A 57671-nucleotide genomic window follows, 5' to 3' on the forward strand; every position below is an offset into this window, starting at 1 on the left:
AAGAAGAATTGCATCTGATGATGTCAATACATCTCATATGGCGCTTGCTGCTGCAAAAAAAGCATTAGCTGACGCAGATGTGGCTGCAGAAGATATTGATATGATTCTTGTAGCGACAGTTACGCCAGATCAAGCATTTCCGACAGTCGCTTGTATGATTCAAGAGCAGCTCGGTGCACATAAAGCATGTGCAATGGATATTAGCGCTGCCTGCGCTGGCTTTATGTATGGGCTTGTTACTGGAAAACAATTTATCGAATCTGGCACTTACAAACATGTGCTTGTCGTTGGTGTAGAAAAGCTTTCTCGCATTACCGACTGGGATGACCGCAACACAGCTGTTTTGTTTGGAGATGGAGCAGGTGCTGCTGTACTAGGAACAGTCAGCGAAGGCAAGGGAATTCTATCATTTGAGCTTGGAGCCGATGGAAGAGGCGGGAAGCACTTGTACTTAGATGAAAAAGATCATACAATCATGAATGGAAGAGAAGTATTTAAATTTGCTGTGAGACAAATGGGCGAGTCAAGCGTAAACGTGATAGAAAAAGCTGGACTATCAAAAGAAGACGTAGACTTCTTGATTCCGCATCAAGCAAACATTCGCATTATGGAAGCAGCACGCGAACGCTTAGAGCTGCCAGTTGAAAAAATGTCGAAAACAGTCCATAAATATGGAAACACATCAGCAGCATCCATTCCAATTTCACTATGTGAAGAAATCGAAGCCGGAAAAATTCATGACGGCGATGTGATTGTAATGGTTGGTTTTGGTGGCGGATTAACGTGGGGCGCAATCGCTATGCGATGGGGCCGATAAAAGAGTGGGGTGCACAAATTAATGGATAAGAAACGAGTAGTTGTTACAGGATTAGGTGCTTTGACACCTCTTGGCAACGATGTAGAGACAACATGGAAAAATGCTGTAGCAGGTGTATCAGGTGTTGGCCCGATCACACGTGTTGATTCAAGTGAATATACAGCAAAAGTAGCAGCAGAACTAAAAGATTTTAACATCGAAGATTACATGGAGAAAAAAGAAGCGAGAAAGATGGCACGCTTCACACAATATGCAGTCGTTGCTGCTCAAAAGGCTTTAGAAGATTCACGCCTCGAAATTACAGATGAAAACGCACCTCGTGTTGGGGTATGGGTTGGATCTGGTATTGGCGGACTTGAAACATTCGAAGAGCAATTCGAAGTGTATTCAAATAAAGGAGCAAGACGCGTAAGCCCGTTCTTCGTTCCAATGATGATTCCAGATATGGCGACAGGTCAAATTTCAATTGCACTTGGCGCAAAAGGGGTTAACTCTTGTACAGTGACAGCATGTGCGACAGGAACAAACTCCATTGGTGATGCCTTTAAAGTCATTCAGCGCGGAGATGCAGATGCGATGATTACAGGTGGAACAGAAGCACCATTAACGAAAATGTCGTTTGCTGGTTTCTGTGCAAACAAAGCCCTTTCGACAAATCCTGATCCAGATACAGCAAGTCGTCCATTTGATAAAAACCGTGACGGATTTGTTATGGGTGAAGGAGCGGGAATTGTTGTTCTTGAAGAATTAGAGCATGCGTTAAAACGTGGTGCGACCATTTATGCAGAAATCGTTGGCTACGGTTCAACTGGAGATGCATACCATATCACAGCACCTGCTCCAAACGGAGAAGGCGGCGTACGTGCAATGAAAGAAGCAATTCTTGATGCAGGTTTAACAGTGGAAGAAATTGATTATATCAATGCCCACGGAACAAGCACACCGTATAATGATAAGTTTGAAACAATGGCGATTAAAGAAGTGTTTGGAGAGCATGCGAATCAGCTTGCGATCAGCTCGACAAAATCAATGACAGGTCATTTACTTGGCGCAGCAGGCGGAGTAGAAGCGATTTTCTCTGTTCTCGCGATTAAAGACAGTGTCATTCCGCCAACGATTAACCTTGAAACACCAGATGAAGAATGTGATCTTGATTATGTAGCAAATGAAGCACGTTCAAAAGAAGTACAAGTTGCGTTGAGCAACTCACTTGGTTTTGGCGGGCACAATGCGACAATTATCTTCAAAAAATACGAAGCGTAATATGTCTTAAGAAGGCGGCGATCTATAAACAGATCGCCGCCTTTTTGCATATGATGAAAATGGAGGTGTTCAGCGGTATGGGTCTGATCAATACACAATATCTCATTGAGCAATCATCATCATTTCAGGAGCTGGCGGCACGTTTTGTCCCTTATTTTAAAGGAGCGGAGAAAAAAGAAGGATCATCTATTCTCGCCCATTTACAACATCACGGAATGGTGCGATCATGGAACGCCTGCCAGGAAATGATCGACAAGCTCAAAGAAAAAGGGTATTTCAAGCTTGTGATGAAAGAATACAAAGCGCTGCAAAAAAAGTGGGGAGGTCCTGATGTCCCCGTCTTTATTTTGCCTGTTAATGAGAGCAGCAAAGAGATCAGAGAACAATTTTACTTTCAATCCGGCATGGCATTTGATGACAAAATCTTTCTTTTTTTATCCCCGCATACACCGAAGGAGCGAATCGGTACGTTGCTGACGCATGAATATCACCATGTATGCAGGTTGCATTTTCTCACGAAAGAAGAAAAAGATTTTACATTCCTTGATACAATCATGATGGAGGGGCTCGCTGAATATGCTGTGTATCATAGATATGGAGAAAGCTATACAGCAAAGTGGACGACTTTATATGACGAATCGCAGCTGCAGCGCATGTACAAGAAATGGGTATCCAGTCACCTTTATCAGAAAGTGCAGGACGACGAAAGGCTGATACAGAATCTCCTTTATGGAAAAGGGAACTACCCCAAAATGCTTGGCTATGCCACTGGATTTTATATCGTGAAAAAGTATTTCGATGAGCACCGAATCAGCGAGGAGTCTATGATTGCGGAGCCAGCGGAAACGTTTTTAAAGGCGATAGAATCGTAAAGACAAACATTCACAAAAAAAGTGACATATTACAATTTTACTAAATACTTCTTGATTTCGTCATGCTGATGTAATAATATACAAATATAAATTTTGATAATTCTTTTTATTCTAAAAAGACGGAATTTTTCGATTCGGTTCATTTGATCTATGGAGAAAGGGGCGAATGCATGAGCACACTGCTTGAAGTGCAAAACTTAAAAACCTATTTTTTTCGAAAAAAGGAACCAATACCTGCTGTTGATGGCGTTGATTTTAGTATCAAAAAAGGGGAAACAGTCGCATTAGTCGGTGAGTCTGGGTCTGGTAAAAGTATTACGTCTTTATCCATCATGGGTCTGATTAATGGGACTGGTGGGAAGATTATGGATGGTTCCATTAAGCTTGATGGAAAAGACCTTGTTACATATAGTGAAAAGGAATTGTGCAATATTCGTGGTAATGATGTATCCATGATCTTTCAGGAACCCATGACCTCACTTAATCCCGTCTTAACCATCGGGGAACAAATAACAGAAATCCTCATTTACCACAAAAAACTTTCAAAAAAAGAAGCGACCAAAAAAGCGATTGACTTGCTAAAGCTTGTAGGCTTTTCCAGGCCAGAACAAATCATCAAAGATTACCCGCACCGTTTATCCGGCGGTATGCGTCAACGAGTCATGATCGCCATTGCGCTAAGCTGTGATCCGAAGCTCCTCATTGCGGATGAGCCGACTACTGCGCTCGATGTGACCATACAAGCCCAGGTGCTGACCTTAATGAAAGATTTATGTTCGACCTTTGGTACATCTATACTTCTCATTACGCATGATTTAGGTGTTGTGTCGGAAGTAGCAGACCGTGTCATTGTCATGTACTGCGGACAGGTTGTTGAAAATGGAACCGTTGAAGAGTTGTTTGATCAGCCGCTTCATCCATACACAGAAGGACTGCTTGAATCCATTCCGGTCATTGACGGAGACATTCAGCCATTAACGGCGATAAAAGGGAATGTCCCTGCGCCAGATCAGCTTCCCGCAGGATGCCGTTTTGCGCCAAGATGCCCGAAAGTAATGGAACGCTGCATAGGTGAATTGCCCAAACTGACAACCTTTGAAAATGGTAGAAGCGTCAGGTGTTTCTTATATGAGGAGGCAAGCCAAACATGACACTTGCTGAAAACCAACCATACATGACAGATCGATCTGAGAAAGAAACCATCCTGGAATTAAAAAATATACGAAAACACTTTCCGATTAAAGCTGGGGTGCTGCAAAAGAAAGTAGGAGCAGTCAAAGCGGTTGACGGCATCGACTTAAACATTTATAAAGGCGAAACGTTAGGCATCGTTGGAGAGTCTGGATGCGGTAAATCCACATTAGGACGGACGATGATTCGTTTATATGAACCAACAGAAGGACAAATTCTATTTAAAGGGCAAGATATCTCTCATGTATCTGAATCAAAACTAAGACAATCAACAAGGAAAAACATCCAAATGGTTTTTCAAGATCCCTTTGCATCACTCAACCCTAGAAAAACACTTCGAAGTATCATCAAAGAACCCTACAAAACACATCACTTATATTCCTTAAAAGAAAGAAATGAAAAAGTAGAACAGCTTTTATCCAAAGTCGGCCTTCACCCAAGTTTTGCGAATCGATACCCGCACGAATTTTCCGGTGGACAAAGGCAGCGGATCGGTATCGCTCGTGCACTTGCCATGAATCCTGAAATGATCATAGCAGATGAGCCTGTTTCAGCGCTTGACGTCTCCATTCAGGCGCAGGTCATCAATTTGATGGAAGAGCTTCAAGAAGAGTTTGACCTCACCTATCTATTTATCTCTCACGATCTCAGTGTGGTCCGCCACATTAGTGATCGAGTGGGCGTCATGTATCTTGGCAAAATGATGGAACTTGCGGATAAGCACAGCCTGTACGATGATCCGCTTCATCCGTATACACAGGCGCTTTTATCTTCCGTTCCAGTCACCCGTAAAAAAGGTCAGGTGAAAAGGGAACGGATTATGCTGCAAGGGGATTTACCAAGCCCTGCAAATCCGCCAAAAGGTTGTGTGTTTCATACAAGATGCCCACACGCGAAAGAAGTCTGTAAAGAAAAAGTACCAGAATTTCAAGAATTAAAAACGAACCACTTTGTGGCCTGCCACCTCTACGACGCTTGATCACGCTTGTATGATCTCATCTTTGAGAGGGGGGATGAAACGGGCTTCTGTCATCATTTTTTAAAAAAGATAGGGGGAATTGTCTATGAAAGATAGAAAGAGAAAGTCCATTTTGGTCAGTTTACTGCTGATCTTTACATTGATCCTTGCTGCTTGTTCTGGTGGAAATAAAACGTCTGGAGACAGTGAAAAGAAATCCACAGGTAAACCTGTACAAGGTGGCGATCTTGTCATTGGTTCGATTGCAGAGCCTACATTATTTAACTCACTTTACTCAACAGACGTTGCAAGTTCTGATATTGAAGAGAGAATCTATAGCTTTTTACTGCAAACAGATGGAAAGCTTAACCCACAGCTGGCGTTGGCAGAAGATATTAAAGAATCCGATGACGGCAAACAGTTTGATGTGACCATTAGAAAAGGCGTGAAGTTTCATGATGGAGAAGAACTGACTGCTGATGATGTTGTGTTTACATACAGCATTCCGATCAATAAGGATTACAATGGTGAGCGTGGATCAGGCTTTGAAGTATTAGAGTCTGTCAAAAAAACAGGGGACTATTCGGTCGAATTTAAGCTGAATAAAAAAGATCCATATTTTTATAACGTCACGCTAGGAAGCTATGGCATTTTACCAAAGCATATTTTAGGTGATGTCCCTATAAAGGATCTTGGCGAAAATGAATTTAACCGAAAAAATCCAATCGGCTCTGGCCCATTTAAATTTGCCGAGTGGAAAGAAGGAGACTATGTCAAACTCGAAGCATTTGATGACTATTGGGATGGACGCCCATACCTTGATACAGTCACCATTAAAACGATTCCTGATCAAAATGCAGCCATGGCTCAGCTATCCGCAGGTGATATTGATTTCTTTGCAGTGCCTGGAGCAGAACTGCAAACAGCTGAAAAAGTTAGTAACATCAAAATCGAATCTGATCTAGGGCTTAATTATTCATATATTGGCTGGAATCAGAAAAACGAACTGTTCAAAAGTAAAAAAGTCCGTCAAGCGCTTACCCATGCCATTGATCGTCAAACCATTGTAGATCAAGTGTTAGATGGAGACGGGAAAGTAGCCAACATCCCAGAAAGCCCGCTGTCATGGAACTACCCTAAAAATGAAAATGTCCCAGTATTTGAATTTGATCAAGAAAAAGCGAAAAAGATGCTGAAAGAAGAAGGCTGGGAGGATACAGATGGAGATGGTTATCTTGATAAGGACGGTAAGAAGTTCTCCTTCGTCTTGAAGACGAACCAAGGAAACAAAGTCCGTGAAGATATTGCTGTCGTTGTCCAGCAGCAGCTCAAAGAAATTGGCATTGAAGCAAAACCGCAAATTGTAGAATTTAGTGCATTAATCGAACAAACAACCCCGCCAAAATGGGATTATGATGCGTTATTACTCGGCTGGAGCTTAGCGACATTCCCTGATCAATACAGTATTTTCCATTCAAGTCAGTCTGAAAAAGGCTTAAATAACATTTGGTATAAAAATGAAGAAGTCGATAAACTGCTAGTTGATGCCAAAAACTTGAGTGATCGAAAAGAGTATTCAAAGGCATATGAAAAAATTTATGAGCTGATTGCAGAAGACCAGCCGTATACGTTCCTTTATTATGCCAACTCACATCGTGCGATGCCATCTAATCTACAAGGCTACTCTTACCACCCAAAAGATGAATATTACAAAATCGAAAAATGGTGGATTGAACAGTAGTCTGCTAGTGAAGAAGGGGGAGGGGTCTCCCCTTTTTTCATCATAGTATGGCCATCCGATGAAAAAGGAGTTGTGCATATGGTTACATATATCATTAGAAGGACACTTCTTTCCATCCCAATTCTGTTTGGTATTACGATTTTGTCCTTTGCGATTATGAAAGCAGCACCAGGCGATCCGATGTCACTCATGATGGACCCGACCATTAGTGCCGCAGACCGGGAAGCCTTTATTGATAAGTACGGCTTGAACGATCCTGAATATGTGCAATATATGAAATGGCTCGGCAATATGCTTCAAGGTGACTTTGGCACATCCATTGTAAAAAAAGGAACGCCCGTGTCGGATTTGATTTTTGCCCGGCTGCCTAATACTCTCATCCTCATGATCTTTTCTACATTAGTTGCCCTGATCATTGCCATCCCATTTGGTGTTCTTTCAGCAAAACGTCCGTATACAAAACTTGACTATGGTATTACGGTTACATCATTTATCGGACTGGCTATTCCGAATTTCTGGTTTGGTTTAATCCTTATAATGGTGTTATCAGTGAATTTAGGATGGTTTCCGACCGGGGGTGTCTCTACCTTAAATGCAGATTTTAATCTATTTGACCGGCTTCATCATATTATTTTACCGGCCTTTGTTTTAGCAACGGCTGATATGGCCGGCCTTACACGTTATACAAGGTCAAGTATGCTCGATGTGATGCGGCAGGATTACATTCGCACGGCGCGAGCGAAAGGTTTTAGAGAGAACAAAGTCATCTTCAAACATGGATTGAGAAACGGTCTGATGCCTGTTATTACGATCTTTGGACTCATGATTCCATCCTTTATTGGCGGCGCAGTCGTGGTGGAACAAATCTTCACATGGCCAGGGCTTGGGAAACTGTTTATCGATTCTGCTTTTTCAAGAGATTATCCCGTCATTATGGCGATGACTGTTATCTCTGCTGTGCTCGTGGTCGTTGGAAACTTAATAGCGGATATTCTCTATGCGATCGTTGATCCGCGTATTGAATATTAGAAGGGAGCTGAGGCACAATTGGCACAACCTAATATGGGAACACCTCCTGTTGATCTCAAATTAAAAGAAGGCCTTCCGCCAAAACCAGAGACGATGCTTCGTTTATTCTGTGAGAAATTTTTCAAAAATAAATTGGCGGTTGCCGGCTCCGCTATTTTATTGATCATTATCTTTTCGGCTATTTTCGCTCCGGTGATCGCACCTTACGCACCGGAACAGCAAGACTTATTGAAACGGCTACAGCCTCCAAGTGCAGAGCATTTTATGGGAACCGACAAGTTTGGCAGAGATATTTTTTCAAGGGTGCTATACGGAGCGAGGGTGTCTCTATTAGTTGGCTTTGTCTCGGTAGTCGGAGCCATCACCATTGGAACCGTCATTGGGGCGGTAGCGGGATACTTTAAAGGCTTTGTCGATTCTGTGCTCATGAGAATGGTGGATGTGGTATTGTCTATTCCAGATATTTTTCTCTTGATCACGCTAGTGACAATTTTTAAACCGGGTATTGATAAATTGATTTTAATTTTTGCGCTGACTGGCTGGACAACAACCGCCAGGCTGATCCGCAGTGAATTCTTGTCACTTCGCACAAGAGAATTCGTACTCGCAGCAAGAACGATCGGAACGAAAAACCATGTCATCATCTTTTCGCATATTTTACCGAACTGTATCGGCCCTATCATTGTGTCTGCTACATTGAAAGTCGGTTCTGTTATTTTAGCTGAGTCGACACTTAGCTATCTAGGGTTTGGCATCCAGCCTCCAACGGCGAGCTGGGGAAACATGCTTCAAGATGCACAAAATTTCTCCATCATGGTGCAAGCATGGTGGTATCCACTGTTCCCAGGTTTACTGATTCTACTTACCGTTTTATGCTTTAACTTCTTAGGTGATGGACTGAGAGATGCCCTTGATCCTAAAAAGCTAAAATAAGGTTCTGCTTATAGAAGATCGTGAAAGGACTCTGCGAGACGTTCTCCTTTTCCCAGGAAATAAAGCCGTCCTTCCGTCAGGGCGAAGTTTTAATAAAGTTGGAATAATTTCTCTATCCCTTGCCCATACTGTGGACAACAGTTTTTAAAAAGTGAGGGATTGGTTATGTTATTTCTTCATGACGTATGGGTGAATTGGTTTGAAGGGGAAGAGAATGGCTATAATGTGTGTCATTTTCATGAGTGGCGCAAGGAGGACAGCGTGGAGCTGTTAGATCAAGTACCTTTACTCAAGGTGCAGAGTCCTTTGTTTGATTACATAGAGAATGATCTATCAGAGCTGCCAAAGACGCTGCTAGAGACTGTATTTGAGAAATCATATATTCGAAAAAATCATGAACGCCGTAAATTAGAGTATTGCTTTGTGGTCACGGACGGGATAAGAATCATCGCTGTGGATACGATTGGTTATTCCATTCCTGTGAGAAAGAGCCGATTGATTCCAAGACAGGAGCAATTGGTATATGAAATGGTGAAAGATGTGAAGGCAGAGGAGTATGAATTCACGCCGGACAGCCTTGAATCGACGAAAGAATATCACATCCTATCATTACCACCGCAGCATATCAGCGGATTAACGAGAAAAGAAAGACAGCTGAAGCAGCTGATGTTTATGGCGTTAGATCAACTAAAGGGGCTTCAAAACCGAGCAGAAATTGCCTATTGGTATACAGAATGGAATCCGCGCATGTACAACCAGATCAAACGAATGTCTTTCGAGGAGATTTGGAACATGCTTTATAACGAAACCATTGATGGATGGTCAGAAAACCATTTAGCCTTTTGTGAAAAAATGATTAAAGGACAGCCATTTTTTGAAAAACTTTGGGAAATGGAAAACGAATCAAAAGTGAATTAGAAAAAGCTTGCAGCTGAATATGCTGCAAGCTTGTTTTATTTGCGTTTCCGGCCAAGACCCATCGCATTCTCCATTTTTTTCAGCATTTTGTTTGCCGCACGGTTAGCCTTTTCAGCACCTTCATCTAAAATGCGGTCAAGCTCATCTGACTCAATGAGTTCATAATAGCGATCTTGAATCGGTTTTAAAGCATCCACGACAACGTTCGCAAGATCTCCCTTAAATTCACCATAACCTTTGCCTTCGTATTTTTGTTCAAGCTCTGCAATCGATACGTTCCCTAATACAGAATAAATCGTCAGCAAGTTGGCAATTCCAGGTTTGTTTTCTTTGTCATATTTGACGATGCCTTCTGAATCAGTCACAGCACTTTTGATTTTCTTTTCAAGTTGTTTTGGCTCATCTAATAAGGTAATGAAGGATTTTTGGTTCGGGTCAGATTTGCTCATCTTTTTCGTTGGGTCAGTTAAAGACATAATCCGAGCGCCTTCTTTTGGAATTTTGACTTCAGGTACAGTGAAGATGTCATTGTACTTTCGGTTAAAGCGTTCAGCAAGCGTTCTCGTTAATTCAAGATGCTGCTTTTGATCTTCTCCTACAGGAACTAAGTCCGTACCGTATAACAAAATATCGCCAGCCATTAATGGCGGATACGTTAATAGTCCTGAAACGACCGCTTCCTTACCAGCAGATTTGTCCTTAAATTGAGTCATTCTTTCTAATTCCCCAATATAAGCGACACATTGTAGCATCCATCCTGCCTGGGCGTGGGCAGGTACCTCTGATTGGATAAACAATGTTGCCTTCTCTGGATCAAGTCCCACTGCCAAATAAAGAGCGGCTAAGCTTCTAATATTTTGTCGAAGGGCTAAACGATCCTGACTCACCGTAATGGCATGCTGATCGACCACACAAAAGTAGCCGTTGTAATCATGCTGAAGATCGACAAATTGCTTCATCGCTCCAATGTAGTTCCCCAATGTCACAGAACCGCTAGGCTGAATGCCTGAGAAAATCGTCTTTTTTGTCATACTAAAACCTCTTTTCTTCAATATAAAAAGGCCCACCCGTCACTTTTCAACAGAAAAGGGACGAATGAACCGTGGTACCACCCTTGTTATTTCAATACGAAATCACTCAAGACGTTGATATCGGAGACTGCTCCGTCTAAGCCTACTGACTCTGTCAAGTGTTCGGTTAGCTGCTCCAAAGCCCATTCCATACATGCCATTATCTGCTTGCACCGACCGCAGACTCTCTGTAAATGGTGAATATATGTACTCTTCTTTTTCATCGCAACAGTATGTCTATCTATTATAAAGGATGACCATGAAAATGTCACGAAGCCTATTTGTGACCTTCTCATCATGTCGTTTGACACTTAAAATTTTAGATAAAATAGTAACTATCTGTCAGAATTTTTTAAAAAAGGATGATTAATTATATGTATAAAACATTATTCCTGCTGAATTTGTTAAATTATTTTAATCAATTTACGCTTTAATTTGTTGAAGTGATTGAGACTTTAGTTTATAAAAATCAATCTTTATCCCCATTTACGTTTTTTAAAAATATGTGAAATTGATATTGCAATAAATTATTCTATTCATTATAATGAATTTGTTCACACGTTTGTGCTAGGCTCTTTACATAGTGAAAATTCAGAAAAAACAAAAGAAATAGAAAGTAAGCTATTCAGGGACTTTTTTACGCTATTTCTTAAATCTGAATCTCATCTTCTATCGAGACCTTTGAACTAAAAACATATTATAAGGGGGAATACAGTTGAAAAAGCGTTGGTCTGTTGTTACTTTAATGCTTATTTTCACACTTGTATTAAGCGCTTGTGGTTTCAGCGGAAACAAATCAGGCGACAGCACGAGCAGTTCTGGAGAGGCTAAAACAACATTAAATGTGAATATCTCCACTGAGCCTTTTTCTCTACATCCGGGATTGGCAAATGATTCAACTTCAGGAAGTGTCATCCGTCAGACTTTTGAGGGATTAACAAGAATTAACGCTGAAGGTAAGCCAGAAAACGCAATGGCTTCTGGTATCAAAACAAGTGATGATGGTAAAACTTATACATTCACACTTCGTGATGCAAAATGGTCTAATGGTGACCCTGTCACAGCACAAGACTTCGAATATGCTTGGAAATGGGCATTAGATCCTAAAAATGAATCTCAATATGCTTACCAGCTTTATTATATTAAAGGTGCTGAAGCTGCTAACAAAGGGGAAGCAAAAGTTTCTGATGTTGGCATTAAAGCAAAAGACGACAAAACGCTTGTAGTTGAGCTAGAGAACCCAACACCGTTCTTTACTGAACTAACTGCATTCTATACGTATATGCCAGTCAACAAAAAAGTGGCTGAAAAGAATAAAAACTGGTACACAAATGCTGGTGAAAACTACGTATCTAATGGACCATTCGTTCTTTCTAAATGGAAGCATGGCGGTTCTATCACACTTGAAAAGAACAATGAATACTGGGATAAAGACACTGTGAAATTGAAAAAGATTAACATGTCTATGATCAAAGATACAAACACTGAACTTAGCATGTTCAAAAAAGGCGAACTTGACTGGGCTGGTTCTCCAACTGGAAGCCTTCCAACTGAGTCTTTAAAAACGTTGAAAAAAGAAGGCGGTCTTGAAATTCAAACGATCGCTGGTATCTATAACTACAAATTCAATACAAAAGTAAAACCTTTAAACAATGCGAACATCCGTAAAGCCCTTGCTTACTCAATCAACCGTCAAGCAATCGTTGACAAAATTACGCAAGGTGAACAAGTTCCAGCGATGGCAATCGTTCCTCCAACAATGGAAGGATTTACGGATAACAAAACTGGTTACTTCAAAGATCATGATGTAGCGACTGCTAAAGAACTTCTTGAAAAAGGTGCGAAAGAATTAGGTTATAAGTCAGTTTCTGATCTTCCAACATTGAAATTGTCTTACAACACAGATGAAGGCCACCAAAAGATTGCGCAAGCAATTCAAGAAATGTGGAAAAAAGATTTAGGTGTGAACGTTGAACTTGATAACTCTGAGTGGAACGTATACATCGATAAAATCCACAGTGGAGACTACCAAATCGGACGTATGGGCTGGTTAGGAGACTTCAACGATCCAGTGAACTTCCTTGAGCTTTACAAAGATAAAGACGGTGGAAACAATGACACTGGATGGGAAAGCAAAGAGTACAAACAATTATTGAATGATTCTGCAAAAGAAACAGACAAAACAAAGCGTGAAGAAATGCTGAAAAAAGCAGAAAAAATCATCATCGACGATATGCCTGTAGCGCCTATTTACTTCTACACTCAACTTTGGGTACAAGATCCAAAACTTAAAGGTGTGGTTGTATCTGGACTTGGTGATGTTCAATACAAATGGGCACATTTCGAAAAGTAAGAGTTATAGTGTAAGAGATCTACGGCAAGGATCTTAAGGTATATGGAGGATGTCTCTCCATATACCTTTCTTGCTGATTAGAGAAATTGTTGTAAAATCATGGAGGTGCAATTCCGTTGCTTAAATATATCGGTAAGCGATTAATATATATTTTAATCACACTGTTTGTTATTGTAACTGCAACTTTCTTTCTCATGCAGGCAGCACCTGGTGGTCCATTCTCTGGAGAGAAGAAACTTCCTGCTGAAATTGAAGCAAACCTAAACGAGCACTACGGGTTGGACAAACCCTTATTTGTTCAATACGTGAGCTACCTAGGTTCAGTTGCAAAATTAGATTTTGGTCCCTCATTTAAATATAAAGGACAAACTGTTAATGATTTAATCAGTTCTGGATTCCCCGTTTCCTTTACCCTCGGAATTGAGGCAATTCTCCTCGCATTAGCATTTGGTGTATTGTTTGGGGTCCTTGCAGCGCTCTATCATAACAAGTGGCAAGACTATACGATTGCCATTTTAACGATCTTTGGAATCTCAGTTCCAAGTTTCATCTTAGCGGCGCTATTACAATATGTATTTGCATCTGAGGCAAGCTTTTTAGCGATCTTCCCAGTTGCAGGATGGGAGTCTTGGGCAAGCACCGTACTACCTTCTATTGCACTTTCCTTCATGCCAATGGCATTTATCGCTAGACTTGCACGGTCAAGTATGCTTGAAGTATTAAATAGTGACTACATTAGAACGGCTAGAGCAAAAGGATTAACAAAATCAGCTGTGACGATCAAACACGCCATTCGAAACGCATTGTTACCTGTTATCACATACATGGGACCAATGGCTGCTTCAGTGTTAACAGGTAGTTTTGTCGTGGAGAAGATTTTTGGTATTCCTGGTCTTGGCTCTCACTTTGTTACAAGCATTACAAACCGTGATTACACCGTCATCATGGGTGTCACAGTCTTCTACAGTATTATTCTATTAGTCAGTATTCTAGTTGTTGACGTCCTCTACGGTATTATTGATCCTAGAATTAAACTGACGAAGGCGAAGAAAGGGGTCTAACACATGGAAGAGATGAGAAAAGATTTATTTGTGCCTGCGACAGCTGACGCAGCAGAATCTGAAAAAATTTCTAAACCTAGTCTATCTTTATGGAAGGATGCCATGCTTCGCTTCCGTGCAAATAAACTTGCAATGGTTGGACTTGCAATCATTTTCATTATTGTGATTCTGGCCATTTTCGTTCCAGTGTTCTCGAAATATGATTATTCAACGACAGATTTGCTTAATGCAGATCAGCCGCCATCAAAAGAGCATTGGTTTGGTACAGATGATCTAGGCCGAGACATGTTTGTTCGTACATGGGTAGGGGCAAGAATTTCGATCTTCATCGGTCTTGCTGCAGCAGTTCTTGACGTGATCATCGGGATCATCTGGGGAAGTATTGCTGCATTCAAAGGCGGCCGTACAGATGAAGTCATGATGCGTATCGCAGACGTTTTATGGGCAATTCCAACACTATTAATGGTTATTTTAATGATGGTGGTTCTGCCAAAAGGATTATTAACGATTATCCTTGCTATGACAGTCGTAGGCTGGATTAACATGGCACGTATCGTTAGGGGACAAGTTTTACAATTAAAGAGCCAAGAATACGTTCTTGCAGCACAAACATTAGGTGCAAAAACATCTAGACTTTTATTTAAACACTTGATTCCAAACTCAATGGGACCCATTCTTGTCACAATGACATTAACGATTCCTTCTGCTATTTTCACAGAAGCATTCTTAAGCTATCTAGGTCTTGGTGTACCGGCTCCATTAGCTAGCTGGGGAACAATGGCTTCTGACGGAATTCCGGCCATGACGTATTATCCATGGAGATTATGGTTCCCAGCCGCATTTATCTGTATTACAATGTTTGGTTTTAACGTGGTTGGAGACGGACTAAGAGACGCTTTAGATCCGAAGTTGCGTAAATAAGGAGTGATTAGGATGGAACGTGAACGTATTCTAGAGGTGAAAGACCTTGCAATCTCATTTAAAACATATGGTGGAGAGGTTCAAGCCATTCGTGGTGTGAACTTCCACTTAAATAAAGGCGAGACACTTGCTATTGTAGGTGAATCTGGTTCTGGAAAAAGTGTAACATCACAGGCCATCATGAGATTAATCCCGATGCCGCCAGGTTATTTCAAGCGCGGAGAGATTTTATTTGATGGGCAGGATATTGTCAAGAAAACGGAAAAGCAAATGCAAACCATTCGAGGAAAAGACATTTCGATGATCTTCCAAGATCCGATGACTTCTTTGAACCCAACCATGAAGGTCGGGAAACAAATTACAGAAGTACTTTTCAAGCATGAACAAATCTCAAAAGAAGCGGCTGAAAAAAGAGCCATTGAACTTTTAGAGCTTGTTGGGATTCCAATGCCTGAAAAAAGAATCAAACAATATCCGCATGAATTTAGTGGCGGGATGAGACAAAGGGTTGTCATCGCGATGGCACTTGCAGCCGATCCAAAGCTATTGATTGCTGATGAGCCAACGACTGCACTTGATGTAACCATTCAGGCGCAAATCTTAGAATTAATGAAAGAAATTCAGCAAAAAGTCGAAACATCTATTATCTTTATTACCCATGATCTAGGTGTTGTGGCCAATGTTGCTGATCGTGTAGCCGTTATGTATGCTGGACAGATTGTGGAGACAGGGACTGTTGATGAAATTTTCTACAATCCGAAACATCCATATACATGGGGACTTTTAGCATCTATGCCAAGCCTAGACACTGATGGAGGAGCTGAAGGGAAACTAACGGCGATTCCAGGAACACCACCAGATTTAACAAACCCGCCGAAAGGAGATGCATTTGCACTCCGGAGCGATTATGCAATGAAAATTGACTTTGAACAAGAACCACCAATGTTCAAAGTATCAGATACGCATTATGTGAAATCATGGCTACTTCATCCGAATGCCCCTAAAGTTGAACCGCCTGCTTCCGTAAAGGCGAGAATGCGTGAACTAGAAGGTAGCTACGAAAAACCTGTATTAGTAAAAGAGGGTGAATAGCATGGCAGAAAAACTGTTAGAAATTAAAAATTTAAAGCAGCATTTCCATACAGCAAGAGGAACTGTAAAAGCAGTTGATGGTGTCTCATTTGATATTTATAAAGGTGAAACACTTGGACTTGTAGGTGAATCTGGATGTGGAAAGTCGACAACTGGCCGTTCGATCATAAGACTTTATGATGCGACAGATGGCGAAGTTCTCTATAAGGGAGAAAGCGTACACGGAAAGAAATCAAGACAAAAAATGCTTGAATTTAACCGCCAAATGCAGATGATTTTCCAAGACCCATATGCTTCACTTAACCCTAGAATGACAGTGCTTGATATCATTGCAGAAGGTATTGACATTCATGGCCTTGCGAAAACAAAGCAAGCACGTAAAGACCGTGTGTATCAATTGCTTGAAACGGTTGGCTTGAATAAAGAGCATGCGAATAGATACCCGCATGAATTCTCAGGCGGTCAAAGGCAGCGTATTGGGATTGCTCGTGCGTTAGCTGTTGAGCCGGATTTCATCATTGCCGATGAGCCAATCTCTGCACTAGATGTGTCGATCCAAGCGCAGGTCGTCAACTTAATGAAAGAACTGCAAGAAGAAAAGGGCTTAACGTATTTATTCATTGCCCATGACCTTTCCATGGTGAAATATATCAGCGATCGTATCGGTGTGATGTATTTTGGGAAATTGGTTGAGCTGGCACCAGCGAATGAATTATATGAAAACCCGCTTCATCCATATACAAAATCATTACTATCTGCGATTCCGCTTCCAGATCCTGATTATGAACGTAACCGCAAACGGATTAAATACGATCCATCTGTTCATAAAGGAACAAATACGGAATTTCGTGAAGTGAAGCCAGGTCACTTTGTCAGCTGTACTGAGGAAGAATTCAAAGAGATCAAAGCAAAACAATAAGAACAGATAAGAAGCACTGCGATATCAGTGCTTCTTTTTTTATTTTACAAAAAAACAAGTTGATGGTAATTTTTATGTAAAATGAGTAAACCAGGAGGAAATCAAATGTTGTTATGGAAGACGTTTCGCTATTCATGTCTTCACTTTTTTATCGTCACGATGCTTTTTTCAATATCTTTTTTAACGGAACCAAATGGAGGAAAGTGGATGATCGCATTTTTAGTGCTCATTTGCATCATTTCGTTTTCGGTTGAATTTGCTGTGTATCGGCGCACGAATAAACAGAAGGAAGAAGTCCGGCGTATGAAGTACCTTTATTTCATCATGTTTCAGATCGCCATGACACTTCTTTTGTTTGCTTGCTTTCAAATGCTCATGAATCGTTCGATATAAAACTTTTTTGTTTTCTCTTGAAAAAAAGTGAAACCACCAAAGGCATTGTTGCGTCTTACTAGTACAGGCGTTTAAATAGCAGGAAATCGGGAATAGATAAGGAAGTGGTTCTTAACTACATCATAAGGAGCGGATCCATGAATTGGTATGAAAAGCTCAGTGAATACTTCCCGATAGAAGAAATGAAGTCAAAAGAGCATATGGAAGCTTTATTAAAGGAAAGAAGTGATATTTATCATAAAGAAGAAGGGCCTCATCATGTAATGATGTACGCTGAATTTGATTCTTTCATCTTTATTGATTATTTATTTGTTTCCAAGGATGCAAGAGGTGAAGGCCTCGGCTCAAAGCTCATTCATAAGCTGAAGGAAAAAAGAAAACCGATCTTGCTTGAGGTCGAGCCTGTAGATGAAGATGATGCAGATACTGCAAAACGCCTAAAGTTTTATCAGAGAGAGCACTTCAAGCATGCTGAATCAATTGGTTATAAACGCAGGTCACTTGCAACGAATGAAGTGAACCGCATGGAAATTCTTTATTGGTCGCCTCGTACAGATAATGAGGAAGAAATGATGGAGGCCATGAGAAAGACGTACGAAAGAATCCATACGTATAAAGACGAAGAATGGTATGGACAATCGTATGAGGATGTTGATGATGTGCTGAAGCTCGTTGAAAATAGAAAACAAAAAAATATTTTCGATCATCTCGACTAAATGAGAATGTTCAGACTTCAAACATCAGCACAAAAAGAATGAAATTGTCTAGTTTTTGTCACAAAAATTGCAAGAAAATCTGTTCACACTTACTTTTTTATAGTATAATCACTATAAAGATTACTTATTTAGAACAATTTTAATTTAAGAATACAGATCAATATTCATTCTACAAATTGAGGAGTGAAGATTTATGGTAACATTATACACATCACCAAGCTGTACATCATGTAGAAAAGCAAGAGCGTGGTTAGAAGAGCACAATATTCCATACCAAGAGAGAAATATCTTTTCTGAGCCTCTTTCAATCGATGAAATCAAAGAGATTCTTCGTATGACGGAAGATGGTACAGATGAAATTATCTCAACACGTTCTAAAGTATTCCAAAAACTAAATGTAAATGTTGAGACAATGCCGCTTCAACAATTGTATAAACTAATCAATGAGCATCCTGGTCTTCTAAGACGTCCAATTATTTTGGATGAAAAAAGACTGCAAGTTGGGTACAACGAAGATGAAATTAGACGTTTCCTTCCTAGAACGGTTCGTACATTCCAACTTCGAGAAGCTCAGCGACTTGCTAACTAATAGACAACACGAAAAGCTGCCGATCATTTGGCAGCTTTTTTTATTTATTTTCAGCCGTTTGTTCGTAAAAGAGACTGGCCAAAATAACGGTTGCGACGGTTAAAAAAGGAAGCAACAATTCAAGTGTTGTATGCTGCGCCATAAATTCATTCAGTTTTACATCACGGACAATCATTTCTCCGCCAGTAAAAGCTAAAAGGGCACTCCCTCCGTATAAAAGAATCGGAAACTTGGTTAGTGCTGCATGAATCAGCTTACTCCCCCAAATAATAATCGGAACTGAAATCATTAAGCCAAAGGCAGTGAGCACCATGTTCCCTTTAGCTGCCCCTGCAACAGCGATCACATTATCAAGTGACATAAAAAGATCTGCAATCACGATGGTCTGAACAGCACGCCAAAGCGAGCCGCTGCTTTTAATCCGAATGGATTCTTTCTTTTGTTCAATTAGCAAATTGTATCCGATATAAAGGAGAAAGAGACCGCCGATAAATTGCAAATAGGGGATGGTCAATAAATAAACGGCAGCACCAGTCATGGTAATTCTCATCAGCACTGCCAAAAGTGTGCCGATCCATATGGCTTTGTTTCGTTTTTCATTTGATAAGCTTCGACTGGCCATCGCAATGATTAATGCATTATCTCCGCCTAATATGAGGTCTATGCCAATAATCATCAGTAAGGATACGATCCACTCTGTTTCCATCCAGTTCACCTCATTTCACTAAAATAGCTCGTACAACCAATATATGAAGACGATTCAAATATATGTTTCTGCAAGTTTTCTCTGCAAAAAATGCGTTTTTATTTCTTTTATTCATCTTTTATCATAAAATAGACAGTACACAGCAATACCTCATTTCTTTAAATGGTTAACATGTAGACGGAACGGGTAAAGTGTAGTAAAGTACTATTAATTGGGAGCTTGTATGTCCCTTCAACATCTTATATAGAAGGGAAGGTTGGCAAAATGGAAATCGAAAGAATAAATGAACATACAGTCAAATTTTATATTTCCTACGGTGATATTGAAGATCGCGGTTTTGACCGTGAAGAGATTTGGTATAATCGTGAGCGCAGTGAAGAGCTGTTCTGGGAAGTGATGGACGAAGTGCACGAAGAAGAAGAATTTGCAGTAGAGGGACCACTTTGGATTCAAGTACAGGCACTTGATAAAGGTCTTGAAATTGTCGTGACAAAAGCCCAACTTTCTAAAGATGGACAAAAGCTCGAATTGCCGATTCCAGAAGATAAAAAAGATCAAACAGATGAAGAAAGTTTAGATGCTCTGCTTGATGATTTTCATAAAGAAGAGCAAGATCAAGAAGATCATAATGAGAAGGACAAAAAACTTCAACTTCAGTTCGTATTGAAAATGGATGACTTTGAAGATTTGATTGCACTTTCTCAATTAAATATGCAGGATTTTACGACAAGTTTATATTCGTTTGAAAACCGTTATTATCTATATGTTGACTTCCACGAGGATTTGTCAGATGAGCAGGTGGAGAATAAGCTTAGTATTCTGCTTGAATATGCTCATGAATCAGTGGTCAGCATCTACAGACTGCAAGAATACGGTCAGCTGATTGTCAAAGAGAATGCGCTTGAAACGATTCAACAGCACTTCTCGTAACAACCAAAAGTCGATTTCTATAGAGGAATCGACTTTTTTATCTGAATGAAAAAGTAAACAAAGTGATCGGCAAGGAGAAAATGAAATGAGAAATGTAGTCAAAGTTCTATTTTTTCTTATCATTACGATAGGTGCTTATTTGATTATCCAAATTTTTGCCGGTGATCTAGCGGTAAGTGTATTAAGTTCCGTCAGTGTTCTATTCACTTTATCGATTATTTTCATCGGGTTTGTCATTTTCTTAGAAAACAGAAACCCCTCTCAAACGATTACGTGGCTTGTGCTGCTTGGGAGCTTTCCGCTTTTCGGGTTTTTGTTTTATATTTTCTTTGGACGCAATATTAAAAAGCGCAGACTTTTTGAAAAGAAAGCGGTACTAGACGAACAGCTTGTCCAGGAAGATGAACGTATCCACAGAGAAGCGATTGAAAAAATGACTCATATGGGTGACCATCAGCAGCTCTTATTTAAGCTGGCCCACAGACTTGGACATACCCCTATTACGTATCGCACATCCTCTAAAGTTCTGACCAATGGAGAAGAAACGTTCTCTCATATTTTTGAAGAGATCAAAAAAGCAACACATCACATTCACCTAGAATATTATATTCTCCGTCATGATGATCTGGGACAAGAATTAAAGGACATTTTAATCGAGAAAGCAAAAAGTGGTGTGATTGTCCGCTTTTTATATGATGATGTAGGCAGCCTAAAACTTTCCCGTCAATATATTGCTGACTTAGAAAAGGCTGGCGTGCAGATCGTTCCGTTTTTACCAGTGAGACTGCCCTTATTAAATAATAAAATCAATTTCCGAAATCACCGGAAAATCGTGGTGATTGATGGAGAAGTAGGATTTGTCGGCGGACTTAACATTGGGGACGAATATATGGGGAGAAGCAGACAATATGGATTTTGGCGTGATACGCACCTGATGATTAAAGGTGAGGCCGTTCGTGATTTGCAGCAGATTTTTATGCAGGATTGGTATTACATGACCAATGAAAGGTGCTCGGGTGTGGATTATTTTAAAGATTTCAGCCATATGGAGAGTAGAGCAGAAGGCGTACAAATGATTGCGGGTGGTCCTGATAAACAGTGGGAAGTCATTAAAAATCTCTTTTTCTCCATGATTATCTCAGCAAAAAAATCAATTTGGATTGCTTCACCTTATTTTGTACCTGATGATGATATTTTGTCCGCACTGAAAATTGCTGCTTTGAGCGGAGTCGATGTACGAATCATTGCACCGAAAAATCCAGATAAACGCATTGTATTTCATGCGTCCCGTTCATACTTCCCCGAACTTTTAGAAGCAGGTGCGAAGGTATACGAATATGATCAAGGCTTTATGCATAGTAAGTTTATCATTGTGGATAGTGAGCTAGCATCAATTGGTACAGCAAATATGGATATGAGAAGTTTTCATCTGAACTTTGAAGTGAATGCTTTCCTCTATAAAACAAAAAGTACAGAGAAGCTGGTCAACGACTTCTTAGGTGATTTAGAGCAGTCGCATGAAATTGTTCCAGAAGAATTTGCGAAGAGACCTTTGAGGGTGAGGCTGTTTGAATCAACAGCAAGATTATTATCACCTCTTTTATAAAAATTGTATTTTCCCCCTTTTCTAAAAGGGGGATTTTTTATTTTAATAAGGGAAAGTAGGTTAAAATCGCGTTTTGATACGATAAAAGTTCATTTTCGATATTCGCTTCCTGATGAGAGAAAAAGCTATAATACGGTCATCAAAGAGCAAGGGGTGAAATATATGAATGCAGCGATCATGGAGAATGGCAAGCTGATTCGCATCACACAACATCTGACTAAAAGGCGGCTAGAGCATGTAAGAGCTACATGCAAATTTTACTGTCCTGAATGTAGGCAGGAGGTTCTATTAAAGCTAGGTGAGCATCGTGTCCATCATTTTGCACATAAACAGCTCTCGGCATGTCCATTAGCGTCCACCGGTGAAACAGCTTATCATCAGGCAGGGAAGATTGCTCTTAATGATTGGCTCACGCAGCTTGGATATGAGCCGTTACTAGAGAAATATGTTTCAAACATTCAGCAGCGCCCTGATGTGACCGTCGATATAGAAAATAAAAGCTATGCCATTGAATTTCAATGCGCAAATATTTCGTGGAAAGAGCTGCATAAACGAACGGAAGGTCTCCGTGCTGCGGGGCTCTATCCTATATGGATCATAGGGGCGAATCGTTTAAAACGAATGGCTGGCCAGCTCTTTTCATTCTCCTCCATTCATTGGGGAATTTTAAGGCAGTCAAAGAATAGGAGACTCATTTTTTATTGTCCGATCCAAAATAGATTTATCCACCTGGATCAACTTCTCGTGTTTCAGCCAACGAAAATATGTGCTTCAATGACCGTTAGACCGCCTTCAGCTTATCGCCAACTACCAGCACTCTTATCTGTTTCCTCGAGCAATCATCAATTGTATAAAGAGTGGCTCAAGTGTATTCGGCAATTTAGGGAGCGGCCACCCCGCATTTTAGCAAATGAAAGCAAGCGTTTAAGAACCATTTTTTATGAGCATCATCAAACAGCATGGCCATTTCTACCGACAGAATTATTTATCCCCCTGACAGAAGCATATATCTTTTCAAGCCCTGTTTATGTGTGGCAAGGATGTCTTTATGATTGGATGGTTCGAACGGGAAAAGAACAAGTGACCATTCATCTTCTTTTAAAAGAAATTGAGCGATGTGTCCAGAATAAAGAAGTGAAGCTCCGATATACCAATGTCACAATAGAAGAAATCAAAGAGGTGATCATTTCATATGTACGGGCGCTTGTGAAACTAGGGTTTTTATACATGACGAAAGAGGGTAATTATCAAGTAACGTCGAATCAAAAGCCTATACGAACAGCAGATGAAGCGATAAAACGAGATGCTTTCTTATTTCATTAGCATGTTTCATGCCCACTTTGATCATGATAAGAAAAAGGTGGTGCTGCTATTGAATAGAAAGAAACGCTTTTTTCTCATTTTTTTAGTTTGTTTGGTATTTATTTCTGCATATGATTTGACAAACATAGTTCAAAACAAAGAAGATAAATACAACACCAATTTCTTTCACTTTCCGAAAGGTTGGTTCAACACAACTCATGCAAGGGGGATTCATATGACTTCACAAAATAACAACAATCATTTACCAGACAGAAGCGAAGTAAAAGAAGAAAACAAATGGCGCCTTGAAGATATTTTTGAAAGTGTCGATTCTTGGAATAAGGAATTCGAAGCTGTAAAAAAAGAAATTCCGAAGCTCGCCCAATTTAAAGGCAAGCTGGCCCATTCTGCTGATGTCTTGTATGAAGCCCTAACATTTCAGGATCAACTTTCTGAAAAGCTTGGCAAGCTTTATACATATGCGCATATGAAATATGATGAAGATACAACAAATTCATCATTTCAGGCTTTAAATGATAAAGCATCCAATTTATTTACACAGCTGTCTAGTACATCTGCCTATATTGTTCCGGAGATTTTATCTATTCAAGAAGATAAGCTGCAGCAATTTATTTTGGAAAAAGAAGAATTAAAACTTTATTCTCACGCTCTCGAAGAAATTAACAAAGAGCGTCCGCATATTTTAAGTGAGGAGCAAGAAGCTTTATTAGCTGAAGCCTCTGAACCTTTATCAACATCATCCACTACGTTTAGTATGTTTAATAATGCAGATATTTCGTTCCCTTCTGTTAAGGATGAAAATGGAGAAGAAAAGAAAATTACTCATGGCAACTTCATTACTTTTTTAAACAGTGATGATCGTGAAGTGAGAAAGAATGCTTTTAAAGCCGTTTATAAAACGTATGATCAATATAAGAATACTTTGGCGTCTACACTCAGCGGCTCGATTAAAAAGGATAATTTTTATGCGAAAGTACGTCAATACAAATCGGCAAGAGAAGCAGCGCTATCACGCAACAGTATTCCTGAAGAAGTGTATGACAATCTAATTGATACAGTTCATCAATATTTACCCTTATTACACCGCTACATTGAATTGCGTAAAAAGGTATTAAAGCTTGATGAAGTGCACAATTATGACTTGTATACACCATTAGTAAAAGATGCTGGCATGAAGCTGACCTATGACGAAGCAAAGGATTATATGCTGAAAGGGTTAGCGCCATTAGGAGAAGAATATGTTTCGGTATTAAAAGAGGGACTCGAAAATCGCTGGGTAGATGTTTATGAGAATAAAGGGAAACGAAGCGGCGCGTATTCTTCTGGAAGCTATGGTACGAATCCTTATATCTTAATGAACTGGCAAAATAATATTGATAATTTATTTACGCTGGCTCATGAATTTGGTCACTCTGTTCATAGCTACTATACAAGAAAGCATCAGCCATATCCGTACGGAAACTACAGCATTTTTGTAGCGGAAGTAGCTTCTACAACAAATGAAGCATTACTAGGCGAATACTTACTCAATCATTTAGAGGACAAAAAGCAGCGCTTGTATGTGCTCAATCACTTGTTAGAAGGATTTAGAGGGACGGTATTCAGACAAACGATGTTTGCAGAGTTCGAGCACCTGATTCATGTGAAAGCGCAAGAAGGGGAGGCATTAACGCCAGAGTTTATGACGAACCTGTATTACGACCTGAATAAGAAGTATTTTGGCGACGGTATGGTTGTGGATAAGGAAATCGGATTAGAATGGACGCGAATTCCGCATTTCTATTACAACTATTATGTGTATCAATATGCGACAGGCTATAGTGCGGCTCAGGCATTAAGTAAACAAATTTTAGAAGAAGGGAAACCTGCAGTGGAGCGCTATACAGACTTCCTTAAAGCAGGAAGCTCTGACTATCCAATCAACGTGCTGAAAAAAGCTGGTGTAGATATGGCATCAAAAGAACCAATTGAGGCAGCATGTCAATTGTTTGAAGAAAAATTAAAGGAAATGGAAGAGCTCATCTCAAAGACTAGTGAGTAACGAGAAGACTTCTGTCAGATGTGTGAGTGCAAACTCACCTTTTGGCAGGAGTTTTTTCTTGAAATAAAAAAGACCAGATTGTTGACAAAGGGCTAAAATGAACTTGATTTTAGCCCTTTGACTTCTTTTTAGCGTGATAGAAAACCTTTGCACGCAGGACTGACACCGAATGCGAGGGTTTGCCTACACGCTAGACCTCGTCTATATGAACGAGGTTTGTACATTCAATGATTACGCTTTAAAACCTTTGAAGGTTTTTCGGTGATTCATTCGATAGAGTGTAAAGAGAATGGAAGCGAATAGGAGTGGAGATGTCAGGTATAGAGGCAGCATCTTCATTAAGCCTAATATATTTAAACAGAAACATAAGCCAATGGCAACAAGTCCAATGGTTGTGCTGCGCATGCAGATCCCCCCATTTTTTTGTTACTTTCACTATATGAAAGTGACAGTCCTCTTATGTTTTGTGACAAAAATATGAACATATAGTATATCGGTTGTCATAAGTCGACAAAATTTGATATACTACAGATGTGAAATTAATCACATACAAACATTACCCCTTTGTTTGACCGTGAAAAATTTCTCCCATCCCCTTTGTTGTCGTTAAGACATAGTGAAACCGCGCTTATCCCGGCGCGGTTTCTTCGTACTTATAAATAGAACAAGTGTTCTTTTGGGGGTGAAGAAAAAAACATGGGTCAGCACCCATGTTCATTCTCACAGCGGTAGACATCAAGATCTGAATGATTGTCTCCTTCTGTATAACGCCAAAACATTTCTTGATGTACTTGTACACGTTCTACCTTTTTAGCGAATGCGAGCTTTTTCATCTCGCGTTCAACTTCTTCAAGTGTCAGGTCATATACAACGGCAATTTCTTTTGCTGATGCAAATTGAAAGTAAGCGATAAACCATTCAATTGGCGGTCGTTCTGAAGGTGTTGGTTTTTCGCCAATCATTTCAAAGAGAATTTCCTCGTAAATATCATAAGAATATGCACCTGAAATCTTTAATCCTTCTTCACCATTGATCGTATTAAAAAAGGCGAAAGTGGGAAGCTCAGACACATCCATTTCAGCTGCGATTTTCATATCACATTGGAGCGCTTTGACAGCACTTTGAGAATGGATATCTCGCTGGAACTCTTCAATGTCCAGTCCAGCCGTTTTTGCATTTTCTAGCAAGACTTGTTCACTGGTGACGTCCTGCTGATGGCAAAAAAGCGATTCTTGAATGAGTCGTAAAAATTTCATTCCGCATTTTCTGCCCTGAAGTTCAGCTGCTTTTAATGCAAGAGAGGCGAGATAAGGTGATGTCACAATTTGTTCAGACAGCATTTGTTCTTTTTTGGTCTGAGTTTTCGTGGCAAATTTCCCCCACGCTTCGGTTAGTAAATGTTTTTTTCGTTTCCGGTTCAAAGCATTAATACTAGAACTTGTAACCGTTCGTAAAGTGAAGAAACGGCCATATTTCATTTTCAACTTTTTAATTGATGGCTCTAATAACCAGCAGTCCGGGCTGAGAGGATCAATGAATACATAGATTTCAATCGGCTTTTGAGGATGTCCGTGACAATGTGAGAAATATTGCTCATGCGGATTGCAGCTCAAGATCGTCCGTCCTTTTCAGGTATTTGGTTGACCATGTGACGAGCCGTCAAAGACAGCCGCTCAAATAAAAAGTCACGAATATCGCCGGTTAGTCCTACTTGATCCATTGCATCCTCCATACATTCAAGCCATGCGTCCGCCCGCTCCTCAGTAATCGGAAAAGGGAGATGTCTCGCCCGTAGCATTGGGTGACCATGCTCCTCAGTATAAAGCGGCGGTCCGCCTAAATATTGAGTTAAGAACTGTTTTTGTTTTCTTGCTGTTTCTTTTAAGTCATCCGGGAAAATAGGATGAAGCAAAGGATGACACTTTACATTTTCATAAAAAGTATCAACAAGTTGCGATAGAAGTTCCTCTCCAACCGCTTCGTAAGGTGCGTTAAACGATTGTACCATGTTGACTACTCCTTTAACTCGTAGCTAATAGGATGGCTCACCCTATTGCGAATTTCATGTATTTCAAAAGTGATATTCAGTTTGTTCTATTTTATTGTTTCTATTCTTGTATACTTATTTTAACAACCTCTACTCAATTCCACAAACAAACCGCTTTGGTCCTTTGGGAATAGTGAGGGAGACAGGTTCCGTGTTCAATTGACCATATCATAACACATTCAGTCAAAAAAGGGTGAAAAGCGACATACAAAAAACCGAAGAGGTTATTCTCTTCGGTTTAGGCGAAATATTGAGCTGTGATTTTCTTTACATAATTTTGTGTTTCTTTAAATGGAGGAATGCCTCCGTACTTATCTACATTCCCTGAGCCTGCGTTATAAGCGGCTAAGGCAAGTGAGACATTTCCATTATATTTTTGCAGCATTTGTTTTAAATACTTCGTTCCGCCTTCAATGTTTTGGGCAGCATCAAAGGCATTGTTCACGCCAAGTGATTTAGCAGTAGACGGCATAAGCTGCATCAGTCCAAGTGCACCTGCATGGCTGACAGCATTCGTGCGATAACCGGATTCTTGCTTGATCACTGCGTGGATCAGCTTTTCTGGAACTCCGTGCTTTTGAGCCATTTGTGAGACGATCTGATTAATCTCTTTTGATGAAGAGCCTGAAACAGCTTTTTGAAGCGGCGGTGTGTAGCTGTTATTTAAGACGTTTCCAATACCATTTGCGGTATTCAATTGGCTGTCATTTGCATAAAGAGACTGAGATTGAAGCTGTTCACTGCCTGCTATCGCAGATAAATATGGGTTCATTCGTGCATATTGCGTGTTCGGAGACGTTGATGGGTCCGACCCCATGAAAGCAGAAATGGAAAGCGGGAGACGAGATAATTCTGATCCGCCTAAAAAATCTTGCAACAGCGACTGGAATGAAGTCTCAGCGCTTGATTCTTGTCCAGCTGTGAGTTGTGTTTGTCCATTATCAGATTGTAACGTTTTGAGTGCTTGAAGCTGCATAAAGGATTGAAGTTGATTGACGTTCATCATGTTCCTCCTTCAAGGAATTCATCTATTCTTTTGTTTTCATTTTTTCTTCATAAAAACGTACGACTTTGTTTTTCGTGTGTCTTGGTGGGATCTGAAATTGCTGAAGCAATGCTGTGAAAGCGGCTTGTCCAATGTCTAAATCGCTCACTTCAAATTCAAGTTCATAGTCCTCTACTGTTAAATATCGGCTGTGATCCAAAACAATTAAGCCTTCTTTGATCATTTTTTCTGCTCTTGACGTTTCCAGTGAACCAAAATACACGATTTGATCCTTTTGGATGTGAAGGTTTACTAATCTGTCTGCCACTTCACCTTCTGGCAGATGGAAATGTTCAAGACTTGCGGGAGGATCGATCGTTTGGTGAGTTTCCAAAAGGCCGATCTTATGCGGTTCCTTTAATGTGAGAACCCACTGCCCCCCTTTTTCTCTCATTCGTAATGCAGCGAATTTGGATTTTATATCAAATTGAGGTGTATCAAAATAATAGTTGGTTTGAGTGTGGAAGTCCTCGTCCTTTAATTGAAAATATTCTTTTAGCTGTTCAAATTCTTCTTTCATTAATAATTGTTTTAGTTCTATCTCAATTTCCTGTGCCATTTTGACATCAACCTTTCATTTAGAGGAAATATGATTATTGTACATGAAAAGCGTCTTTTTTTCTTATTTATTCCTTAAAAAGAGACGTATATAGATGCTAAATGAGGCAAAATGAACAACGAAATGGAGAAATCAAATTTTCTCAAAAAGTTCGGTTTATCAATATTGAACTTGATATGATAAAATAAAGCTGTACTTTGTTGTAAAGGAGATCATGATGCAAAACAGAATTGAAATCACAGAAGCAACTTTAAAAGAAGACAGGCTGATCTTGACGGTCCAGTCAGATGAGCAAATTCAAAAAGCAAAAGCATCAGGACAAATGCTTGTTGATTCTGATCACTTTGCGTTCGTTTACATACTTGAGACTGAGGAGTCTTTTACGTATCTGATTTTAGGAGAACATACATGGGCTCCATTAAAAGAAGCAATGAATCGTGAAATCCCTGTCTATTTGGCGGCGGAAGAGCAAACGCTAGAACTCATTCAACTTCATCAGGAATTAAACTATTTAATCGACAATATTAAAGACAATGCCAATTACGGAGATATGGAAGAGAAAGTGAAGAGCACATTCCTCTGAAATAATTAGGTATTTGGAATTGGGGGAAGTTTCATGGACAAAAAACAATGGGATCAATTCCTCGCACCATATAAGCAAGCAGTCGAAGAATTAAAAGTGAAACTAAAAGGCATCCGAAAACTGTATGAATTTGAGGATGACCATTCACCAGTAGAATTTGTCACTGGCCGAGTGAAACCCGTTGCCAGCATATTGGAAAAGGCAAAGCGTAAAAATATCCCGATGCATGAGATTGAAACGATGCAGGATATTGCAGGGCTTCGCATTATGTGCCAATTTGTAGAAGATATACAAGTCGTCAAGAAAATGCTTCAGTCACGAAAAGATTTCGTGGTTGTAGATAAACGCGACTATATTGCAGAACATAAAGAAAGCGGATACCGCTCGTACCACCTTGTTGTGTTATATCCGCTGCAAACGATCAATGGAGAGAAGCAGCTCCTCGTCGAAATCCAAATCCGTACATTAGCCATGAACTTTTGGGCGACCATCGAGCATTCTCTGAATTATAAATATAGCGGGAATATCCCGGAGAAGGTCAAGCAGCGCCTTCAAAGAGCTTCTGAGGCAGCATCTCTTCTTGATGATGAGATGTCTGAAATCAGAGGGGAAATTCAAGAAGCGCAAGTGGCATTTTCCCGGAAAAAGAAAAACGATAGCTGAGCCTAAGCTTGATCAAATATGATGCTGCTTTCTCGTCGCAGCAAGGTGGAAAAGGAGAAGAATTCATGAAATTTGCAGTTTCTTCGAAAGGGAATTCTGTATCTGACACACTTAAAAATAAAATACAGACCTACTTATTGGATTTTGGAATGGAATTAAATGAAGAGGAACCCGATCTCGTCATTACAGTTGGCGGAGACGGAACCCTTTTATACGCTTTTCACCGGTATAGTAACCGTCTAAACGAAACCGCTTTTGTCGGCGTACATACAGGCCATCTTGGTTTTTATGCGGACTGGGTCCCGAGTGAAATTGAAAAGCTTGTGTTAGCCATTGCCAAAACGCCTTATCATATTGTGGAATATCCGATTCTTGAAGTCATCGTCAGGTACAACGATGGGGGCCGGGAAGAAAAATATTTAGCAATGAATGAATGTACGATTAAAAGTATGGAAGGTACACTTGTGGCAGATGTTGAGATTAGGGGTCAGCTTTTTGAAACATTCAGAGGAGATGGTCTTTGTTTGTCTACACCATCTGGCAGTACAGCCTATAATAAGGCACTTGGCGGGGCTATTATTCACCCATCCATTAGGGCGATCCAGCTGGCAGAAATGGCTTCAATCAACAACAGAGTGTTTAGAACGGTCGGTTCGCCGCTCATTTTGCCGGACCACCATACGTGTGTGATCAAACCGATTAATGATGTGGATTTTCAGGTGACGATAGATCATTTGTCGCTGCTGCATAAAGATGTGAAATCCATTCAATGCCGAGTGGCAGACGAGAATGTCCGGTTTGCCCGATTTAGACCATTTCCGTTTTGGAAAAGGGTGCAAGATTCCTTTATCGGCAAAGGAGAATAAGAAAGAGGTTGTTCTCGCTGGAATACTTTAAGATAAACAAAACCATATCAGACAAAGAAGAAGGCAGGCTGCTGAAGAACTACTTAATCGAACTTGGCATTTCAAAACGAATGCTGACAGATATTAAATTTGATGGCGGTGACCTTCTGATTAATGGAGAGCATGTGACCGTGAGATATGAGCTACGCGAGGGAGACAGGCTCACCATTTTATTTCCCGAGGAAAAAGTGAGTGAAGGGCTAAAACCTGCGGCCATTCCGCTTGATATTTTATTTGAGGACGAGCACGTGCTTGTGCTGAATAAAAAGCCGTATATCCCATCGATTCCTTCTCGAGAGCACCCTGAGCATAGTATTGCAAATGGACTGCTTCACCATTATGCTAAGCAGTCTGTTCGACTGACTGTCCACTTGGTGAGCCGTCTTGATCGTGATACTTCTGGTGTCATGTTAGTCGCTAAACATCGCTTTGCACACAGCCTTTTATCAAAGGCGCAGAAAAAAGGGGAAGTCAAGCGAACATATAGAGCCATGACACATGGCATGATCACGCAAAAGGAAGGAACAATTAGAGCAAAAATTGCTCGAAAAGGGGACAGCATTATTGAACGAATGGTGGATGAATCTGGTCAGGAAGCCGTAACACATTATACGGTGCGGGCGGTACATACTCATTTAGATATGTCTGATGTGTCCCTTACCCTTGAAACGGGAAGAACTCATCAAATTCGTGTTCACATGCAATTCCTAGGTCATCCGCTTGTTGGAGATACGCTATATGGTGGAACAAGCGAGAGAATAGGCAGGCAGGCACTTCATAGTGAAACCCTTGTTTTTCCGCATCCGATAACAGGGGAGTCCATGACCTTTTCGGCTCCTTTGCCGGATGATATGACATTATTGCTTCAGTAAACAAGTAAACCCGGTCACCTGTCATGGTGGACCGGGTTTTTTATTGCGTGAAATGCTGAAATCTTGAATCATCATATGGCATAGATGAAGGAACAGATACTGTCTCAAGCTCTGGATATCTAAGGGCAGAGAGCTTGTGGCCAAAGACGCAGCCTGTATCAATGTTAACCGTTCTACCGATAAATCTTGGTTCTTTTACGGGTGTATGCCCGTACACAATCCATGGTTTTCCGTGATATTCCTTTGCCCAGTCCTTCCTGACAGGTCGACCGTCTGGCCATGTTTCTCCGGTGACTGCTCCAAATAATAGATAAGACCTCATCTGTTTGTTCGGTTTTTTGCCAATATCCTTTTCCTTCATTGCTGCGTGTGCAATGATCAGTTCATTCGGAATCAGTACATCATAAAGCGGTGCCTTTTCAAATAAATGTTTAAATTCACGTGATAAAATGGTTTGTTCATCATGCGGCAGTTTTTTGATTTCGTTTACCGTTGTTTCAATGCCGTGCAGTAATTTTACGGGATTTCCTTTCAAATAGCGATACAACTTAAAACAATGGTTGCCAGGCACATAGCGGATGGCGCCCTTAGAATAGGCGTGTATGACAAATTGCATCACGGCAACTGATCGAGGGCCGCGGTCTGTTAAATCACCAACAAGGGCCAGTGTTCTCTTATCAGGGTGGACAGGTAGTCCGTGTTTGAGTTCGTATCCTAGTTTGTGTATGAGGGTAAGCAGCTCTTCGTAGCAGCCGTGGATATCGCCGATGATATCGAATTTCATAAAGGTTCCTCCTGATTTTTTCATCCATTTATCGGATATAAAGAAGTTTGAATTTTAGAAAATATAACGAATGGCTTTCATTTCATTTGGGCAATTGTTAGAATCAATGCTTTAACGTAAAACTTAAAAATTAAACATGAATGTTAGGAGGATTTAGCCAATGGAGCATACATCTGTTTCATCACTCGTTGTCGTTATTATTGTAGCCTTTTTCACCCCCATTTTATTGCACCGATTTAAGCTGACCATCCCGGTCGTTGTCGCTGAAATCATCATGGGGCTCATCATTGGAAAAAGCGGTCTTCAACTAGTTGTTGAACACGACGCATGGCTAGATACGTTATCCATGCTAGGTTTTATTTTTCTTATGTTTTTAAGTGGACTTGAAATAGATTTTTCTTCTTTTGAATCAAAGAAGAAAGCGCGAGAACTGCCAAATGGTTTAAAAGAACCGAATACATTTAAAACAGCGACCATTATTTTTGTTGGCGTATTTTGTATGTCCTTTATCCTGTCTTATGCGTTTGTCCTTGCAGGATTTATTCAAAATGCCTTTTTAATGACGCTTATTATTTCCACCATCTCATTGGGTGTGGTAGTTCCTACCTTAAAAGAGGAAAAGTTGATGCAAACGAATATTGGTCAAATCATTTTGCTTGTAGCCGTCATTGCTGATTTGGTGACAATGATTTTACTTGCTGTGTTTTCCTCCATTTATGGCGATGGAACAGGGAACATGTGGTTGCTCTTATTATTATTTGCGGCAGGTATTCTTCTTTATTTATTTGGCCGAGTATTTAAGACAAAGTCCATTTTTCAGTCCATGTCAAAAGGAACGGTGCAAATTGGGACAAGAGCCATCTTTACTCTCATTATAGTCTTAGTTGCCTTATCTGAATCACTCGGTGCTGAAAATATTCTTGGGGCTTTTTTAGCAGGTGTGCTTGTGTCTCTTCTTTCGCCTAATAAAGAGCTCGTACAGCAGCTGGACTCGTTTGGCTATGGCTTTTTAATTCCGATCTTTTTTGTGATGGTCGGTGTGGACCTGAATATATGGTCACTCTTTAAAGATCCAACCATCATGATCATGATTCCGCTGCTGTTTATCGCATTATTGCTTAGTAAACTCGTTCCGATTCTTTATTTAAAAAAATGGTATGACATGAAAAAAGTCATTGGTTCTGGTTTTTTATTAACCTCGACGTTATCCCTTGTCATTGCTGCTGCAACGATTGGTGAGCGGCTTGGTGTCATTGATCATAAAATGTCAGGAGCACTTATTTTAGTCGCTGTGCTCACGAGTATTTTAACGCCTGTTTGGTTTAAGGCGTTATTTAAACAAGAACGTGAAACCAATCATAAAAAGCGTGTGACGTTTATTGGAGCGAATCAGCTGACGTTACCTGTGACGCTTGATTTGCATCAGGATGAATATGACATCCGTATTTTACACGTCTTTCAGGAAAATAAAGAAGCCTTGCTTGCTGACTCCATCTTTGAAGTTGAAGCGATTGAACAATATGACGATGATACGCTAAGGCAGGCTGGCATTGGGCAAGAGGATGTGCTCGTTGTGGCTACAGGCAGTGAAACGAAAAATAAGGAAATTGCTTTATTTGCAAAAGAAGAAGGGTCTAAACAAGTCATTGCAAGTGTTAACAAAGCGGAAGCCGAGCTGACATTAAAGGAAGCAGGGATCGATACCTTTTCTAACTTCTTATCATCTAAAACGGTGCTGAGGGCATTGATTGAAGCACCTGATGCGATTCGCTTGTTAACAAATGAGGATTCTTCTTTGTATCAAATTCAAATGAACAATCATCGGTATCATAATGTCATGCTGAGGGAATTTCCTTTTACCGGCGATTTGGTGTTTGTCCGTATTTTTAGAGGAATTGACAGCTTAGTACCGCATGGGGATACGACGCTTAGAAGCGGTGACCGCGTGCTTGTGTCTGGCTCCCGGGAGTATGTTGCAGGACTTAGAGCCCAATTAGAGTTGCAATGAACCCTTGACCGATGAACAAATCCTGATTAAGATAGAGGTACAACAATATATGTTTGATCCACTAGGGGAGTCCTTTAAAAGGGCTGAGATAAAAGTGTAGACTTTTAGACCCTCATTACCTGAACAGGTTCATACCTGCGTAGGGAAGTGGTGCGGTGTTTGACTATGCTTTTTACAAATTCCAAACCACTTTCCACGCGGAAAGTGGTTTTTTTATATGGAAAAACAGGAGGAGAGGAACATGACATTTTCGAACGAATGTAAAGAAGCAGCAGCTAGATGGTGGAATGGGAGCTTTACACACCCTTTTGTGAAAGGGATTGGTGATGGCACACTTTCACTCGATCGTTTCACTTATTATGTGATGCAGGATTCGTACTATTTAACTCATTTTGCAAAAGTACAGTCGTATGGAGCTGCCATTAGTGAGGACTTACATACGACAGGCAGAATGGCATATCATGCGCAGGGTACGTATGAAGCAGAGCTATCACTGCATAGAAAGTTCACAGAACTGCTCCAGATCTCTGATGAAGCGCTGGCAAACTTTAAACCTTCTCCAACTGCGTATGCATATACCTCGCATATGTACCGATCTGTGAAAAGCGGTCGTTTTGAAGAAATTTTAGCCGCATTATTGCCGTGCTACTGGCTTTATTATGAGGTAGGAGAAAAACTGAAACAAACAACACCTGACCATCCGATTTATCAAGAATGGATTTTGACATATGGCGGGGATTGGTTTAAAGAGCTTGTTTTTGAACAGGTGAACCGTTTTGATGAACTTGCAGAAAAAGCGCCAGAACATGTGCGGGCTAATATGAAAGAAAATTTCGTGATTTCAAGCTATTACGAATACCATTTCTGGGAGATGGCGTATGAAAAAGAAATGTGGCAGACAGCATGCTTAGATGGGGTTGGTGCAAATGGAACTCCACGCAGTGACAAATGATACGCTTCCTATCAGGGAGCTCATCAAGCAAGTAAAAGACATTGCGTCTGAAGTAGACTTTATTCATATTCGTGAACGATCGAAGGCAGCAGGTGAGCTGGTTCACCTCGTGAAACAACTCCTAGCAGAAGGTGTTCCGAAAGAAAAGCTGATTATCAATGACCGAGTTGATGTTGCGCTGCTGACCAATATTCACCGGGTTCATCTTCCAGGACACAGCTTTTCGCCAAAGGAATTAAGACAAAAATTTCCTCACCTCCATGCGGGGGTATCGGTTCATTCGATAGAAGAAGCCAAAGCAGCAGAGAAGAACGGGGCAGAGTATGTCATGTTTGGGCACGTGTATGATACCGCATGCAAACCCGGACTTCAGGCGAGAGGCATAAAGGTTGTGGAGGAAATGACTTCTGAGCTGTCCATTCCAGTCGTTGTCATTGGTGGAATCACACCAGAACGATTGCCAGAATTGATGCATGTTGAGTTAAAAGGAATAGCCGTCATGTCGGGGATTTTTGCTCATCCTCAGCCGCGCAAAATGGCGCAAACATTTTCTAAAAAGCGAAAGGAGAATCCTTATGAACAAGCATTATGATGTTGCAATCATTGGTGGTGGAATCATAGGGATGTCGATCGCTTATCACCTTGCAAAAGCAGGAAAGCAGATTGTCTTATTTGAGGCAAATGAGATCGGGAAGCAAACGACAAGTGCGGCTGCTGGCATGCTGGGTGCACATGCTGAAGGAGAAGGTGATGAGGATATTTTCTTTCAAGTAGGCAGACAAAGTCAGGCTTTATATGAAAAATTAACAGTCGACCTTCAGCATGAATCGGGCATTGATATTCGGATATCAGTGGGCGGGATTATGAAGGTGGCTTTTACAGAACAAGAAAAGCGTGCGCTTTGCCGGATGCAGCATTTGCCCACATTTGAATGGCTTGAAGCAAGCAGCGTAAAAGAACGTATGCCTCAAATTGCAGATGACATTGTAGGAGCAGGATTGATAGAAGATGATGTACATGTCGAGCCATATGCGGTATGCAGGGCTTTTTGGCAGGCGGCTGTTCGGCACGGAGCGGATGTGAAGGAGTTTACCCCTGTTATCGATGTGAAGAGGGGAAAAGAAACATTGACAGTCAGTACAGCTAAAGGCATCTTCACATGTGATCATCTGACTGTAGCAAGTGGTGTATGGTCGGGCCGTTTTTTAGAAGAACTGGGGTTATCACATTCTCTCTATCCAGTAAAAGGAGAATGCGTGTCTGTTTGGAATAACGGTCCAGCGCTTGCACACACCATCTATCATGATCATTGTTATATCGTTCAAAGGGATAGCGGTAAGCTAGTGATTGGTGCAACGATGAAACCGAATGACTGGCAGGCCGTTCCGACACTTGGCGGTATTGAAGCAGTTATTCACAAAGCATCTCAGCTCATGCCATCTATTCGAGAGATGCCGATTGATCAATGCTGGGCAGGTCTTCGGCCAGCGACAAGCGACCGGCACCCCTATATCGGAAAACATCCAGAAGACGAGCGTATTCTTTTTGCAACGGGACATTACCGAAATGGCATTTTACTTGCGCCAATTACGGGGGAAATCATTCGCGGCTTAATAGCGGGCGAGTCTGTTCACAAGGAATGGCTTCATGCGTTTCGTATTGGGCGAAAGGAGGCATTGTTCGTATGAAAATTCAATTGAATGGAAGAATGGTTGATTTCGATAAGGAAAATGGCACGATTTTTGATCTGCTATCAGCCTATCAACTTGAAAACCGAGTGGTGATCGTTGAAAAAAATCAAGAAATTATAGATAAAGAAGCCTTTCAACAGGTAAAAATTCAACCAAATGACACGATTGAAATCGTTCACTTTGTAGGAGGAGGATGACACCATGCTGCGCATTGGCGGAAAAACATTTACATCAAGACTATTACTAGGGACAGGAAAGTATCCATCATTTGAAGTTCAAAAAGAGGCGGTCAACGTATCAGAAGCTGAAATTTTGACCTTTGCTGTGCGAAGAATGAACATATTTGAACCATCACAGCCCAATTTTTTAGAGCAGCTTGATTTATCAGCCTATACATTGCTGCCAAATACTGCCGGGGCAAGTACAGCGGAAGAAGCGGTGCGGATTGCCCGTTTAGCGAAAGCTTCTGGACTGTGTGACATGATCAAAGTAGAAGTCATTGGCTGTTCAAGGTCTCTTCTGCCAGATCCAGTCGAAACGTTAAAAGCATCTGAAATGCTATTAGAAGAAGGCTTTATCGTGTTGCCATATACGTCAGATGATGTGGTGCTGGCAAGAAAATTAGAAGAACTTGGTGTTCAAGCCATTATGCCAGGTGCTTCTCCAATCGGTTCAGGTCAAGGGCTTTTAAACCCTCTGAATCTATCGTTTATTATCGAACAGGCAAAGGTGCCAGTTATTATTGATGCGGGTGTAGGTTCGCCGAAGGATGCTGCTTTTGCGATGGAATTGGGCGCTGATGCTGTATTACTGAATACAGCCGTGTCTGGCGCAAAGGACCCTGTGAAAATGGCTAAAGCGATGAAGCTGGCGATTGAATCTGGAAGACTCGGTTTCGAGGCAGGCCGTATTCCACTCAAAAACTATGGAACAGCCAGCAGTCCGCAAGAAGGAATGCCAGCATTTTGAGCACACGTTATTCACGCCAAGAGCTTTTTAGGCCGATCGGTACAGAAGGACAAAAACGGCTAAATGCCTCAAATGCCGTCATTATTGGGGCTGGGGCACTTGGAACAGCGAGTGCTGAAATGCTCGTCCGTGCCGGCGTAGGATCTGTCACCATTTTGGATAGAGATTATATTGAATGGAGCAACCTGCAGCGTCAGCAGCTTTACACAGAGCAAGATGTTCTTGATCGGCTGCCAAAGGCTGTGGCTGCTGAGAAAAGACTCAAGCAGGTGAACAGTGACGTTCACGTGAGAGGAATCGTCATTGACGTGACCGCTCAAAATATTGATGAGTACGTCAGCGGGGCATCCATCATCGTGGATGCAGCGGATAATTTTGAGGTGAGAATGATTGCGAACGATGCGGCCGTCAAACATCAAATTCCGTTCCTTTATGGGGCCTGTGTAGCAAGCTATGGTATTCAATTCACAGTGATTCCTGGTGAAACACCATGTTTACACTGCCTACTTGAGCATTTACCTGCACAAGGCATGACATGTGATACAGCAGGAATTATTAGTCCAGTTGTGCAGCAGGTTGCGGCCTATCAAGTGGCGGATGCACTGAAGCTTTTAACAGGACACCAAATCACGCCGGTATTAAGATCGTTTGATTTATGGACAAACGAGCGATCTGATATTCGATCCGTTACGTCTTTAAAAAAGAAAAAATGTCCAAGCTGCGGTCTTAAGACATATCCATTTCTCTCATATGATCAAAGAGCAAAAGCAGATGTATTATGTGGACGAAATACTGTACAAATTCGCAGTGCACTAGGGGCACCCCCAGCGCTGCATGAAGTAGCCCGTCAGCTAAAGAAAGCAGGAATGGATGTGCTGGAAAATCCTTATTTGCTTTCGTGTCAGAAGGATGAGTACAAGCTTGTTTTATTCAAAGATGGCAGAGCGCTTGTCCATGGGACAAATGATATTGCGAAAGCGAGAACGATTTATCATCAATGGATTGGCTAATGAGAGGGTGAGATGACATGACGATTAAAAAAGCATTAACCATCGCAGGTACTGATTCTGGCGGTGGAGCAGGTATTCAAGCAGACTTGAAAACCTTTCAGGAGCTTGGTGTGTACGGAATGTCCGCCATTACGGCCATTACAGCGCAAAACACACTTGGCGTTCACGGTATTTATCCTCTGTCTATCGAGGCACTCGAAAGTCAAATTGATGCAGTAGCAGAAGACTTGTTGCCAGATGCCGCTAAAACAGGGATGCTGTGGAGTGCTGAAATGATCAGTGTCGTTGCTGAAAAAACGAAGCAATATGACTTGAAACTAATTGTCGATCCAGTCATGATTGCCAAAGGGGGCGCCTCTTTATTAAATGAAGATGCGGTCTCTGCTATGAAAACACAGTTACTGCCTGTCAGTTATGCAGTCACACCGAATCTCCCTGAGGCAGAAGTGCTGACAGGCATGCGCATTCAGACAAAAGAAGATCGCCATAGAGCAGCAGAACGACTTTATGAGCTTGGCACGTGCTATGTTGTGATCAAAGGAGGTCATAGTCCTTCAGGCGGCCTCATTACAGACCTTTTGTACGATGGAAAAAGCTTTTTTGAACTCAGTAATGAACATATTGATACACCACATACACACGGAACAGGCTGTACATTTGCAGCGGCATTAACGGCAGAAATAGCAAAAGGTCGTTCCATGAAGGAAGCCTTTGAAACGGCAGAAACCTTTGTCCATGAGGCGATCAAATTTCCTCTGAATATTGGCGCTGGGCACGGACCGACTAACCACTTTGCTTATCAGCAAAACAGAGTCAAAGCATAAAAAGAAGACTGTCTTCACTTGTGAGGACGGTCTTTTTCTGAAATAAAAACTTTCTTTCAACGGAAATTGTCAATATCTCATGATATGTGATAAGATTATGATCAGGTACTAATACTATGTCTTGAAAAAATAGGAGGCTTTAATACATATGAACTTTTCTTTAGAAGGCCGTAATATTGTGGTGATGGGTGTTGCCAATAAACGAAGCATCGCTTGGGGGATCGCTCGTTCACTTCACGAAGCAGGAGCTCGTTTGATTTTTACTTATGTTGGAGATCGTCTTGCAGAATCAGTAAAAGAACTAGCAAGCACGCTAGAGCGTGATGATTCCATTATTCTTCCTTGTGATGTGACAAGTGATGAAGAAATCGAAAAATGTTTTGCAACGATTAAAGAAAAAGTACAAGTCATCCATGGTGTTGCACATGCGATTGCATTTGCGAACAAAGAAGAGCTTGTCGGTGAATATTTGAACACGAACCGTGAAGGTTTCCTTTTAGCGCACAACATTAGTGCCTATTCACTAACAGCTGTAGCAAAAGCAGCACGTCCGCTCATGACAGAAGGCGGAAGCATTGTCACACTTACTTACCTAGGCGGAGAGCGCGTTGTCTCTAACTACAATGTCATGGGTGTAGCAAAAGCAGCCCTTGAAGCAAGTGTGAAATACTTAGCAGCTGATCTTGGAGCGGAAGGCATCCGTGTGAACAGCATTTCTGCTGGTCCAATTCGTACGTTATCTGCAAAAGGAATCAGCGGCTTTAATACGATCCTGAAGGATATTGAAGAGCGTGCACCGCTTCGCCGTACAACGACTCCTGAAGAAGTTGGCGATACAGCACTATTCTTATTCAGTGATTTATCGCGCGGCATGACAGGTGAGAATCTTCATGTTGATTCTGGCTTCCATATCATTGCCCGCTAAACGAATAATTGATTTGCAGCATACCAATCACTGGTATGCTGTTTTTTATTTTTCTTCTGATTTGGGGTGTCCTCTCATATATATAAGGAATGAATCATTCGGGAGGGATCAGTATGTCAAATAAAGGTGATGAGAATCAAAAGCCGCTTATGTATATTGTTCAGCCGAGCTATGATGAATCAGCGCCGGCCATGCAAAATATTGTGAGAAAGCGAAAGAAGTCAGAAAAACCTTCAGAAACCAATAAAAGCGCCAAAGAGGATGCAATCGACGAGAGCGTGCAAGAACCTGTATCACAGGAAGTAAAGCAGAAAAAAGAAGAGCCGCCTGCACTACAGCAAGAGCGGGAGATCAATCAAGAAAAAGATGATTCACAAAATCGAGAGCCAGTACAAGAACAAGAAAAACAGCCAGAAGGCGTATTTCATGAAACAAAAGAAGAACCAAGAAGAAAACGAGTGAAGAAGCCGTTAAGCCAAATGAATATCGAGGAGAAAGTCGATTTTCTTACAAGTCTGCCGCATAATATGCCGAGAGCGCTTTGCCTCATTGAAGCCGATGGAAAAACATATAGAGGAATCATCATGGAGAGAAAAGACAATATGGTGGTCATCCGCACGGCAGGCGGCGGTAATCCAGTGGAATTAGCAATTGGTGATATTTCTTCTATTCATCCACTTGGTTTTTAATGAACATAAAAAAAGTCCCATAACGGGACTTTTTTTGTTAGCAGCTACGGTTGATGAGTCTTGGATTTAAGCACTCTATTGCGCAGAAGCAGTCAAGGTCTACTTCAATGCAATACTTTGATTTTTCTAAACGGAACACATCACATACGGAATCTTTATCTGTAAAATCTAAAATATGACGATCTTTGTCAAATGCAATAAGCAAGCTGAGTGTTGCGCAGTGATCAGAGATGTGTTCGACTCTGAAAAATGCAGTGCTGAAGCAAGGGCCAGCATCTACTTCTCCGACGTTTCCGAATGCGACGAATGGTTTTGATTTTGAGGTAAATAGAACAAACGGGACAGTGTCACCTAATGAATGTGATGGAGAAAGGAGATTGCTGTAACAGCTGGTCGGGCAATCCTCTTCGACGGCATTTTGTAAGTCGTTTATGTTTTCAACAGCCTCTGCTACACAGTTCCATGAATGTTTGCGGCTCATATTCAACCCTCCTATACAAGGAAATTTGTTTGAGTGTTTGAGCACTGTCATCATCATCTATAAGCTTTATTACGTGTCTCGCCGGTTGATGCATCTAATGTCAATCAATGCGGAAGCGGCCGCCTTTTGCTGACTGCTCCGCATGATTGGTTGTCATTCGTGAGGAAGGGGATGCTTTGACTTATGACAAGTTAGATGAGCGGGCGATTGGTTTAGCCGTGGTGATGATGCTTTTTATCTTTTGCCGGCATGACTCTGTCGACAAGTTCTGGATTTAAACATTGGATCGCGCAGAAACAGTTCAAATCAACTTCGATACAAAAGTCCGCTTTTTCTAAACCAAAGAAGTCAGGATCGCAAGGGTGACAAACGCTTAGCGTATGTCCGTGTACATCAACAGGTCTTAATACAGATAATGTGGCACAGCAGTCATGCAATTTTTCAACCCGGAAGAAAATGGATTCGAAGCATTGGCAATCGTCAACAAATCCTCCAATGTTTCCGAAAGTAGAGAACAATCCGCCCTTTTTATCAAAAAGTAAAAACGGAATCGTATCTTTTCCAGAAACTGTCGGGCTTAATAAATTACTGTAGCAGCTCGTAGGACATTTATCTTCTACAGCTTCCTGCTCTGCTAAAATCTTATCAACCGCATCGCATACACAGTTTTCATCATGTCGGCCATGGTGTTTTCCGCAGCTCATGGATTTCAGCTCCTTTAACAAGGTATTTGACTTTAGTCCTTAACAACATATGTATGCGCCCTCTAGTTGGTGTGGGTAAATGACTATTTATCTTTGTTGTATTTTTAGAAAAAGGAAAAGCAGAGCTTTTCGCTCTGCTTTTGTACATTAGAGGATACCAATTGCAACGATCGTCGCAACAAGTGTCTGTGTAAGCGTTTGGATGGCAATAGAGATGTCCGCATCGATTGTAGAGACTGTAACGTTTCTAGAGTTTTCGATAACAAGTTTCTGGCGATTTGTTTGTTTATGGCTAGCTGCTTGTAAGAGATCTTGCGTGACGCGGTCAGCTAGGTCACCATCAGCGATTGAGATGTTTGTAATGGTGATGATCGCTGTTTGAACAGCTGCTTGGATAGATGCTGCAACCTGTGCATCAACAGAAGAGACGTTAATGTCACAAGAATCTCTAACGATAATGACTTCCTCAGATGTCTGCTTTGTCACACTCACTTGATCAAAGTCTTGTAAAACATCTTCATCATCATAATAGTTGCCGTCACAGACTGCTTTTCTTTCGTAGTTATGATGGTAATCGCCGTGGTGTGTACAGTTACGATCTAGAGCGACCCAAGAGTATGGTTTAGAATCCATTTCTTTTCCTCCTTCCGTTTACTTTATTAAATGCTGGAATGATTGGTTTTGTCTCGGGCATTTATCCTAGCAGGCAACCCATTTTTATTTAATCGTTATTTTGCTGCGCTTGACGGCGCTGCTGGATACGATCTCGAAGTGAATTTCGTTTAGGGCGCACTTGTGGTTCAGGCTCGACCTCTTCTGCATGTTTTGCTGCCTCTGCCTGACGCTTTTTCTCCTGCTGCTGCTGTACGAAATCATCTGCTTTCTTTTGTAAATCCTGAACCAGCTTCAAAATCATCCTTCTTTGATCTTCTGAAAGGTTTGCTTTCTGATCATCTGTGACATTATTTTTGTTTAAAATATCACTCACAAGAAGGCTTGTTAATGGATCAACATCAGTGTTGATTTGAAACTCCTTTTTTTCGTTCTCTTCAGCCACGATTATTTCACCTCTTTCATACATGATGTTAGAAAAAGAAAGGGTCAAAGAATGCCGGCTTCAACTAAAAGTACATTCAGTGTTTGAGTGAGAATTTGTACGGAGTTCATAATGGATGCATCAGATAATGTAATCGTGACGTTATAACAATTGATGATTTGAATCACTGTTTTCTTTTGAACTGTCACTTGTTGTGCAGCTAAAAGCTGTTCTGTGATGTCTGCAGCCAATTCATCATCTGGTACAAGAATTTGAATTAAAAGAGTAATGATTGTCGTTACGGTCGCTTGAAGGGAGAGTGCGGCTGTTACATCTGTTTTATGAATCGTGACATTTTCGGAATCCTTGATCTCGATGAAATCATCATAATTGCTGATTAATTCGTTTAACAGTTGTGTGTATAATAAATCAGCACTTTCTTCAATAGACAATACTTTCACTCCTTTCTTATCTATACATTATTTAATGCAGCAGAGGCTCAAGGTGGAATCGGAAAGCATGAAAAAGTACAACCCAATTTTATTTCCACTCGATTCATCATGGCGGTCTTTCTTTTTGCATATATAAAGAAAGGACGGAAAAAGAAGAATGAAGGAGGTGGAGGTTCCATGAGCGGCGCTTTGTCATTTGCTATATTTGCCCTCGCATCCTTTAGGCTGACGAGATTGATCGTGTTTGATACGATTACAGCCCCCTTTCGCCGTCTATTTCATGAAGAGCAAGAAGAGGTAAACGAACAAGGTGAAGTCGAGACCTATATCGTCATTAAGGGGAAGGGACTGCGATCTTGGATAGGAGAGCTGTTAAGCTGTTATTGGTGTACGGGTATGTGGTGCACTGCTGCTTTACTACTGATATACATATTTTTTCCTGTCATCAGCATGTGGCTTAATTTACTATTAGCGATTGCCGCCGCAGCAGGCTTGATTGAAGCAGTCGTGTCGAAGCTTGTGAAATAAACAGGCATTCTGATCAGACACGCTTAAAGAAAATGCATATACTAACATGGAATAGGAAAGGAAGGGTTGCGATGAAACCAACTGAAACACCGTCACATATGCTTCAAGGGTATCCAGCGCAGTCAAATCAACAATCTGTATATACGAAGAAAATCAAGAAGACGGGCTGCGGCTGCGGGAAGAAAAAGAAACCTCAATAGGGAAAAACAAAAGCCGGATTTATCCGGTTTTTTTGTTGCCCTTTTTTTGGGTGATGCATATGTAAGAGAGAAGGGGTGACCAGAATGGATGCATTCGAACAATTAATCGGTTCCTTGTTCACTAAACCCCATGATGGGAAAGAGCAAGCGCACGAAAAAGCTGAAATGGATCTAGCGAATAAAGCGAAGGATCTTGAAGAGCACTTAAAAGCATTTGGCGAGAAAATGGATACTTTTGCGAAAGAAACAGAAGCATTCATGATCCGTCATGGAGAGGCAGATTACGTCTTTAAACAGCAGAAATAAAAATTCCGCACTTTTTTATGTGATCGTCCAAACCATTTCATGTATTTTTCATATTTTGTAAGGGAGAAGAGGAGGTGCTTAAATATGAGTTGTTACGGTTACGGTGGCGGTTATTGCGGAGGTTATGGTGGCGGCTACGGCGGCGGTTATGGTTCAACTTTTGTTCTTGTCGTCGTGCTTTTCATCCTTCTAATCATCGTTGGTGCTTCTTTCTTTAACTAAACAGTAAGAAGGTGAGGGAAGCAATAGGGAAGCCTTTTGCTTTCCTTTCTCTTTGCTAACAAGGCAGCAGGATAGGCACATATCTCGCCTATTTTCATATAGTAAGGTGATTACTCCACAAAGAGGAGGCAAAGGAATGGATAATAAGTTCTTTAAAAGTGTGGAAAATAAAACAGGTGTAAATATGAATGATGTCTTTAAGCTTGCAGGTTCTTTGCAAAACGCGAACTTTAAAGATGAGAATACCGTACGAGGTGTCATTAAAAAAGTGGCGCAGCTTGCAAACAAACGTGTACCTAAAGAAATGGAAGACAAAATCGTTCAATCGATTACAAGTGGAAAAGAAAAGCTTGATTTTAATACAATCGCTAAAATGATGAACAACAAAAAATAAACAACAGGCTCTCCATTTAAAGGGGGGCCTGTTGTTTTTGTGTGAATAATTCACGATTTTTCTTTAAAAGAGGGTACAAAAAGCGGGAGCGGTGAGCCGTTTTTCCTCTTCTATATGATGGAACGGATAGATAAAGGGATTGTTCTGCTCTCGTCATGGCAACGTATAATAAGCGCCGCTCCTCTTCGATGGCTTCTTCATCACCGCTTCTCAGCTCATCAAGTGCAAAGTCATGAGGGAGCGCCCCATCAACCACGCTCGTGATGTACACTGTTTGGAATTCTAGTCCCTTCGCACGGTGGATCGTCATGAGCTGAACGCCTGGTTCATCTGATTTTTCCTTTTCAGCAGATTTCATATGTTCGGCATGAGCGAGGAAGGCTTCAATCGTTTCAAAACGTTTCGCCGCTGTTTTCACATCTCGTACATCATCTGTTCCTTTTTCAAGCACATTCGTATCATTCACGCGTTTTTTTAAATAATCACCAAGTCCCATCCTTTGTTCAATAAACGCTACAGCTTCAGATGGCTTTAACGATTTTAACGTTCGAAACAGGGGAACGATCGATTGTAGTTTTTTGCGCTGAAACGGCTGAATGTCTGTTAGCTTTCCAAGTGCCTCTACCATAGAACAATCTTCCGTAATGGTCAGCGCCTTCATGGTATTCAGTGTTTGCTGCTTTAAAAAGAAAACGGGCAGCAGCAGCTTCATTGCGGCGACATCATCTGCATCCTGACTGAGCGAAAGAAAAGCGAGCAGCACCCGAACAATTCTTCTGCTATAAAAGGCTTTTACGCCAGCATCGGTTTGATACGGAATCGCCGATTGATGAAGACGTTCATAAATCGCTCGGCCTCCTGTATTCGTTCTAAACAGCACGCAAAAGTCATTCGGTTTTGCACCGTTTTTAATTTTCTCCTGAATATCTGCTACGATCATGGTCGCTTCCTCTTCCTCGTCATATGGATAAAAAAGAGTCGGCGGAATTTTCTCCACGCGAACGGCTTTTAACGTTTTCTCGTAACGATGCTGGTTCTTCTTAATAATGGCGTCAGCACTTGCGACAATCGTATGATGAGAGCGGTAATTTGCATGTAAATGGACGATCTCGGCCGAAGGATAGTCCTGTTTGAAGTCAAGAATAAAAGCAGGATTGCTTCCTCTAAATGCATAGATGGCTTGATCATCATCGCCTACACAAAATAGCTGCTCGGATTCTCCAGCTAAAAGCTGGATTAATTGATATTGTACGGGATTAATATCTTGAAATTCATCTACTAAAATATACTTGAATCGTTCTTGATATTGTTTGAGCAATTCAGGCTGCTTATTCAGCATGTGTAAACAGGCAATCGCCATGTCATCAAAGTCAAATTGTTGGTTTTCACGCTTTTGCTGCTCGTATGACTGATAGATTGTCCACATTTGCTTTTCCTTTTCATCTTTCAGCTCAGGAAGTTCGTTTGGTAAAAAAGCATTTTTCCAATAGCCGATTGATTGCAGCACTTGATCGGTTGGATAGTCTTTTTCATCAAGTCCTTCATTCATGATCGCTTTGCGAATATACTGCTCTTTTTGCCAGTCGAATTTAATCAAATGCTGTCCGTTCCATTTGCCCCGATTATCGTGAAGCAGCATTTTATAAAATAAACTGTGGAATGTACCTGTCACAACTTGGCTCGCCTGTGATGGATGAAGCTGATACTGCATACGCAGTCTTTCTTTCATTTCACTGCTTGCTTTTGTGGTGAAGGTCACGAGCAGGATATGGTGAGCAGGGATTTGATGGTGCGACATCAGATAAGCAGCTCTTGCTGTCAGTACCCTTGTTTTCCCGCTGCCGGCGCCAGCCAGCACAAGCATCGGACCGTCTTTGTGTGTGACAGCTTGAAGCTGCGGTGCGCTGAAGGTGATGTGTGGAAAGAGGTCAATGGTATGCACTTCTTCATTCTTTTCTAAATGAAAGGTTTCGCCAAATTGAATGGATCGTGGTTCCTGCCAGTCATCCGATTCTTCTGTTTGTGAGATGATCTGTTTGCCGGTTGGAAAGCGAAAGCCGCCAAGTTCTTTGTAGGATGCCTCTTCCTCTCGTTCAGCCGGTTTCTTTTCCTCTTGTTGTTCTCTTTTTTCGCAAATCTCTTGCTGAGATATTGGCTTATGGATAAAGGCAGGTTCTTCATGTATATTTAATCTAAAAAAGACGGGTTGTCCGCAATATGGGCAAGATAAATGCCCTTTTTTCCCCTCATCATGGAGGAATTGATAGTGTTCTCTCGAATATGTATGTAATGAGATCGTTCGATCATGTCGTCGTGCGCATTTCAAAGCTAGTCCTCCAATAGTCAATCAATGTTAAAAAGAAACACATCTAATCATATCAAATGAGGCGTGTTTCAAACAGTCATAATTAGGGAATAGTAGAGTAGAAGAGAAGCAAAGGAGGCGTTCTTGATGGGATATATAGCCCCGATTCAGCCGGATCTGTATTTTCAATATATCAATCGTCCTGCTCCTCAGGATAAAGAAGACTATGCGAAAGTGACGAAGGTCACCCGCACCTTTCATGACAAGGTATACAGAGAGCTGGAGAAAAAAGAGGACTTAGTGACAGAAGCGGAAACGAAAGTACAGCAAAAAAAGCGGGAACGCTTTGTACGAGATATGTTTATGGAAGAAGGCAAGGGCGTTCATATCAATACTTACGTCTAAATGACTGCGCTTTCTTCCTGAGCGAACGAGATGGAATCAATAAAAAGCCAGAGCATCCATGATGCCCTGGCTTTTTATTGTCGTTAAACGGATAGTGTTTTTGTCATTTTGACATGTGTAATCCCTGCTTCTTCAAACGGTTCTGAAACGGCTTTGTAGCCTTTCTTTTCGTAGAAAGGAAGAGCTTGGACTTGTGCATGCATGACAGCTTCTTTCGCTCCGTTTGCCATCGCTTCAGACTCAAGTGCTTCTAAAAGCTGGTGGCCAAGACCGAAAGAGCGCGCCTCTTTTAATACACAAATTCGTTCAAGCTTTGCTTTATGACCTTCAATTATGCGCAGTCTAGCAGCAGCTTGTGGTTTGTTGTCATCATTATAAATGACAAAGTGAATGGCTTCGTCCTCAAGTTCATCAATTTCGATCTCTAACGGGACTTCTTGTTCTTTTACGAAAACTTCTTTTCGAACATAATAAGCATCTTCTCGTTGTGTTTGTTCTTTTACGATGACTGTATTCAAATGTCTTTAACCCTCTTCTCCTAAGATAAATGTTTCATAAACGGTCCAAGAACCGTTCTCTAATTGATATAAAAGATGGAAGCGGTCAACCGTTTCCTCGTGGTCAATTTTTCTCAGCTTCAATGTGCCTAGAACGTCTGAATGCTCATCGTCGGATAACTTTTGAGCCACTGTCACATGCGGAACAAATGCATATTCAGGTGTACCAGCAAGCGGATCAGTGTACAACTTCTCATTGAGAGCCATTAATTCTTCGTTCGGTTCTACTTTCATATAAATCACGTTGTTTACAGGAGCGAATGAACTGAATTTTTTAATACGTAACGTAATAGGAGAAGCATTTTTTGCATACTCTCGCAAGGTGGAGACGACCTCAGCTGCTTCTAGATCCGTTAATTCAAAGGGTGTTCTTAATGTTAAATGAGGTGGTATGAGTGCATAGTTCGGATCATAACGTTTCCGATAAGAGTTCGCAATGTCTTGCAATTTTTTTGATGGAAATAAAACAACTCCGTATTTCATCATGTTCCCTCCTGATTAAGAAAGTATTTATTATTTTTTATTATAACAAAATTCAGTTGATTAACGAATATGGGAGCATTCTTTTTAACGAAGGTGAAATGAGCGGCTGCCAAAACGTCCATTTATGATCGCCTTCGAATGTCTCAAATAAATAATCCGCACCGGACTTCTCCAAAAGGACCTTTAATTCTTCGTTCGGCTGAATAAAGTCAAGCACTTGCCCATCTGTCGTTTTCACAGCTGTTTCTTCTAACCCGATTTGATGGATAATGGCATAATGAGCAAGGGATGATGACTGTTTGACTGCTTGCAGAACCGACTCATCCACGTAAGGAGACTGCAAAATCAGTCCGCCAAATAACGAAGGATAATCAATGGCTGTCATAAGTGAGATCGTAGCACCTAATGAATCACCAATAAATGTACGACCTGATCCAACTTGATACGTTGGATAGTGTTCATCAATATACGGAACGAGTTCATTTGCCAAAAAGCGTTTATACGCCTCGAACTTTGGTCCGTCTGGATGATACGTATTTCGCCTTTCAGTCACATTTTCATATGGGACACCAATGATAATCGAGCGTTCCATTTCTTTGTTTTGCATTAATTCTTCCGCTTGTCTGCCTATTTTACCTAAGCGGAAATAATCATGACCATCTTGTGCAATGATGACATGATATGTATAAAGGGGGGAGTAATTGACTGGTAAATAAATCAAAATGGTCATATCTGCCCCAAGTTCTTTTGACTGTAAGGTTTCTTCTTGAATGATGCCTGTTTTCTTCACCATAATCCATTCCTCCAGCTAACCAAATTCATCATAAGTGAAACGTTTCCATTCATTGTAACACGAAAAACAGCGTTGTTCCTATATGCTAACATGCAATCAAATTGGCTGGCATCCAATCTGCTGCAAAATACAGAAAATTTTAATTAATCGTTACATTTCCCCTTGAAAAATGAGGTTTAATGCGTTACAGTATTAAGAATTAGAACAGACAGACAACACATTCTTATCGTGAGAGGTGGAGGGACTGGCCCTTTGAAACCTCAGCAACCGGTATGCATCACTTCATGTGATGTACCAAGGTGCTAAATCCAGCAAGCAGCTTTTCTGCTTGGAAGATAAGAGGAAGCGATTAAACCCCTTCTTCTTATGAAGAAGGGGTTTTTCTGTTTTGAAATTAGATTTTTACTTAGGATGGTGTCAAATGACAGAACATGTGGAAACGAAGTTAGCGCAAATTGGAAACCGCAGCGAAGAGGTGACTGGTACTGTCAGTCCTCCCGTTTATCTTTCAACAGCTTACAGACATAGAGGCATTGGGGAATCAACAGGATTTGATTATATTCGGACGAAAAACCCAACAAGGCAGCTTGTAGAAGATGCGATTGCTTCACTCGAAGAAGGAACGGCCGGTTTTGCCTTCAGTTCGGGAATGGCTGCCATCCAAACGATCATGGCGCTGTTTGAGAGCGGGGATGAACTCATTGTTTCATCAGATTTATATGGCGGTACATACCGTCTATTTGAAAACGAATGGAAAAAGTACGGACTGCGCTTTGTTTATGATGATTTTTCAGATGAAGACTGTTTACGCTCTAAAATGACGCCAAATACAAAAGCCGTCTTTATTGAAACGCCAACAAACCCACTCATGCAGGAAGCGGATATTCAAAAGGTTGCGAAAATCGCAAAAGATCACGGTGCATTGGTCATTGTGGATAACACCTTTTATACGCCCGTCTTGCAAAAACCGATTACACTCGGAGCAGACATTGTCATTCATAGTGCAACCAAATATTTAGGCGGACATAATGATGTTCTTGCCGGACTTGTCGTCACAAATGGGGAGCAGCTATCGGAAGACATGTTCCAGCATCAAAACGCCATCGGAGCGGTTTTATCTCCATTTGACTCATGGCTTTTAATGAGAGGAATGAAAACATTGGCGCTGAGAATGCGTCAGCACGAAGCAAATGCGAAGGAATTAGCTGACTTTCTAAAGCAGCAGCCTGAAATTCTAGATGTGCTTTACCCAGGAAAGGGAGGCATGCTGTCATTCCGAGTAGCCAAAGAGGACTGGGTCAATCCATTTTTAAAGAAGCTGAAAACGATTTGTTTTGCTGAAAGCCTTGGCGGAGTCGAAAGCTTCATTACGTATCCTGCAACGCAAACGCACATGGATATTCCAGAAGAGATTCGCATCGCAAACGGTGTGTGTAATAAGCTTCTCCGTTTCTCTGTTGGGATTGAGCATGTGGAGGACCTAAAAGCAGACTTAAAACAGGCACTATCAAATGTGAAAGAGGAGGTACACACGAAATGACCACACATGATTGGACACTAGAAACACAACTCGTTCATAATGCGTTTAAAACAGACCGTTCAACAGGTGCAGTCAGTGTACCGATTCAACATGCATCGACGTTTCACCAAAGCAGCTTCGATGATTTTGGGCAATATGACTACTCCCGATCAGGCACCCCTACACGTCAGGCATTGGAGGATACCATTGCAGCGCTAGAAGGAGGAACGAGAGGGCTTGCCTTTGCGTCAGGTATGGCAGCCATTTCAACCGCTTTTCTTCTATTATCAAAAGGAGATCATGTCCTTGTCACAAGAGATGTGTACGGCGGGACTTTCCGAATGATCACCCAAGTTCTTTCAAGATTTGGGATTGAGCATACCTTTGTGGACATGACCAATTTGAATGAAGTGAAACAAGGCATTCAATCAAATACAAAAGTCATTTACATGGAAACACCGTCAAACCCTACACTCGGTATTACGGATATTGAAGGTGTCGTACAGATTGCGAAAGAACATGACTGTCTGACTTTCTTAGATAATACGTTTTTAACGCCTGCGCTTCAGCGTCCGCTGGACCTTGGTGTAGACGTTGTGCTGCACAGTGCAACGAAATTTTTAAGCGGCCACAGTGATGTACTGTCAGGCTTAGCCGTGGTGAAAGATGAGAAGCTAGGAGACGAACTTTATTCGCTGCAAAACTCCTTCGGGGCGGTGCTTGGCGTACAGGATTGCTGGCTTGTGCTCAGAGGATTAAAGACCCTTCAAGTCAGATTAGAAAAAGCCAGTCAAACCGCATTAGAACTGGCTACATTTCTAAAAGAACATCCTGCGGTCAAAAAAATATATTACCCAGGATTAGATGATCACCCAGGGGCAGACATTCAGCGGAAGCAGGCGAGCGGTGCAGGTGCTGTTCTTTCATTTGAACTAGAAAACCAAGCGGCTGTCAAAGAATTGGTCGATGGCGTCACATTACCTGTATTCGCCGTAAGCCTCGGAGCAGTCGAATCCATTCTTTCCTATCCGGCCAAAATGTCCCATGCCGCTATGCCAAAAGAAGAAAGAGAAAAAAGAGGCATCACGGATGGTTTACTTCGATTAAGTGTGGGCGTAGAAAACGGAGAAGACCTCAAAAGGGACTTCAAACAAGCACTAGATCAACTAAAGCCAGTTCTTGTGAACCAATCATAAAAGTCAGTAAAAAGCCGGTATGGATACCGGCTTTGTGCCTTTTTTGAACAAAACCATTGACGACTGACGATGATGGTTATATAATAGAGACTGTCAGTAACAGAAATCCCAGAACTGATACATAACCCGATTCCGTAGCTCAGCTGGGAGAGCGCTACCTTGACAGGGTAGAGGTCGCTGGTTCGAGCCCAGTCGGAATCATATAAAAAGATGTTGATGCAGAGCCATTCTCGAGATAATCGAGAGTGGCTTTTGTATTTCTGAAAGATATAATTAGCAAATTAACAACCACACTGAAAAGTACAGTGTGGTTAATTTAGTATGTCGTCAATTTGATTGGCTATCTGTTGGAAAGAGGCTTCAAATGCTCTGGGTGTTGTCGTTAAGGGTAATACTACTGGACAAAAAATCGATCGTTTTAAGACTGGTGGATCAGTTGGTAAAGTACCAGCTCAAGGAGCTTTAGCTGTAGTAGATGATGGAGAAATTGTCCCCAATAAACAAGACTCAGTTAACATGCTTAAAGCTGTAGAGCTGCTTAGAGAATCAAAGATAGAAGATAATAGTATGGGAGCAATAGCAAAGAACTACGAGTCAATACGAAGTATGTTTAACAATGTTGCTTCTTCAGTAGCTATCCCTATACTTTCTGTTCCAGGATTTAAAGTGTCAGAGTCCATGAATATTACCAACAATTATTCAGTGAATATGTACATCGATAAAATGGTCGCTGATGAAAAAGGGGCTGAAAAAGTTCTAGGGCGAATTGTAAATGGTTTAAAGTAAATGTGTGGAATTTTTTAAAAGGTTTATAGAACTTAATCTATAAATCTTTTTTGTTTGTTTTTTCCAATGGGGTGAGAGATAATTGAAATTAAAGATTTTTTTATTCAGAAAGAGGTAATAGTTTGCTTAAGATGCTCAAAAAGAAAAAAATAACCAAGTTGCAAACAAAATTTTTAAATAAGCTCTTCTCAATTGTCGACAACAACGAAGAATATTTAGAATTTATTAAAAAGAAAAACCAGCAGTTAAAAAACGAAGAGTTTGTTCATATTAGTAAAGTTCAATTCTATGACGTTTATGATAACACTGAGTTGAATAAGTTAATTAGAGGTATTGGAAATTTAAATAGATGTGAATACGCTGTAGAGCTGTTTTTGAATTATAAGAAAAAAAGAGAATTAAATTATTTAAAAATGCAGTATGATTATACGAGCATATCCAATATAGGAGTAGTAACTTTTAAGAATGATTTATTTGTAGATAAAGTAACTCTTGCATTTACTCAAATAAACAACAATGAAGTTGTTGTAGAATTTTGTATTAATTTTAAGAAAATCATGAATAGTGATAATTGGAATGAATTTATTAAAGATAACAAAAAATCGTTAAATGATAAATGGTTTTTAGGTTATTTTGATATTGACAAACATGTTGAATTAAAACAATTTGAATTTATTCATAATTCAATTCTAAATCTCAGAGGCACAGCTTTACAGGCTAAGTTAGCAGATTTATTAAACTTAAATTTAGGGAGGAAATATACTTTACCTCAGTATAATGCTATAAACTTTCCAGAAAAACATCTCAATGATGAAACATTTAAAAATGTATTTCTATTTCAAACTATTAAGATTGACCGAAACTTTATGTTAGTTGATTTAATTAGAACAGAAGGCCTCAAATTGGATTTTTATTATTCAAATAATTACTTATTTTCACCTATAAATATATTAGGATTGTTTGCAACTTATCGAATGGATTTTTATTATTTCTTATTTGAAAATATTGAACGTCATGAGATCAATGAAATAATTAACAAGTACTTTTTGAATACTTCGAAAAGAATTAAATATAGAGATTACAAGTGGCTTATTAATAAAATGAGATCATTAAATGATAACAAGCTACTTGGAAATTATAGTGAGTCCAGTGTACTAGTTAAAGAGTGGAAAGCTTATATAAATGGTGAAGAAACACCATTGTATTTTGTGAGTGGTAAGTATACAGAGAAATATAACATCATTTACTCTGAATCTTTAGATCATATTAGAATGGCTTACTCTATTCAAAAAGAAAATTTGGTAATATATTTAGCTTCTGGTTCTTTAATCGCTTCTTTAATTGGAGTAATTCTCACATTAATTTTAAAATGATTAAGTTTATAGGTGAGAAATATATTGCCCGCTAGATTTTTAAATTTTAAATAAAAGAAGTATGTTGAAGAGAGTAGGGGAGGGATTAATATGAAAGTTTCTTTAAATGATGTTAGACCAGGAATGTGAGAAAAAGAACCCTATAATTTTGGGGTTCTTTTTCATGACTTTTTTATATTTGTACATTAGGTGTGTCTTTAGTGTATTCTTTTTTGCATACTCAAAGATTTCTTTCCAATTTCCTCTATTAGTTCTGACCACAATAAAACACCTCTAATTCAATTTCTAAAATTAATAATAAGAAAAATAGAGGAGGGGGTTTATATGTAAATGATGGTAATTAAAAAAGACCTTCAAGAGAAGGCCGTTAATTGAATTTCTTTTTTAATCCATCCATCATATCTGCATCATAAAAAGATTGTAAAAGCTCGTCCACATTGATTTTTTTATCCTTCTTGCTTAGAAATTGATTGATGATCTCTTCATATTCTTCTCTAGTATTTCCTTCAATATCTGAAAGGTTTAATTCTTCACCAAAGTGTCTAATGAACGCTGTTCTTGTTATGTCATATGCCTTTTTGTTTTCTTCTTCACAGGTGCAAAATGCTCCTGAGAGAGTAATTAGGAACTGAACGTCCTCATCGTCTAAACCATTGGCTTTTTGAAACTCAATGAATTGATTTTGTGACATATAAATGTACCATCCTTTTATCTAAAGTATAAGAAAATCAGCAGTGAGAACGATGTATTCAACAACAAGTCCAATTGTATCAGCTACACCTGAATCGATATGTTTTTTGAGCTCTGCAGAAACGACTTTTCGAGCCCTACTAACTGCATTTTTTGGAGTATCAATAATTTTTTCTAATTCTTTAATGATATTGTTTGCATTTTTGACAGTACCATTTACAGCTTCTTTTCCAAAACGTTGCTGTAAAACCCATTTTGCCCAGTCGTTATTCACTAAGCCTTTAATTACTTTGATTGCTGCCTTAATAGCCGCACCCTTAGGGCCATTTGTAGTAGCAAGTGGATCATTGTTAGCATTCTCAATAGCCTTAAATGCTTGAAGCAAGGCTTCTTGTTTTTCTAAAGGTACATCCCTTAGAGCAAGTTGTTTCTGAAGTTCAGTGGGATTGATAGTTACTACCAAATCTTCTTTCTGATCGACGTTTTCTGTTGCATATGTAGCTGTTGTTGGAACAAATACTGCTGCTGATATAAGAACTAGCAACATCTTAACAAAAAACTTTTTCATTGGAATACTTCCTTTCTAATCATTTTTCAATAGTGAGGATATCACAGAAAGGAATTGATTTTACATAAATTAGAATAAATGGGCTTTAAATCACATGCTGTTTGTCTTTGTTTAATTCGATGAGTTACTAATTTCTTACATCTTGAAAAGGGCATATTTACGCATGAAAAAACCATCTACACATTAATGTAAGTGGCTATTTGTCTATCTAATTTTTTATTTATTTGATTGAATTCATTCTTTACATCATCAATGAATTCAATAATATTGTATTCAATTTCTTTTTAGATGCAAGGTTAATTGATGAGTTACTATTTGTAACAATCATGAGCACATTAGGGCTATTCCTACTGCTCATGATCGTCATTTCTAGCTGATTAGAAAAGTGTTGGCGCACTATCTAATCTGATGGGTTGGTATGCTCTGTGATACCAGCCCATTCTAACTTAATTTAGTTTGTATTCAATAGGTCGTGCATTTTACGAGGCAAGTAAAGTTTACCTCACCTAACTAAATAGAATCAGTCTATACTCCTGGATCAATGTGTTGTCTTTAGTGATGCCATTTTTAAGGATAAGACTGTCGTGGAATGCGCTAACACACGTTAAACTTAAAAGGGTAGTGACTCAGTCGATGGTAAATGAGGATAGGATACCACTATGCTTTCCTATTTGTACATGTATCTGAAAGGCGAAAGCTGCCATT

Annotated in this window: 64 protein-coding genes, 1 tRNA gene, 2 riboswitches and 1 other annotated feature (1 of these 68 cut by a window edge); of the genes, 46 read left to right on the plus strand and 19 right to left on the minus strand. The window is 40.5% G+C overall.

The window, feature by feature from the left end; all coding sequences use genetic code 11:
* The 9 genes from ES896_RS10220 to ES896_RS10260 form a co-directional block, all read left to right on the plus strand.
* A protein-coding gene (locus ES896_RS10220; RefSeq protein WP_024720058.1) for a beta-ketoacyl-ACP synthase III crosses the window boundary here: on the plus strand, positions 1–817 show its 3' portion. It extends 122 nt beyond the left edge of the window; the window shows 817 of its 939 coding nt (coding positions 123–939); its start codon lies beyond the left edge, outside the window; its stop codon occupies positions 815–817.
* A gap of 21 nt (positions 818–838) precedes the next feature.
* Positions 839–2080, plus strand: a complete 1242-nt coding sequence (gene fabF, locus ES896_RS10225) for a beta-ketoacyl-ACP synthase II (RefSeq protein ID WP_135226776.1) — start codon at positions 839–841, stop codon at positions 2078–2080.
* Positions 2081–2157: 77 nt separating this feature from the next.
* The gene (locus ES896_RS10230) at positions 2158–2952 is read left to right on the plus strand and encodes a DUF2268 domain-containing putative Zn-dependent protease (RefSeq protein ID WP_017360172.1); all 795 of its coding nucleotides are present in this window, start codon (positions 2158–2160) and stop codon (positions 2950–2952) included.
* A gap of 170 nt (positions 2953–3122) precedes the next feature.
* Positions 3123–4103, plus strand: coding sequence for an ABC transporter ATP-binding protein (locus tag ES896_RS10235; RefSeq protein ID WP_035392443.1), 981 nt, complete (start codon positions 3123–3125; stop codon positions 4101–4103).
* Between the two features lie 23 nt (positions 4104–4126).
* The gene (locus ES896_RS10240) at positions 4127–5122 is read left to right on the plus strand and encodes an ABC transporter ATP-binding protein (protein WP_025207148.1); all 996 of its coding nucleotides are present in this window, start codon (positions 4127–4129) and stop codon (positions 5120–5122) included.
* A gap of 85 nt (positions 5123–5207) precedes the next feature.
* Complete coding sequence (locus ES896_RS10245; RefSeq protein ID WP_008348494.1) at positions 5208–6842, plus strand: peptide-binding protein; 1635 nt, start codon at positions 5208–5210, stop codon at positions 6840–6842.
* Positions 6843–6920: 78 nt separating this feature from the next.
* Positions 6921–7871, plus strand: coding sequence for an ABC transporter permease (locus ES896_RS10250; protein ID WP_008348492.1), 951 nt, complete (start codon positions 6921–6923; stop codon positions 7869–7871).
* 33 nt (positions 7872–7904) lie between these two features.
* Positions 7905–8804: an oligopeptide ABC transporter permease gene (gene opp4C, locus ES896_RS10255; protein WP_017360169.1), complete on the plus strand. Its 900-nt coding sequence runs from the start codon at positions 7905–7907 to the stop codon at positions 8802–8804.
* A 165-nt stretch (positions 8805–8969) separates the two neighbouring features.
* Positions 8970–9722: a YjbA family protein gene (locus tag ES896_RS10260; RefSeq protein ID WP_025207150.1), complete on the plus strand. Its 753-nt coding sequence runs from the start codon at positions 8970–8972 to the stop codon at positions 9720–9722.
* A 35-nt stretch (positions 9723–9757) separates the two neighbouring features.
* On the opposite strand, the gene trpS is transcribed toward ES896_RS10260, so the two are convergent.
* Entirely contained in the window at positions 9758–10753 is a 996-nt protein-coding gene (gene trpS / locus ES896_RS10265; protein ID WP_008348488.1) for a tryptophan--tRNA ligase, read from the minus strand.
* A 53-nt stretch (positions 10754–10806) separates the two neighbouring features.
* Positions 10807–11025, minus strand: a binding site (T-box leader).
* 482 nt (positions 11026–11507) lie between these two features.
* On the opposite strand from trpS, the gene ES896_RS10270 reads away from it, so the two are divergent.
* The 8 genes from ES896_RS10270 to spxA all read left to right on the plus strand — a co-directional run bounded on the left by ES896_RS10270 (position 11508) and on the right by spxA (position 18836).
* Entirely contained in the window at positions 11508–13145 is a 1638-nt protein-coding gene (locus tag ES896_RS10270) for a peptide ABC transporter substrate-binding protein (protein WP_135226777.1), read from the plus strand.
* A 116-nt stretch (positions 13146–13261) separates the two neighbouring features.
* The gene (locus ES896_RS10275; RefSeq protein ID WP_007499022.1) at positions 13262–14206 is read left to right on the plus strand and encodes an ABC transporter permease; all 945 of its coding nucleotides are present in this window, start codon (positions 13262–13264) and stop codon (positions 14204–14206) included.
* 3 nt (positions 14207–14209) lie between these two features.
* Complete coding sequence (locus tag ES896_RS10280) at positions 14210–15127, plus strand: ABC transporter permease (RefSeq protein WP_017360167.1); 918 nt, start codon at positions 14210–14212, stop codon at positions 15125–15127.
* 12 nt (positions 15128–15139) lie between these two features.
* Positions 15140–16219 carry an ABC transporter ATP-binding protein gene (locus ES896_RS10285; RefSeq protein WP_007499018.1) on the plus strand — a complete coding sequence of 360 codons (1080 nt, stop codon included), beginning with the start codon at positions 15140–15142 and terminating at the stop codon, positions 16217–16219.
* Between the two features lies 1 nt (position 16220).
* Positions 16221–17138, plus strand: coding sequence for an ABC transporter ATP-binding protein (locus tag ES896_RS10290; protein ID WP_024720064.1), 918 nt, complete (start codon positions 16221–16223; stop codon positions 17136–17138).
* 105 nt (positions 17139–17243) lie between these two features.
* Entirely contained in the window at positions 17244–17531 is a 288-nt protein-coding gene (locus ES896_RS10295) for a hypothetical protein (RefSeq protein ID WP_025207152.1), read from the plus strand.
* 137 nt (positions 17532–17668) lie between these two features.
* A complete protein-coding gene (locus ES896_RS10300) occupies positions 17669–18247 on the plus strand; it encodes a GNAT family N-acetyltransferase (RefSeq protein ID WP_024720065.1) in 579 nt (192 codons plus the stop codon).
* Between the two features lie 193 nt (positions 18248–18440).
* Entirely contained in the window at positions 18441–18836 is a 396-nt protein-coding gene (spxA, locus tag ES896_RS10305; protein WP_003211421.1) for a transcriptional regulator SpxA, read from the plus strand.
* Positions 18837–18876: 40 nt separating this feature from the next.
* Here spxA and ES896_RS10310 read toward each other — a convergent pair whose 3' ends face one another.
* Entirely contained in the window at positions 18877–19542 is a 666-nt protein-coding gene (locus ES896_RS10310) for a TerC family protein (RefSeq protein WP_007499010.1), read from the minus strand.
* A gap of 264 nt (positions 19543–19806) precedes the next feature.
* On the opposite strand from ES896_RS10310, the gene mecA reads away from it, so the two are divergent.
* The 4 genes from mecA (at position 19807) to pepF (ending at position 25442) form a co-directional block, all read left to right on the plus strand.
* Positions 19807–20472 (plus strand): adaptor protein MecA, encoded by a 666-nt coding sequence (mecA, locus tag ES896_RS10315; protein ID WP_008348474.1) that lies wholly within the window; start codon positions 19807–19809, stop codon positions 20470–20472.
* Between the two features lie 85 nt (positions 20473–20557).
* Positions 20558–22078 carry a cardiolipin synthase gene (gene cls, locus ES896_RS10320; RefSeq protein WP_008348473.1) on the plus strand — a complete coding sequence of 507 codons (1521 nt, stop codon included), beginning with the start codon at positions 20558–20560 and terminating at the stop codon, positions 22076–22078.
* 162 nt (positions 22079–22240) lie between these two features.
* Positions 22241–23401, plus strand: a complete 1161-nt coding sequence (locus ES896_RS10325; RefSeq protein WP_135226778.1) for a competence protein CoiA — start codon at positions 22241–22243, stop codon at positions 23399–23401.
* A gap of 214 nt (positions 23402–23615) precedes the next feature.
* A complete protein-coding gene (pepF, locus tag ES896_RS10330; RefSeq protein WP_282900478.1) occupies positions 23616–25442 on the plus strand; it encodes an oligoendopeptidase F in 1827 nt (608 codons plus the stop codon).
* A 231-nt stretch (positions 25443–25673) separates the two neighbouring features.
* On the opposite strand, the gene ES896_RS10335 is transcribed toward pepF, so the two are convergent.
* The 5 genes from ES896_RS10335 to ES896_RS10355 form a co-directional block, all read right to left on the minus strand.
* Positions 25674–25847 carry a hypothetical protein gene (locus ES896_RS10335; protein WP_008348466.1) on the minus strand — a complete coding sequence of 58 codons (174 nt, stop codon included), beginning with the start codon at positions 25845–25847 and terminating at the stop codon, positions 25674–25676.
* 296 nt (positions 25848–26143) lie between these two features.
* On the minus strand, positions 26144–27055 hold the full coding sequence (locus ES896_RS10340; RefSeq protein WP_007499002.1) for a ClpXP adapter SpxH family protein: 912 nt from the start codon (positions 27053–27055) through the stop codon (positions 26144–26146).
* The gene (locus tag ES896_RS10345; RefSeq protein WP_007499001.1) at positions 27052–27450 is read right to left on the minus strand and encodes a globin domain-containing protein; all 399 of its coding nucleotides are present in this window, start codon (positions 27448–27450) and stop codon (positions 27052–27054) included. The genes ES896_RS10340 and ES896_RS10345 overlap by 4 nt, the downstream gene beginning before the upstream one ends.
* Before the next feature lie 277 nt (positions 27451–27727).
* Complete coding sequence (locus tag ES896_RS10350) at positions 27728–28492, minus strand: lytic transglycosylase domain-containing protein (RefSeq protein ID WP_008348461.1); 765 nt, start codon at positions 28490–28492, stop codon at positions 27728–27730.
* A gap of 25 nt (positions 28493–28517) precedes the next feature.
* Entirely contained in the window at positions 28518–29093 is a 576-nt protein-coding gene (locus tag ES896_RS10355; RefSeq protein WP_035700312.1) for a CYTH domain-containing protein, read from the minus strand.
* Between the two features lie 217 nt (positions 29094–29310).
* On the opposite strand from ES896_RS10355, the gene ES896_RS10360 reads away from it, so the two are divergent.
* The 4 genes from ES896_RS10360 (at position 29311) to ES896_RS10375 (ending at position 32116) form a co-directional block, all read left to right on the plus strand.
* Positions 29311–29676: a UPF0738 family protein gene (locus ES896_RS10360; protein ID WP_008348459.1), complete on the plus strand. Its 366-nt coding sequence runs from the start codon at positions 29311–29313 to the stop codon at positions 29674–29676.
* Between the two features lie 33 nt (positions 29677–29709).
* Entirely contained in the window at positions 29710–30339 is a 630-nt protein-coding gene (gene yjbM / locus ES896_RS10365) for a GTP diphosphokinase (protein ID WP_008348457.1), read from the plus strand.
* Between the two features lie 65 nt (positions 30340–30404).
* Positions 30405–31205: an NAD kinase gene (locus ES896_RS10370; protein ID WP_008355343.1), complete on the plus strand. Its 801-nt coding sequence runs from the start codon at positions 30405–30407 to the stop codon at positions 31203–31205.
* A gap of 17 nt (positions 31206–31222) precedes the next feature.
* Positions 31223–32116, plus strand: a complete 894-nt coding sequence (locus ES896_RS10375; RefSeq protein WP_205687771.1) for an RluA family pseudouridine synthase — start codon at positions 31223–31225, stop codon at positions 32114–32116.
* Positions 32117–32156: 40 nt separating this feature from the next.
* Here the strand turns inward: ES896_RS10375 and prpE are convergent, their stop codons facing one another.
* Complete coding sequence (prpE, locus tag ES896_RS10380; RefSeq protein ID WP_039963415.1) at positions 32157–32900, minus strand: bis(5'-nucleosyl)-tetraphosphatase PrpE; 744 nt, start codon at positions 32898–32900, stop codon at positions 32157–32159.
* Positions 32901–33060: 160 nt separating this feature from the next.
* Here prpE and ES896_RS10385 point away from each other — a divergent pair, with 160 nt between their 5' ends.
* The 10 genes from ES896_RS10385 to ES896_RS10430 all read left to right on the plus strand — a co-directional run bounded on the left by ES896_RS10385 (position 33061) and on the right by ES896_RS10430 (position 41968).
* Positions 33061–34908 carry a monovalent cation:proton antiporter family protein gene (locus ES896_RS10385; RefSeq protein WP_046527497.1) on the plus strand — a complete coding sequence of 616 codons (1848 nt, stop codon included), beginning with the start codon at positions 33061–33063 and terminating at the stop codon, positions 34906–34908.
* A 53-nt stretch (positions 34909–34961) separates the two neighbouring features.
* Positions 34962–35071, plus strand: a riboswitch (TPP riboswitch).
* A 78-nt stretch (positions 35072–35149) separates the two neighbouring features.
* Positions 35150–35860 carry a thiaminase II gene (gene tenA / locus ES896_RS10390; protein WP_035392416.1) on the plus strand — a complete coding sequence of 237 codons (711 nt, stop codon included), beginning with the start codon at positions 35150–35152 and terminating at the stop codon, positions 35858–35860.
* The gene (gene tenI / locus ES896_RS10395) at positions 35835–36452 is read left to right on the plus strand and encodes a thiazole tautomerase TenI (protein WP_135226780.1); all 618 of its coding nucleotides are present in this window, start codon (positions 35835–35837) and stop codon (positions 36450–36452) included. Before tenA ends, tenI begins: the two co-directional genes overlap by 26 nt.
* Positions 36436–37548 carry a glycine oxidase ThiO gene (gene thiO / locus ES896_RS10400; protein WP_076821869.1) on the plus strand — a complete coding sequence of 371 codons (1113 nt, stop codon included), beginning with the start codon at positions 36436–36438 and terminating at the stop codon, positions 37546–37548. Before tenI ends, thiO begins: the two co-directional genes overlap by 17 nt.
* A complete protein-coding gene (gene thiS, locus ES896_RS10405; protein ID WP_017367025.1) occupies positions 37545–37748 on the plus strand; it encodes a sulfur carrier protein ThiS in 204 nt (67 codons plus the stop codon). The genes thiO and thiS overlap by 4 nt, the downstream gene beginning before the upstream one ends.
* Before the next feature lie 4 nt (positions 37749–37752).
* Positions 37753–38520 (plus strand): thiazole synthase, encoded by a 768-nt coding sequence (locus ES896_RS10410; protein WP_076821866.1) that lies wholly within the window; start codon positions 37753–37755, stop codon positions 38518–38520.
* Positions 38517–39530, plus strand: a complete 1014-nt coding sequence (locus ES896_RS10415; protein WP_048003221.1) for a thiazole biosynthesis adenylyltransferase ThiF — start codon at positions 38517–38519, stop codon at positions 39528–39530. Before ES896_RS10410 ends, ES896_RS10415 begins: the two co-directional genes overlap by 4 nt.
* A 17-nt stretch (positions 39531–39547) precedes the next feature.
* Positions 39548–40354: a bifunctional hydroxymethylpyrimidine kinase/phosphomethylpyrimidine kinase gene (thiD, locus tag ES896_RS10420; protein ID WP_025207163.1), complete on the plus strand. Its 807-nt coding sequence runs from the start codon at positions 39548–39550 to the stop codon at positions 40352–40354.
* Between the two features lie 148 nt (positions 40355–40502).
* A complete protein-coding gene (gene fabI / locus ES896_RS10425; protein ID WP_003211867.1) occupies positions 40503–41279 on the plus strand; it encodes an enoyl-ACP reductase FabI in 777 nt (258 codons plus the stop codon).
* 113 nt (positions 41280–41392) lie between these two features.
* Positions 41393–41968, plus strand: a complete 576-nt coding sequence (locus ES896_RS10430; RefSeq protein WP_017359659.1) for a CotO family spore coat protein — start codon at positions 41393–41395, stop codon at positions 41966–41968.
* Between the two features lie 37 nt (positions 41969–42005).
* Here ES896_RS10430 and ES896_RS10435 read toward each other — a convergent pair whose 3' ends face one another.
* The 5 genes from ES896_RS10435 to ES896_RS10455 all read right to left on the minus strand — a co-directional run bounded on the left by ES896_RS10435 (position 42006) and on the right by ES896_RS10455 (position 44641).
* On the minus strand, positions 42006–42449 hold the full coding sequence (locus tag ES896_RS10435; RefSeq protein ID WP_008348434.1) for a CotY/CotZ family spore coat protein: 444 nt from the start codon (positions 42447–42449) through the stop codon (positions 42006–42008).
* Positions 42450–42661: 212 nt separating this feature from the next.
* The gene (locus ES896_RS10440; RefSeq protein ID WP_025207165.1) at positions 42662–43153 is read right to left on the minus strand and encodes a CotY/CotZ family spore coat protein; all 492 of its coding nucleotides are present in this window, start codon (positions 43151–43153) and stop codon (positions 42662–42664) included.
* Between the two features lie 147 nt (positions 43154–43300).
* A complete protein-coding gene (locus ES896_RS10445; protein ID WP_008355374.1) occupies positions 43301–43786 on the minus strand; it encodes a spore coat protein in 486 nt (161 codons plus the stop codon).
* Positions 43787–43874: 88 nt separating this feature from the next.
* Complete coding sequence (locus ES896_RS10450; protein WP_008355377.1) at positions 43875–44210, minus strand: hypothetical protein; 336 nt, start codon at positions 44208–44210, stop codon at positions 43875–43877.
* Between the two features lie 44 nt (positions 44211–44254).
* Positions 44255–44641, minus strand: a complete 387-nt coding sequence (locus ES896_RS10455; RefSeq protein ID WP_007498962.1) for a spore coat protein — start codon at positions 44639–44641, stop codon at positions 44255–44257.
* 177 nt (positions 44642–44818) lie between these two features.
* On the opposite strand from ES896_RS10455, the gene ES896_RS10460 reads away from it, so the two are divergent.
* The 5 genes from ES896_RS10460 (at position 44819) to spoVIF (ending at position 46291) form a co-directional block, all read left to right on the plus strand.
* The gene (locus ES896_RS10460) at positions 44819–45169 is read left to right on the plus strand and encodes a DUF1360 domain-containing protein (protein WP_035700339.1); all 351 of its coding nucleotides are present in this window, start codon (positions 44819–44821) and stop codon (positions 45167–45169) included.
* 71 nt (positions 45170–45240) lie between these two features.
* On the plus strand, positions 45241–45369 hold the full coding sequence (locus tag ES896_RS20400) for a hypothetical protein (RefSeq protein ID WP_008348422.1): 129 nt from the start codon (positions 45241–45243) through the stop codon (positions 45367–45369).
* Between the two features lie 84 nt (positions 45370–45453).
* Complete coding sequence (locus ES896_RS10465) at positions 45454–45675, plus strand: hypothetical protein (protein WP_008348420.1); 222 nt, start codon at positions 45454–45456, stop codon at positions 45673–45675.
* An 84-nt stretch (positions 45676–45759) separates the two neighbouring features.
* The gene (locus ES896_RS10470; RefSeq protein WP_008348419.1) at positions 45760–45897 is read left to right on the plus strand and encodes a YjcZ family sporulation protein; all 138 of its coding nucleotides are present in this window, start codon (positions 45760–45762) and stop codon (positions 45895–45897) included.
* Positions 45898–46033: 136 nt separating this feature from the next.
* A complete protein-coding gene (spoVIF, locus tag ES896_RS10475) occupies positions 46034–46291 on the plus strand; it encodes a sporulation-specific transcription regulator SpoVIF (protein WP_008348417.1) in 258 nt (85 codons plus the stop codon).
* A 16-nt stretch (positions 46292–46307) separates the two neighbouring features.
* Here the strand turns inward: spoVIF and ES896_RS10480 are convergent, their stop codons facing one another.
* Positions 46308–48617, minus strand: coding sequence for an ATP-dependent helicase (locus ES896_RS10480; RefSeq protein WP_025207167.1), 2310 nt, complete (start codon positions 48615–48617; stop codon positions 46308–46310).
* A 126-nt stretch (positions 48618–48743) separates the two neighbouring features.
* Here ES896_RS10480 and ES896_RS10485 point away from each other — a divergent pair, with 126 nt between their 5' ends.
* Complete coding sequence (locus ES896_RS10485; protein ID WP_008348414.1) at positions 48744–49001, plus strand: hypothetical protein; 258 nt, start codon at positions 48744–48746, stop codon at positions 48999–49001.
* An 83-nt stretch (positions 49002–49084) separates the two neighbouring features.
* On the opposite strand, the gene ES896_RS10490 is transcribed toward ES896_RS10485, so the two are convergent.
* From ES896_RS10490 to ES896_RS10500, 3 genes are read right to left on the minus strand one after another with little or no spacing between them, the layout of a single operon-like run.
* Positions 49085–49519 carry a GNAT family N-acetyltransferase gene (locus ES896_RS10490; protein ID WP_008348412.1) on the minus strand — a complete coding sequence of 145 codons (435 nt, stop codon included), beginning with the start codon at positions 49517–49519 and terminating at the stop codon, positions 49085–49087.
* Between the two features lie 6 nt (positions 49520–49525).
* Positions 49526–50041 (minus strand): YjcG family protein, encoded by a 516-nt coding sequence (locus ES896_RS10495; protein ID WP_017359656.1) that lies wholly within the window; start codon positions 50039–50041, stop codon positions 49526–49528.
* Positions 50042–50093: 52 nt separating this feature from the next.
* Positions 50094–50834 (minus strand): esterase family protein, encoded by a 741-nt coding sequence (locus tag ES896_RS10500; protein WP_019743058.1) that lies wholly within the window; start codon positions 50832–50834, stop codon positions 50094–50096.
* Between the two features lie 220 nt (positions 50835–51054).
* Positions 51055–51176: riboswitch (SAM riboswitch) on the plus strand.
* A 79-nt stretch (positions 51177–51255) separates the two neighbouring features.
* Between ES896_RS10500 and ES896_RS10505 the strand changes: the two genes are divergently transcribed.
* The 5 genes from ES896_RS10505 (at position 51256) to ES896_RS10525 (ending at position 55708) form a co-directional block, all read left to right on the plus strand.
* Positions 51256–52374 carry a methionine biosynthesis PLP-dependent protein gene (locus ES896_RS10505; protein WP_135226781.1) on the plus strand — a complete coding sequence of 373 codons (1119 nt, stop codon included), beginning with the start codon at positions 51256–51258 and terminating at the stop codon, positions 52372–52374.
* Positions 52371–53549 (plus strand): cystathionine beta-lyase, encoded by a 1179-nt coding sequence (gene metC, locus ES896_RS10510; RefSeq protein ID WP_008348402.1) that lies wholly within the window; start codon positions 52371–52373, stop codon positions 53547–53549. Before ES896_RS10505 ends, metC begins: the two co-directional genes overlap by 4 nt.
* A gap of 128 nt (positions 53550–53677) precedes the next feature.
* Positions 53678–53750, plus strand: a tRNA-Val gene (locus ES896_RS10515).
* A 135-nt stretch (positions 53751–53885) separates the two neighbouring features.
* A complete protein-coding gene (locus ES896_RS10520; RefSeq protein WP_240688376.1) occupies positions 53886–54335 on the plus strand; it encodes a hypothetical protein in 450 nt (149 codons plus the stop codon).
* 122 nt (positions 54336–54457) lie between these two features.
* Positions 54458–55708, plus strand: coding sequence for a hypothetical protein (locus tag ES896_RS10525; protein ID WP_083495502.1), 1251 nt, complete (start codon positions 54458–54460; stop codon positions 55706–55708).
* Between the two features lie 367 nt (positions 55709–56075).
* On the opposite strand, the gene ES896_RS10530 is transcribed toward ES896_RS10525, so the two are convergent.
* Positions 56076–56399 (minus strand): hypothetical protein, encoded by a 324-nt coding sequence (locus tag ES896_RS10530; protein ID WP_099496440.1) that lies wholly within the window; start codon positions 56397–56399, stop codon positions 56076–56078.
* Between the two features lie 21 nt (positions 56400–56420).
* Complete coding sequence (locus tag ES896_RS10535; RefSeq protein ID WP_135226782.1) at positions 56421–56966, minus strand: hypothetical protein; 546 nt, start codon at positions 56964–56966, stop codon at positions 56421–56423.
* Between the last annotated feature and the right edge of the window lie 705 nt (positions 56967–57671).

The organism is Bacillus sp. 005/A4HT-01/001 (assembly GCF_004634445.1).
Classification (GTDB): Bacteria; Bacillota; Bacilli; order Bacillales; family Bacillaceae; genus Bacillus; species Bacillus altitudinis.

Excerpts from the sequence above, each read along its gene's own strand:
- ES896_RS10410 (WP_076821866.1), top strand. The coding sequence starts at position 37,753 with ATGCTGCGCATTGGCGGAAAAACATTTACATCAAGACTATTACTAGGG.
- ES896_RS10460 (WP_035700339.1), top strand. The coding sequence starts at position 44,819 with ATGAGCGGCGCTTTGTCATTTGCTATATTTGCCCTCGCATCCTTTAGG.
- spoVIF (WP_008348417.1), top strand. The coding sequence starts at position 46,034 with ATGGATAATAAGTTCTTTAAAAGTGTGGAAAATAAAACAGGTGTAAAT.
- ES896_RS10240 (WP_025207148.1), top strand. The coding sequence starts at position 4,127 with ATGACAGATCGATCTGAGAAAGAAACCATCCTGGAATTAAAAAATATA.
- tenI (WP_135226780.1), top strand. The coding sequence starts at position 35,835 with ATGGAACTCCACGCAGTGACAAATGATACGCTTCCTATCAGGGAGCTC.
- ES896_RS10435 (WP_008348434.1), bottom strand. The coding sequence starts at position 42,449 with ATGAGCCGCAAACATTCATGGAACTGTGTAGCAGAGGCTGTTGAAAAC.
- ES896_RS10350 (WP_008348461.1), bottom strand. The coding sequence starts at position 28,492 with ATGAACGTCAATCAACTTCAATCCTTTATGCAGCTTCAAGCACTCAAA.
- ES896_RS10230 (WP_017360172.1), top strand. The coding sequence starts at position 2,158 with ATGGGTCTGATCAATACACAATATCTCATTGAGCAATCATCATCATTT.
- trpS (WP_008348488.1), bottom strand. The coding sequence starts at position 10,753 with ATGACAAAAAAGACGATTTTCTCAGGCATTCAGCCTAGCGGTTCTGTG.
- cls (WP_008348473.1), top strand. The coding sequence starts at position 20,558 with ATGAGAAATGTAGTCAAAGTTCTATTTTTTCTTATCATTACGATAGGT.
- mecA (WP_008348474.1), top strand. The coding sequence starts at position 19,807 with ATGGAAATCGAAAGAATAAATGAACATACAGTCAAATTTTATATTTCC.
- ES896_RS20400 (WP_008348422.1), top strand. The coding sequence starts at position 45,241 with ATGAAACCAACTGAAACACCGTCACATATGCTTCAAGGGTATCCAGCG.
- ES896_RS10530 (WP_099496440.1), bottom strand. The coding sequence starts at position 56,399 with ATGTCACAAAATCAATTCATTGAGTTTCAAAAAGCCAATGGTTTAGAC.
- ES896_RS10285 (WP_007499018.1), top strand. The coding sequence starts at position 15,140 with ATGGAACGTGAACGTATTCTAGAGGTGAAAGACCTTGCAATCTCATTT.
- fabF (WP_135226776.1), top strand. The coding sequence starts at position 839 with ATGGATAAGAAACGAGTAGTTGTTACAGGATTAGGTGCTTTGACACCT.
- ES896_RS10485 (WP_008348414.1), top strand. The coding sequence starts at position 48,744 with ATGGGATATATAGCCCCGATTCAGCCGGATCTGTATTTTCAATATATC.
- opp4C (WP_017360169.1), top strand. The coding sequence starts at position 7,905 with ATGGGAACACCTCCTGTTGATCTCAAATTAAAAGAAGGCCTTCCGCCA.
- ES896_RS10465 (WP_008348420.1), top strand. The coding sequence starts at position 45,454 with ATGGATGCATTCGAACAATTAATCGGTTCCTTGTTCACTAAACCCCAT.
- ES896_RS10500 (WP_019743058.1), bottom strand. The coding sequence starts at position 50,834 with ATGGTGAAGAAAACAGGCATCATTCAAGAAGAAACCTTACAGTCAAAA.
- ES896_RS10295 (WP_025207152.1), top strand. The coding sequence starts at position 17,244 with ATGTTGTTATGGAAGACGTTTCGCTATTCATGTCTTCACTTTTTTATC.
- tenA (WP_035392416.1), top strand. The coding sequence starts at position 35,150 with ATGACATTTTCGAACGAATGTAAAGAAGCAGCAGCTAGATGGTGGAAT.
- thiO (WP_076821869.1), top strand. The coding sequence starts at position 36,436 with ATGAACAAGCATTATGATGTTGCAATCATTGGTGGTGGAATCATAGGG.
- ES896_RS10245 (WP_008348494.1), top strand. The coding sequence starts at position 5,208 with ATGAAAGATAGAAAGAGAAAGTCCATTTTGGTCAGTTTACTGCTGATC.
- ES896_RS10440 (WP_025207165.1), bottom strand. The coding sequence starts at position 43,153 with ATGAGCTGCGGAAAACACCATGGCCGACATGATGAAAACTGTGTATGC.
- ES896_RS10370 (WP_008355343.1), top strand. The coding sequence starts at position 30,405 with ATGAAATTTGCAGTTTCTTCGAAAGGGAATTCTGTATCTGACACACTT.
- ES896_RS10300 (WP_024720065.1), top strand. The coding sequence starts at position 17,669 with ATGAATTGGTATGAAAAGCTCAGTGAATACTTCCCGATAGAAGAAATG.
- ES896_RS10360 (WP_008348459.1), top strand. The coding sequence starts at position 29,311 with ATGCAAAACAGAATTGAAATCACAGAAGCAACTTTAAAAGAAGACAGG.
- ES896_RS10260 (WP_025207150.1), top strand. The coding sequence starts at position 8,970 with ATGTTATTTCTTCATGACGTATGGGTGAATTGGTTTGAAGGGGAAGAG.
- ES896_RS10535 (WP_135226782.1), bottom strand. The coding sequence starts at position 56,966 with ATGAAAAAGTTTTTTGTTAAGATGTTGCTAGTTCTTATATCAGCAGCA.
- ES896_RS10505 (WP_135226781.1), top strand. The coding sequence starts at position 51,256 with ATGACAGAACATGTGGAAACGAAGTTAGCGCAAATTGGAAACCGCAGC.
- ES896_RS10335 (WP_008348466.1), bottom strand. The coding sequence starts at position 25,847 with ATGCGCAGCACAACCATTGGACTTGTTGCCATTGGCTTATGTTTCTGT.
- ES896_RS10235 (WP_035392443.1), top strand. The coding sequence starts at position 3,123 with ATGAGCACACTGCTTGAAGTGCAAAACTTAAAAACCTATTTTTTTCGA.
- ES896_RS10430 (WP_017359659.1), top strand. The coding sequence starts at position 41,393 with ATGTCAAATAAAGGTGATGAGAATCAAAAGCCGCTTATGTATATTGTT.
- ES896_RS10495 (WP_017359656.1), bottom strand. The coding sequence starts at position 50,041 with ATGAAATACGGAGTTGTTTTATTTCCATCAAAAAAATTGCAAGACATT.
- ES896_RS10355 (WP_035700312.1), bottom strand. The coding sequence starts at position 29,093 with ATGGCACAGGAAATTGAGATAGAACTAAAACAATTATTAATGAAAGAA.
- ES896_RS10290 (WP_024720064.1), top strand. The coding sequence starts at position 16,221 with ATGGCAGAAAAACTGTTAGAAATTAAAAATTTAAAGCAGCATTTCCAT.
- ES896_RS10470 (WP_008348419.1), top strand. The coding sequence starts at position 45,760 with ATGAGTTGTTACGGTTACGGTGGCGGTTATTGCGGAGGTTATGGTGGC.
- ES896_RS10250 (WP_008348492.1), top strand. The coding sequence starts at position 6,921 with ATGGTTACATATATCATTAGAAGGACACTTCTTTCCATCCCAATTCTG.
- fabI (WP_003211867.1), top strand. The coding sequence starts at position 40,503 with ATGAACTTTTCTTTAGAAGGCCGTAATATTGTGGTGATGGGTGTTGCC.
- pepF (WP_282900478.1), top strand. The coding sequence starts at position 23,616 with ATGACTTCACAAAATAACAACAATCATTTACCAGACAGAAGCGAAGTA.
- metC (WP_008348402.1), top strand. The coding sequence starts at position 52,371 with ATGACCACACATGATTGGACACTAGAAACACAACTCGTTCATAATGCG.
- ES896_RS10310 (WP_007499010.1), bottom strand. The coding sequence starts at position 19,542 with ATGGAAACAGAGTGGATCGTATCCTTACTGATGATTATTGGCATAGAC.
- prpE (WP_039963415.1), bottom strand. The coding sequence starts at position 32,900 with ATGAAATTCGATATCATCGGCGATATCCACGGCTGCTACGAAGAGCTG.
- ES896_RS10385 (WP_046527497.1), top strand. The coding sequence starts at position 33,061 with ATGGAGCATACATCTGTTTCATCACTCGTTGTCGTTATTATTGTAGCC.
- ES896_RS10280 (WP_017360167.1), top strand. The coding sequence starts at position 14,210 with ATGGAAGAGATGAGAAAAGATTTATTTGTGCCTGCGACAGCTGACGCA.
- ES896_RS10325 (WP_135226778.1), top strand. The coding sequence starts at position 22,241 with ATGAATGCAGCGATCATGGAGAATGGCAAGCTGATTCGCATCACACAA.
- thiD (WP_025207163.1), top strand. The coding sequence starts at position 39,548 with ATGACGATTAAAAAAGCATTAACCATCGCAGGTACTGATTCTGGCGGT.
- thiS (WP_017367025.1), top strand. The coding sequence starts at position 37,545 with ATGAAAATTCAATTGAATGGAAGAATGGTTGATTTCGATAAGGAAAAT.
- spxA (WP_003211421.1), top strand. The coding sequence starts at position 18,441 with ATGGTAACATTATACACATCACCAAGCTGTACATCATGTAGAAAAGCA.
- ES896_RS10445 (WP_008355374.1), bottom strand. The coding sequence starts at position 43,786 with ATGGATTCTAAACCATACTCTTGGGTCGCTCTAGATCGTAACTGTACA.
- ES896_RS10345 (WP_007499001.1), bottom strand. The coding sequence starts at position 27,450 with ATGGTACAATCGTTTAACGCACCTTACGAAGCGGTTGGAGAGGAACTT.
- yjbM (WP_008348457.1), top strand. The coding sequence starts at position 29,710 with ATGGACAAAAAACAATGGGATCAATTCCTCGCACCATATAAGCAAGCA.